51 protein-coding genes and 4 tRNA genes (2 of these 55 only partly in view) are annotated in these 56,893 nt (G+C 69.4%); 24 read left to right on the top strand and 31 right to left on the bottom strand.

Features of this window, described 5'->3' with window-relative positions; genetic code table 11:
* Window positions 1-4: the end of a hypothetical protein gene (locus ABD978_RS35240; RefSeq protein ID WP_345364376.1), read on the top strand. 494 nt of this gene lie to the left of the window's left edge; the window shows 4 of its 498 coding nt (coding positions 495-498); the start codon falls outside the window, past its left edge; it ends in the stop codon at window positions 2-4.
* Complete coding sequence (locus ABD978_RS35235) at window positions 1-564, top strand: DUF6262 family protein (protein WP_345364374.1); 564 nt, start codon at window positions 1-3, stop codon at window positions 562-564. The genes ABD978_RS35240 and ABD978_RS35235 overlap by 4 nt, the downstream gene beginning before the upstream one ends.
* Before the next feature lie 81 nt (window positions 565-645).
* Window positions 646-942, top strand: coding sequence for a hypothetical protein (locus ABD978_RS35230; RefSeq protein ID WP_345364372.1), 297 nt, complete (start codon window positions 646-648; stop codon window positions 940-942).
* A gap of 193 nt (window positions 943-1,135) precedes the next feature.
* Here the strand turns inward: ABD978_RS35230 and ABD978_RS35225 are convergent, their stop codons facing one another.
* Together ABD978_RS35225 and ABD978_RS35220 are read right to left on the bottom strand one after the other, a co-directional pair.
* Complete coding sequence (locus ABD978_RS35225) at window positions 1,136-1,759, bottom strand: TetR/AcrR family transcriptional regulator (RefSeq protein WP_345364370.1); 624 nt, start codon at window positions 1,757-1,759, stop codon at window positions 1,136-1,138.
* A 97-nt stretch (window positions 1,760-1,856) separates the two neighbouring features.
* Window positions 1,857-2,666: an alpha/beta fold hydrolase gene (locus ABD978_RS35220; RefSeq protein WP_345364368.1), complete on the bottom strand. Its 810-nt coding sequence runs from the start codon at window positions 2,664-2,666 to the stop codon at window positions 1,857-1,859.
* 93 nt (window positions 2,667-2,759) lie between these two features.
* Between ABD978_RS35220 and ABD978_RS35215 the strand changes: the two genes are divergently transcribed.
* A complete protein-coding gene (locus tag ABD978_RS35215) occupies window positions 2,760-3,356 on the top strand; it encodes a TetR/AcrR family transcriptional regulator (RefSeq protein ID WP_345364366.1) in 597 nt (198 codons plus the stop codon).
* A 236-nt stretch (window positions 3,357-3,592) separates the two neighbouring features.
* Window positions 3,593-3,898, top strand: coding sequence for a hypothetical protein (locus ABD978_RS35210; protein WP_345364364.1), 306 nt, complete (start codon window positions 3,593-3,595; stop codon window positions 3,896-3,898).
* A gap of 207 nt (window positions 3,899-4,105) precedes the next feature.
* Here ABD978_RS35210 and ABD978_RS35205 read toward each other — a convergent pair whose 3' ends face one another.
* Window positions 4,106-4,453 (bottom strand): pilin, encoded by a 348-nt coding sequence (locus ABD978_RS35205; RefSeq protein WP_345364362.1) that lies wholly within the window; start codon window positions 4,451-4,453, stop codon window positions 4,106-4,108.
* A 215-nt stretch (window positions 4,454-4,668) separates the two neighbouring features.
* The gene (locus ABD978_RS35200; RefSeq protein WP_345364360.1) at window positions 4,669-5,271 is read right to left on the bottom strand and encodes a hypothetical protein; all 603 of its coding nucleotides are present in this window, start codon (window positions 5,269-5,271) and stop codon (window positions 4,669-4,671) included.
* A 494-nt stretch (window positions 5,272-5,765) separates the two neighbouring features.
* On the opposite strand from ABD978_RS35200, the gene ABD978_RS35195 reads away from it, so the two are divergent.
* The 6 genes from ABD978_RS35195 (at window position 5,766) to ABD978_RS35170 (ending at window position 12,758) form a co-directional block, all read left to right on the top strand.
* Window positions 5,766-5,924, top strand: coding sequence for a hypothetical protein (locus ABD978_RS35195; protein ID WP_345364358.1), 159 nt, complete (start codon window positions 5,766-5,768; stop codon window positions 5,922-5,924).
* Between the two features lie 295 nt (window positions 5,925-6,219).
* Window positions 6,220-7,542, top strand: a complete 1,323-nt coding sequence (locus tag ABD978_RS35190) for a hypothetical protein (RefSeq protein ID WP_345364356.1) — start codon at window positions 6,220-6,222, stop codon at window positions 7,540-7,542.
* Window positions 7,543-7,638: 96 nt separating this feature from the next.
* Window positions 7,639-8,952, top strand: coding sequence for an MFS transporter (locus tag ABD978_RS35185; protein ID WP_345364354.1), 1,314 nt, complete (start codon window positions 7,639-7,641; stop codon window positions 8,950-8,952).
* A 622-nt stretch (window positions 8,953-9,574) separates the two neighbouring features.
* The gene (locus tag ABD978_RS35180; protein WP_345364352.1) at window positions 9,575-10,657 is read left to right on the top strand and encodes a DNA cytosine methyltransferase; all 1,083 of its coding nucleotides are present in this window, start codon (window positions 9,575-9,577) and stop codon (window positions 10,655-10,657) included.
* A gap of 575 nt (window positions 10,658-11,232) precedes the next feature.
* The gene (locus ABD978_RS35175; protein ID WP_345364350.1) at window positions 11,233-11,481 is read left to right on the top strand and encodes a helix-turn-helix domain-containing protein; all 249 of its coding nucleotides are present in this window, start codon (window positions 11,233-11,235) and stop codon (window positions 11,479-11,481) included.
* Window positions 11,482-11,495: 14 nt separating this feature from the next.
* Window positions 11,496-12,758: a tyrosine-type recombinase/integrase gene (locus ABD978_RS35170; protein ID WP_345364348.1), complete on the top strand. Its 1,263-nt coding sequence runs from the start codon at window positions 11,496-11,498 to the stop codon at window positions 12,756-12,758.
* Between the two features lie 50 nt (window positions 12,759-12,808).
* On the opposite strand, the gene ABD978_RS35165 is transcribed toward ABD978_RS35170, so the two are convergent.
* The 3 genes from ABD978_RS35165 to ABD978_RS35155 all read right to left on the bottom strand — a co-directional run bounded on the left by ABD978_RS35165 (window position 12,809) and on the right by ABD978_RS35155 (window position 13,076).
* Window positions 12,809-12,883: transfer RNA gene (locus ABD978_RS35165), tRNA-Val, on the bottom strand.
* 23 nt (window positions 12,884-12,906) lie between these two features.
* Window positions 12,907-12,977 (bottom strand) — tRNA-Cys (locus ABD978_RS35160).
* A gap of 25 nt (window positions 12,978-13,002) precedes the next feature.
* Window positions 13,003-13,076 (bottom strand) — tRNA-Gly (locus tag ABD978_RS35155).
* A gap of 140 nt (window positions 13,077-13,216) precedes the next feature.
* On the opposite strand from ABD978_RS35155, the gene ABD978_RS35150 reads away from it, so the two are divergent.
* From ABD978_RS35150 to ABD978_RS35130, 5 genes are all read left to right on the top strand, one after another.
* A complete protein-coding gene (locus tag ABD978_RS35150; protein ID WP_345364346.1) occupies window positions 13,217-13,936 on the top strand; it encodes an ArsR/SmtB family transcription factor in 720 nt (239 codons plus the stop codon).
* A gap of 186 nt (window positions 13,937-14,122) precedes the next feature.
* A complete protein-coding gene (locus tag ABD978_RS35145) occupies window positions 14,123-16,390 on the top strand; it encodes a fibronectin type III domain-containing protein (RefSeq protein ID WP_345364344.1) in 2,268 nt (755 codons plus the stop codon).
* A complete protein-coding gene (locus ABD978_RS35140; protein WP_345364342.1) occupies window positions 16,390-17,379 on the top strand; it encodes an AAA family ATPase in 990 nt (329 codons plus the stop codon). Before ABD978_RS35145 ends, ABD978_RS35140 begins: the two co-directional genes overlap by 1 nt.
* 1 nt (window position 17,380) lies before the next feature.
* Window positions 17,381-18,508 (top strand): DUF58 domain-containing protein, encoded by a 1,128-nt coding sequence (locus ABD978_RS35135; RefSeq protein ID WP_345364339.1) that lies wholly within the window; start codon window positions 17,381-17,383, stop codon window positions 18,506-18,508.
* Complete coding sequence (locus tag ABD978_RS35130) at window positions 18,505-20,703, top strand: transglutaminase TgpA family protein (RefSeq protein ID WP_345364336.1); 2,199 nt, start codon at window positions 18,505-18,507, stop codon at window positions 20,701-20,703. The genes ABD978_RS35135 and ABD978_RS35130 overlap by 4 nt, the downstream gene beginning before the upstream one ends.
* A gap of 20 nt (window positions 20,704-20,723) precedes the next feature.
* Here ABD978_RS35130 and ABD978_RS35125 read toward each other — a convergent pair whose 3' ends face one another.
* Window positions 20,724-22,448, bottom strand: coding sequence for a serine/threonine-protein kinase (locus tag ABD978_RS35125; RefSeq protein ID WP_345364334.1), 1,725 nt, complete (start codon window positions 22,446-22,448; stop codon window positions 20,724-20,726).
* A 285-nt stretch (window positions 22,449-22,733) separates the two neighbouring features.
* Between ABD978_RS35125 and ABD978_RS35120 the strand changes: the two genes are divergently transcribed.
* Complete coding sequence (locus ABD978_RS35120) at window positions 22,734-23,600, top strand: aminotransferase class IV (RefSeq protein ID WP_345364332.1); 867 nt, start codon at window positions 22,734-22,736, stop codon at window positions 23,598-23,600.
* A gap of 81 nt (window positions 23,601-23,681) precedes the next feature.
* On the opposite strand, the gene ABD978_RS35115 is transcribed toward ABD978_RS35120, so the two are convergent.
* The gene (locus ABD978_RS35115) at window positions 23,682-24,104 is read right to left on the bottom strand and encodes an SsgA family sporulation/cell division regulator (protein ID WP_345364330.1); all 423 of its coding nucleotides are present in this window, start codon (window positions 24,102-24,104) and stop codon (window positions 23,682-23,684) included.
* A 205-nt stretch (window positions 24,105-24,309) separates the two neighbouring features.
* Between ABD978_RS35115 and ABD978_RS35110 the strand changes: the two genes are divergently transcribed.
* Both ABD978_RS35110 and ABD978_RS35105 read left to right on the top strand, forming a co-directional pair.
* Entirely contained in the window at window positions 24,310-24,678 is a 369-nt protein-coding gene (locus tag ABD978_RS35110) for a TIGR02611 family protein (protein WP_345364328.1), read from the top strand.
* Between the two features lie 62 nt (window positions 24,679-24,740).
* A tRNA-Val gene (locus ABD978_RS35105) sits at window positions 24,741-24,815 on the top strand.
* A gap of 78 nt (window positions 24,816-24,893) precedes the next feature.
* On the opposite strand, the gene ABD978_RS35100 is transcribed toward ABD978_RS35105, so the two are convergent.
* From ABD978_RS35100 to ABD978_RS35050, 11 genes are all read right to left on the bottom strand, one after another.
* Window positions 24,894-26,066, bottom strand: a complete 1,173-nt coding sequence (locus tag ABD978_RS35100; protein ID WP_345364327.1) for a tyrosine-type recombinase/integrase — start codon at window positions 26,064-26,066, stop codon at window positions 24,894-24,896.
* On the bottom strand, window positions 26,066-26,299 hold the full coding sequence (locus ABD978_RS35095) for a helix-turn-helix domain-containing protein (protein WP_345364325.1): 234 nt from the start codon (window positions 26,297-26,299) through the stop codon (window positions 26,066-26,068). The genes ABD978_RS35100 and ABD978_RS35095 overlap by 1 nt, the downstream gene beginning before the upstream one ends.
* 106 nt (window positions 26,300-26,405) lie before the next feature.
* Window positions 26,406-27,455: an AAA family ATPase gene (locus ABD978_RS35090; protein ID WP_345364323.1), complete on the bottom strand. Its 1,050-nt coding sequence runs from the start codon at window positions 27,453-27,455 to the stop codon at window positions 26,406-26,408.
* Window positions 27,452-28,168, bottom strand: coding sequence for a DNA cytosine methyltransferase (locus ABD978_RS35085; protein WP_345364321.1), 717 nt, complete (start codon window positions 28,166-28,168; stop codon window positions 27,452-27,454). Before ABD978_RS35085 ends, ABD978_RS35090 begins: the two co-directional genes overlap by 4 nt.
* A complete protein-coding gene (locus ABD978_RS35080; protein ID WP_345364319.1) occupies window positions 28,165-29,250 on the bottom strand; it encodes a bifunctional DNA primase/polymerase in 1,086 nt (361 codons plus the stop codon). Before ABD978_RS35080 ends, ABD978_RS35085 begins: the two co-directional genes overlap by 4 nt.
* A 26-nt stretch (window positions 29,251-29,276) precedes the next feature.
* Window positions 29,277-29,567: an RING finger protein gene (locus ABD978_RS35075; protein WP_345364317.1), complete on the bottom strand. Its 291-nt coding sequence runs from the start codon at window positions 29,565-29,567 to the stop codon at window positions 29,277-29,279.
* Between the two features lie 164 nt (window positions 29,568-29,731).
* Window positions 29,732-31,936, bottom strand: a complete 2,205-nt coding sequence (locus ABD978_RS35070; RefSeq protein ID WP_345364314.1) for a hypothetical protein — start codon at window positions 31,934-31,936, stop codon at window positions 29,732-29,734.
* Between the two features lie 3 nt (window positions 31,937-31,939).
* On the bottom strand, window positions 31,940-32,623 hold the full coding sequence (locus ABD978_RS35065; protein ID WP_345364312.1) for a hypothetical protein: 684 nt from the start codon (window positions 32,621-32,623) through the stop codon (window positions 31,940-31,942).
* A 104-nt stretch (window positions 32,624-32,727) separates the two neighbouring features.
* Window positions 32,728-33,240, bottom strand: coding sequence for an RRQRL motif-containing zinc-binding protein (locus tag ABD978_RS35060; protein WP_345364310.1), 513 nt, complete (start codon window positions 33,238-33,240; stop codon window positions 32,728-32,730).
* Entirely contained in the window at window positions 33,237-33,431 is a 195-nt protein-coding gene (locus ABD978_RS35055) for a hypothetical protein (RefSeq protein ID WP_345364308.1), read from the bottom strand. The genes ABD978_RS35060 and ABD978_RS35055 overlap by 4 nt, the downstream gene beginning before the upstream one ends.
* The gene (locus ABD978_RS35050) at window positions 33,431-33,715 is read right to left on the bottom strand and encodes a DUF6284 family protein (protein ID WP_345364306.1); all 285 of its coding nucleotides are present in this window, start codon (window positions 33,713-33,715) and stop codon (window positions 33,431-33,433) included. Before ABD978_RS35050 ends, ABD978_RS35055 begins: the two co-directional genes overlap by 1 nt.
* A gap of 209 nt (window positions 33,716-33,924) precedes the next feature.
* Here ABD978_RS35050 and ABD978_RS35045 point away from each other — a divergent pair, with 209 nt between their 5' ends.
* A complete protein-coding gene (locus ABD978_RS35045; protein WP_345364304.1) occupies window positions 33,925-34,692 on the top strand; it encodes a GntR family transcriptional regulator in 768 nt (255 codons plus the stop codon).
* Window positions 34,693-34,700: 8 nt separating this feature from the next.
* Window positions 34,701-35,360, top strand: coding sequence for a 2'-5' RNA ligase family protein (locus tag ABD978_RS35040; protein ID WP_345364303.1), 660 nt, complete (start codon window positions 34,701-34,703; stop codon window positions 35,358-35,360).
* Window positions 35,361-35,536: 176 nt separating this feature from the next.
* Here ABD978_RS35040 and ABD978_RS35035 read toward each other — a convergent pair whose 3' ends face one another.
* Window positions 35,537-37,153 (bottom strand): hypothetical protein, encoded by a 1,617-nt coding sequence (locus ABD978_RS35035; protein WP_345364302.1) that lies wholly within the window; start codon window positions 37,151-37,153, stop codon window positions 35,537-35,539.
* Window positions 37,154-37,892: 739 nt separating this feature from the next.
* The gene (locus ABD978_RS35030; RefSeq protein ID WP_345364384.1) at window positions 37,893-38,282 is read right to left on the bottom strand and encodes a tyrosine-type recombinase/integrase; all 390 of its coding nucleotides are present in this window, start codon (window positions 38,280-38,282) and stop codon (window positions 37,893-37,895) included.
* Window positions 38,283-38,727: 445 nt separating this feature from the next.
* On the opposite strand from ABD978_RS35030, the gene ABD978_RS35025 reads away from it, so the two are divergent.
* On the top strand, window positions 38,728-43,113 hold the full coding sequence (locus tag ABD978_RS35025; protein WP_345364301.1) for an nSTAND1 domain-containing NTPase: 4,386 nt from the start codon (window positions 38,728-38,730) through the stop codon (window positions 43,111-43,113).
* A gap of 924 nt (window positions 43,114-44,037) precedes the next feature.
* Here the strand turns inward: ABD978_RS35025 and ABD978_RS35020 are convergent.
* Window positions 44,038-44,259: a hypothetical protein gene (locus ABD978_RS35020; RefSeq protein ID WP_345364300.1), complete on the bottom strand. Its 222-nt coding sequence runs from the start codon at window positions 44,257-44,259 to the stop codon at window positions 44,038-44,040.
* 540 nt (window positions 44,260-44,799) lie between these two features.
* Here ABD978_RS35020 and ABD978_RS35015 point away from each other — a divergent pair.
* Entirely contained in the window at window positions 44,800-45,150 is a 351-nt protein-coding gene (locus tag ABD978_RS35015) for an alpha/beta hydrolase (protein ID WP_345364299.1), read from the top strand.
* 10 nt (window positions 45,151-45,160) lie between these two features.
* Window positions 45,161-46,375 carry a serine hydrolase domain-containing protein gene (locus tag ABD978_RS35010; RefSeq protein ID WP_345364298.1) on the top strand — a complete coding sequence of 405 codons (1,215 nt, stop codon included), beginning with the start codon at window positions 45,161-45,163 and terminating at the stop codon, window positions 46,373-46,375.
* Here ABD978_RS35010 and ABD978_RS35005 read toward each other — a convergent pair.
* The 8 genes from ABD978_RS35005 to ABD978_RS34970 all read right to left on the bottom strand — a co-directional run.
* The gene (locus ABD978_RS35005) at window positions 46,335-47,006 is read right to left on the bottom strand and encodes a PucR family transcriptional regulator (protein ID WP_345364296.1); all 672 of its coding nucleotides are present in this window, start codon (window positions 47,004-47,006) and stop codon (window positions 46,335-46,337) included. The two genes, ABD978_RS35010 and ABD978_RS35005, sit on opposite strands and share 41 nt — an antisense overlap.
* Window positions 47,007-48,063: 1,057 nt before the next feature.
* Window positions 48,064-49,170, bottom strand: a complete 1,107-nt coding sequence (gene menC, locus ABD978_RS35000; protein ID WP_345364294.1) for an o-succinylbenzoate synthase — start codon at window positions 49,168-49,170, stop codon at window positions 48,064-48,066.
* A complete protein-coding gene (locus tag ABD978_RS34995) occupies window positions 49,167-50,015 on the bottom strand; it encodes a GNAT family N-acetyltransferase (protein ID WP_345364292.1) in 849 nt (282 codons plus the stop codon). The genes menC and ABD978_RS34995 overlap by 4 nt, the downstream gene beginning before the upstream one ends.
* On the bottom strand, window positions 50,012-51,133 hold the full coding sequence (locus ABD978_RS34990) for a M20 family metallopeptidase (protein WP_345364290.1): 1,122 nt from the start codon (window positions 51,131-51,133) through the stop codon (window positions 50,012-50,014). Before ABD978_RS34990 ends, ABD978_RS34995 begins: the two co-directional genes overlap by 4 nt.
* Window position 51,134: 1 nt before the next feature.
* Window positions 51,135-52,496, bottom strand: coding sequence for a serine hydrolase domain-containing protein (locus ABD978_RS34985; protein WP_345364288.1), 1,362 nt, complete (start codon window positions 52,494-52,496; stop codon window positions 51,135-51,137).
* Window positions 52,489-54,396: a S9 family peptidase gene (locus tag ABD978_RS34980; RefSeq protein ID WP_345364286.1), complete on the bottom strand. Its 1,908-nt coding sequence runs from the start codon at window positions 54,394-54,396 to the stop codon at window positions 52,489-52,491. Before ABD978_RS34980 ends, ABD978_RS34985 begins: the two co-directional genes overlap by 8 nt.
* A gap of 455 nt (window positions 54,397-54,851) precedes the next feature.
* Window positions 54,852-56,717 (bottom strand): ATP-binding cassette domain-containing protein, encoded by a 1,866-nt coding sequence (locus ABD978_RS34975; protein WP_345364284.1) that lies wholly within the window; start codon window positions 56,715-56,717, stop codon window positions 54,852-54,854.
* Window positions 56,714-56,893 carry the end of a Nif11-like leader peptide family natural product precursor gene (locus ABD978_RS34970; RefSeq protein WP_345364282.1) on the bottom strand. It continues 723 nt past the right edge of the window, so only the last 180 of its 903 coding nucleotides appear in the window; the start codon falls outside the window, past its right edge; the stop codon is at window positions 56,714-56,716. Before ABD978_RS34970 ends, ABD978_RS34975 begins: the two co-directional genes overlap by 4 nt.

Here is a 56,893-nt window from a genome sequence, read left to right as displayed (position 1 = left end):
ATGACCCCAACCAACAGCACCCCCACTGCCGCGGCGAACAAGACACTGGTCGATGGCCGCCGGGCCGACACCGCCCGCCGCCGCCAACGCGTCGTCAAGGCCATCAACGACGCGATCGCTGCGGGTGAGGTTGTCAGCGTGTCGTCGATCGCCCGCAAAGCCGGAGTCGACCGGTCGTTCTTCTACCGAAGCCAGCACAAGGACCTGCTCGCCCAGATCCACACGGCCGGAGCCGAACCACCCATCAGGGCGGGCGTCGGGCCGACGGTGACTCGCGCCTCGCTGAAAGCCGACCTAGCCAACTGCCAAGAACGCTGCGCCCGTCTGACGGCACGAGTCCAGCAGCTGGAGAAGCGGCTATCACGCGCGCTCGGCGAACAGACCTGGCGCGACTCGGGCCTGGGCGCACCCGACGACATCGAGAACCTTAAGCAGAAGATCACCAACCTCGAGGAAGACAAAGCCGCTCTCACGCTTCAGCTGGACGAACGGACACAGGACCTGGAGGCCGCCCGCGCCACCAACCGCGAACTCATGGCACGACTCAATCGGAGCACACCCTGATCGAGCACCCTCACCTCGTCCTCCCCACGCACGTGGGGTGTGGTTCTACGGGTGCGTCGTGGCCCCACTTTGGAGCGGTCGGTGGCCCCACCGTGCTGCTGGGAATGTCGGTCCGCCACCAACTCCAACGCGCGCTGGCTGTTCCCCGGCCGCCGGGCCGGACAGCCGCTCAACAACGGCACCATGCTGCAACAGCTCCGCGACCACGGCTTTCCCGCCCAGGCGGCACGAACCGCCGCACTACGCCAGCTCGCACTCCAAGCACCGGCACCCGTCATCGCCCAGCCGCTCGGCTTCCACGACCAGACCACCGCCCGCATCGCCGCCGAGGCAGGCAGAACATGGGTCCACTACCCCCCCGGCGACCACTCACCGTGACCGCCAACCCCTCAGCACCCACGAATACGCAAACTTCGGTTACGCGAGCTCACCAGAACGTCCCCGTCGCCCGCCACGTGGCTTCCCGCGACCCGGCCCGCAGTAGAACGCCAAGACCATGAACACGGCGAGCCGACTCTCCGCAGCTCAGAGAGGTCCGTCGAGGCTTCGCCCGTACCTGAGAGCATCTCTTTTAGGGGCGGAGCCCGACCCAGAGCCGGTCGAGGACCTCGCGCAGGAGCGGGCCGATCTCGACGGGCGGATCGGCGCGGAGCCAGTGGTCCATGGCGACCGTGGTGGCCGCTCCGGTCGCGGCGGCGACGAGGTTCGGATAGACGTCACGGGTCACGTCGGTGCGGGTGCGCTCGGCGATCGTTTTCGCGAGCTCGTGCTGGATGAGCATTCCCGCCCGGAGGAACTCGCCCTGCACATCCGGTTCGGTGAGCATGAGCCGGATACCGTCGACCCACTGCCGACTGCATGGGTATCCGTCGTTCGTGTCGGGCTCCGACAGGAAACGTGCCTGCACGGCGCCGACGACGGCCTCGGACAGGGGTTCGTCGGCCGGGCGGGCGCGCAGGTCGTCCGCGACGCGCAGCATGCGGTCGAGGTGCCGGGCGACGAACGCCTCGGCCTTGCTGGAGAAGTAGTTGCGGAAGGTACGTACGGACACGTTCGCCTCGGCGGCGATGTCCTCCACCGTCACGGCGTCCCACCCGCGTTCGACGCTCAGGCGGATCGTCGCCCAGCTCAGCGCGGCGCGGGTCTGCTGCTTCTTGCGCTCCCGCAGCCCCATGCGAGCTCCCTCAACGGACATTCGATCACGGTAGCGGGGATCGTCTTCGAGACCCGCCTGACCCCCGCTAACCACTGACAGCCTGACAACCAAGATCAGCCGTTAGGCTGAGGCTCCCTCATGTGCCCAGGGCATTGATCAGAGCAGCGGCAAACTCGGCGGGGTGAGGCCAGTAGCCGAGGTGGTCGCCGGGGAAGTCGATCACCTGTTGGTCCCAGCGGTCCGCCAGCGTGACGGCTGGACGGTAGGGGAAGTGGTCATGTGAGTCGTGGCCGCCCGCGAGAGTGATGCGAGTGTGCTGCGCGTCGAGTGCGGCCAGGTCCGGGCGGTGGCTGGGAGCGTTCGGCACTTCCTGGGTCAGAATGGTGTGGAAGTTCTTGGACATGCGGCCGATCAGCTCCAGGTCGGGTTCGGCCGGCCGTTGAGCCGTATCCACCCCGATGCCGGTCATGAACTGTCGCATAGCCGCGTCCGCGCCCTGGCTCTGGTGGGTCGCGACGACATCGTGGAAGAAGGTCCTCCACTGCGAAGCGTCTGGCAGTAGCTCGGCCAGCGGCGGTTCGTGGGCGACGAGCTTGATGACCTTCTGTGGGTGCCGGCTGATGAGGGCGAGCCCGATGATGGCTCCCGCGCTACTGCCGAATACGTAGGCTGGCGCTGCGGTGGCGTCGAGCAGGAGGCGTGCGTCTTCAGTGTGCGTCTCGATCCACCCTGCCTGCCATTCCTCCTGGGCAGGGCTGCGAGAGAATCCCCGGCGGTCGTAGCTGAGGACGGTGTAGTGGCTGGCGAGCAGATCCGCCATGCCGTCGAAGAAGCCGGCGTCGCCGTTGCTTCCTGGGATCAACAGCAGTGTGGGCCCTGAACCGCGTACCTCGTAGTACAGGCGCGCGCCGGGCACGTCCAGTATGTGGCTCTCGCGGGCAGCCATGATCTTGCTCCTTTACATACAGCAGATAAGATGCGGAGTGCATCTAACGTAGCGATCTTCGATAAGATACGCAATGCATCTAAGGGGTGTGGGATGAGTCGACGCCGCGGAGAACGGCTGGAGCAGGCCATCCTCGACGTCGCCTGGGATCTGCTGACCCGGGTTGGGTACGCCAGGCTGACCATGGAGGCGGTAGCCGCAGAAGCGGGAACCAGCCGTCCAGTGATCCACCGCCGCTGGCCCACTCGCGCCAGTCTGGCCCTGGCGGCCCTAGAGCATGCGGCACCGGCCGAGACCGAGGCGCCAGACACCGGCACCCTGCGCACCGACCTGCTGGCCCTGATGGGGCAGGTCGCCCACCGGCTGGGCACCGTACACGGCGAGGTCTTGGCCGGCATAGTGGCCGAGACCGCCCGCGACCCGGACGCTACACACGCTCTACGCACCCGGATGGCCACGACCGCTCAGGGGCACGTGGTCGCGACCATCGTCCAGCGCGCCGTCGATCGTGGCGAAATCCCCACCATCCGGCTACCCGAGCGAGTGGCCAAGCTCCCGTTCGACCTGATCCGCAACGAGGTGGTGCTGTACGGCAACCCACCTGGCCAGGAGGTCATCGCCGAGATCGTCCACTCCATCATCCTTCCCTCGATACTCCAAGCCTCGGCTACTGAAACGGGTGCCGCATAGCGGTGCGGTACAGCCTGCCCCTGTCTGACGCCCCGGAGCTCACAAGGGCTTCTTGCGCCACACATGTTGCGCCCACTAGCGTGATCAATGAGCCGTGCTGAGCTGCGAAGACGACGGGATGCGTCTGCCTCGGAGGTGTTGGACCCCCAGAGAATGCCAGCAGCAGACGCGGCACGATGTCCTTCGCAGCCGTCCCCGGTGCGACGGCGTTCCCGGACATGAGAAGCAGGCCGCCGATGACGGCCAGCACGACGAAGCAGGTGTCGGCGATCGTCTCGCTGGCCGTCCAGAGGGCACTGGCGCGTGCCATCGGCGGACTGTCGAGCTCCGGAGTGGTCAGGAGCGTCCTGCCGAAGAGATCCATGACCGGCGGGATCGCCATCATGGCCAGCCCCGTGAACCAGGTGTCGATCGCCGAGCCCAGCTGGCATTTGAGGTTCCAGGGTGCGCATCCCGAATGTGAGGGCGGGGGAGTCACGACCGGTGTCGGCGTCGAGCCGTTCCCCGCACAGCGCGGCACCGGTTCACCTGGGGTGCTCTGAGCCGTCCGGCAGGGATGCGAGGTCCCTGCCTGGCGGCTTGGCCGTGTGGACGTGTGCGGGCGCGGATGCGGCGAGGACGAAGCCGTGGTCGGATGGGGACTCGGTGATGGCTGAGCATGCGCGACGCCGCCGGCTGTGGTGAGCGCGGCCAGGGCGACGAGGAGCGCGCAGACCCATCGGGCGCGGAGTGAGTGCCGTCCTCGCATCTCACGCCCCGACGATCCGCTTGAGGATCTCCACGAGTCCCGGCGCCAGTGCGGCGATGCCGTACCCGATCGCGGCGTACTTCAGCGTCTCCTTCGCCTTGTTGACCTCTCCCGGGTCGCCTGCGGCGAGCAGGTAGCGGAGCCCGCCGATCGTCAGGCACAACGTGGCCAGCGCCACCAGTAGGCCGATCAGCCAGGACCGGAGGTTGTTGATCACGGTCTCCAGATCGGCGGGCGCGGCCACGATGCCCTTCCCCACGGCGTAGACGGCCGCCGCGGTGAGGGTGACGGCCGCGCCTGCCGCGGCGGCTATGACGACGGCGCGTGCGAGGTTCCTGAACAAAGCCATCCCTGCTGCCCTCCTTCCATGGGCATTGCGCCTGCTGGTTCTTCGTGATTCCCGCGATGACAGCGCCGAATGAGGGCGAGAAACGGGCCGTGTCCTTTCTTGTGCGGATTGGCTGGTGGCGAAGCGGCCGGTGGCCTTTTTCTCGCGGCTTGGGTGCTGTCCTTCAGCGGGCGTTCACTACGAACTGCGAGTTCGATGCTGGGATTTTTCGAAGATCACGACTCGTTGTCGTTTTCTTTGATCCATGAGGCCAGTCGCGTCTCGGCGCTCCTGCGGCGGCACCATGCGGTCGTGACGGCCATTCCGAGCTTTTTCGCGACTGTGGTCAGCGGCAGGTCTTCGAGACGCGTAGCGCCGATCAGTTCGGCTTCACGGCGGTCGATGACGGCGGCGCGGACCGCCTTGGCGAGGACCATGTCGGGGTGTCCGCACCGCGTGACCGGAGCGATCGACTCGGGCAGGGCGTCCAGGTCGACGGTCCGCGCCGAGTAGCTGACGGTGCCGTACCGCATCCGGCGGACCTGGTTGTAGGCGACCGCACGCAACCCTCCGCAGACGTTGTGCCTACCGATGTCGGCGGACCTGAGGGCCTCGTAGAAAGCCGTGACCAGTTCGGCGTCCAGATCCCCTGAGTCGCCGGCGTAGCCGCGGGTGAGCCGGGCGGCAGCGGTACGCAGGCCGGGCAGGGCGATGCCGATCGCGATGGTGGGCCATGGCTCGCCGTGCTCGCGCGACAACCGGACGAGTTCCCGCCAGACCGCGTCGCGGCCGTCGGCCTCGAGCAGCGGCAGGATCTCGACCAGCTCCCGCACGTTCACCCGACGGCGCGGTACGCCGTGACCGATGCGCCGGCCGTCGACAGTCGGCGCATTGATTCGCGAGCAGATCTGGCCGAACGCCTGAGCGGCCCGATCCAGCGGCGTCGGCCGGTTGGTACTGGAACAGATGGTTCCGTTGCTTGCAGACATGCTGGGCTCCTCCCGCTCCGGTGAATTCCGGAGCGAGCCCATATACACACGGCTGCTTCGCTAGGCAATCGTTCGACTTTCGTCCGGGCTTCGATTCACTGTCGTCTAACTCTGATCAGAGCCCGAACGATGCGTAGACGAAGATCAAGCGAATGCCGGCTATCGAAAACTCAAGAGGTCTGATTGCAGTTCGTAGGTGACGCGGCCGATGGTCGGGTCGAAGAAACCTATGGCAATATCATCGGCTAGATATGAACGCGAACAAGGCCCGGAAAGCGCAACCGTCGCGGAGAATCCGCCGTCAAGAGGAACCGCGTAATCCGCACGCCCGAGGGGCACCGGTCATGCCCGCCGGCCTGCTGGGCACCCTGCTGAGGTGCGCCGCTGAAGAGGTGAACTACCTGCCCCTCCGGGCTGTTCAGCGGCGGACCGGTGCGCTCACGTCCCGCTACCGGCTGGGCAAGGCGCACGCCGCGCGCAGCGACGCGGCCTCGATCGCGTGATCGACGCTCTCGTGCACCGGATCGAACACCCGGACACCGGTGAGCGTGATGACTCCGGCCGGGCCGGCCCCACACCGCCAGATGCACCGCGCTGCCGGCGGCGCGGGTCCGGCGGCGGACCGGTGCTTACCGCGACCAGCGTGCCCGATGTCACCAGCGAGACCACCCCCAACTGTCGCGGCACTGAAACGCCAGATAGACGACGAACCTCCTCATCAGATGCGCGTTCGGTAGCGATTCAATCGCTCTATGTGAGGGGATGGTTGATCGCAAACCTGAACTGAGAGGAAGGGCCGTGACCCCACTGTTCAACCCGGACCGGCTGCTCAGTACCGACTCCGCCGGACCGGTCGCGCGGCGGCTGCCGCCCGTACAGTTTGCCCGGCTGGCCACCGCCGTGTGCGAAGCCGCCGACGCCGAGCGCCTCGTGAAGACCGAGAACGGCCGGACCATGCCGTACCCGATGCTGCCGAGCCTCGTGCAGCTCACCGGCGACGCGGAGCGGCACCTCGCCCGACACGTGCCGCTGGTCGTGTCCGCGTGGCGGAAGGTGCTGCTCGCGCACCGCACGGACGCGCGGGTGCGAAACTTCCTCGCCGTGCCCGCTGTGCTCCGCGAGTGGGTGGACGCCGCGCCGATCGGGGAGTACCGCGTGGACTTCTGCCGCTTTGATCTCGTCGGCGGCGACGTGGAGACTGCGCGGGTGGTGGAGTTCAACGCGAACTGCCCCGGTGGCGTGCTCTTCACCAGCGCATACGCGGCGCTGTGGCGGGACGTGCCGCCGGTACGGGACGTGCTGGAGGAGTGGGGCGCGGCCCGCACCCCGCTCGACGACCGCCACTGGTTCCCGGAGTTCCTGCGCACCGCCGTCGGGCCGGAGTGTGCCGACGGGCCGTTCGGCATCTTCCACAAGACTGGCGGCAACGTTCTCGAACTGGACAGGATGACCGACCTGCTCGCCGAGACTGGACACAGCGCCGTCTGCGTCGACCCGGGCTTGGAGGACTGGCTCGCCCGCGACCTGCGCGCGGGCTACCTCAAATACGGCGTGCAGCCGGTGCTGGCCGATATCGCCCGCTGGTCCGCGTTCCTCGACCGTGTCTCGTCGGGCAAGCTGCGGATCGCCAACCCGCTGGCGGGCCGCTGGATCGGCGACAACAAGCTGTGCCTCGCGCTGCTGTCCGACCCGCGCTTCGCCGGAATGTTCACGGGCGACGAGCGGGAGGCGATCGAGCGGCTGATCCCGTACAGCCGGAAGGTCGGCGACGGCGTCGAGCCCGCCGAACTGCTCGCCGACCGCGCCGGGTGGGTCGTGAAGGGCCCTTATGACACGCGCGGCAACAGCGTCTACGTGGGCTCCGAGCAGGACGAGGATCGGTGGCGGGCTGTCGTGCGCCGGGCCGCCGGGGACGGCTGGCTGGCGCAGCGCGCGGTGCCGGCGTACCGACGGTACTGGCAGGGCACGCCGTGCTACCAGGACCTGTCGATCGTGCTGCTACACGGCGCGTGGGCCGGCTACACGTCCCGGATCAGCGAAGCCCTGCGCGTCAACGTCGCGCAGGGCGGCGGGCGGCAGGTCGTCCTTGGCCACCGCGACACCGACTGGGGCGGCCGATGAGCGACTGCCGATCGCGTGACGCGCGACCGCCTCCGGCGCGAACGAGAGGACGCATCATCCGTGGCGCGGCTGCGCCGGGTCATGGGGGGAACGCACGTGACCAAGACACAGGCGAAGCGCCAGACGCTGTGGTGGCATCGGGACTTCCTCCTGCTGTGGAGCGGCCAGACAGTCAGCGACATCGGCTCGGCGGTCACGGTCTTGGCGTTGCCGCTGATTGCGGTATCCCTGCTTGGCGCATCGACGTTCGAGGTCGGCGCGCTGTCGGCGTCGGGTACGGTGGCGTACCTGCTCGTGGCCCTGCCCGCGGGCGCGCTCGTGGACCGGACCGTCAAACACCACCTGATGATCTGGAGCAACGCGGGCCGCGCGGTAGTGCTCGCCGGGGTGCCCCTCGCGGCGACCCTCAGCCATCTGAGCATGGCACAGCTCTACGTGACCGCGCTGGTCGCGGGCATGCTGACGGCTGTATTCGAGATCGCCTACCAAAGCTACCTACCGACCCTGATACGGCGAGACCAGCTCGTCGAGGGCAACGGCAAGATCGGCATCACGAACTCGCTATCAGAGGTCATCGGCCCGAGCCTCGCGGGCGGCCTAGCGTCGCTGCTCAGCTCCGCGGCGTATGCGGTGACAGCCGACTGTCTTTCGTTCGTGATCAGTATCGTGTCACTGTTGCTGATCCGCACCCCGGAACCCCCGCCGCGTGCCAACGGGTCGCGCAAGACGATCGGCAAGCAGATCGCGGAGGGCGTGCGCTACGTGGCGCGACACACCGTCCTGCGCCGCGTCGTCGCCTGCGCCACCATGTCCAGCCTGTTCAACATGACGCTGATGACCGTACTGGTGGTGTTCCTCGTACGCACGCTGCACGCATCCGCCGGGACCACCGGCCTCCTGCTCGGCCTCGGCAGCGCCGGCGGTGTCGTCGGTGCCTTCACCGTCGGGCCACTTTCGCGGCTGATCGGCTCCGCGAGGATGTTCTGGGCGGGCAAGCTGTTCCTCGGCGGCTTCGCGCTGCTGATCCCGTTGGCCGGACCCGGCTGGGGCGTGGTACTTGTGTCGGTCGGGCTGTGCGCGACGACCGCCAGCGTCGTGATGTTCAACGTCTCCCAGGTCAGCTACCGGCAGGCCGTGTGCCCTCCGGAACTGCTCGGGCGCATGAACGCCACCATGCGCTGGGCGATCCGGGGCGCCAAGCCGATCGGCGGCCTGCTCGGCGGCGTACTCGGTGATTGGATCGGCCTGCGAGAGACGCTGTTCATGGCAGCGCTTGGCTCGTGGCTGGCGGTGCTGTTCATTGTGCTCTCCCCGATCCGCTACCTACGCGACATCCCGCTGCACGAGGCGTACGCGGAGAAGGCGCCGGAACCCGCGGCACTTGCCACCGAACTCCGTGCGAAGCGCTGATCCGGCCGCTGGCCAGGACGTGGCGTCGGTCCCCATTGACAATGAATACTAACTCGATATCCGTGCGTTTTGCGGCGAACCATGACTGAGGAGTACTACGTCAACCTTCAAGGGCATCGACGTGTACCCGACCAAAGCCACCGCGCCGAGCGCTACACCCTCCATCTGCGAAGAACCGCATTGACGCGAGAGTAGATCTGCCCGAACGCCTGAGCGGCCCGATCCAGCGGCGTCGGCCGGTCAGTGAAGCAGACGGTTCCGTTCCTGGCAGACATGCTGGGCTCCTGCCGCTCCGGCGAATTTCGGAGCGAGCCCATATGCACACGCCTGCTTCGCTAGGCAATCGTTCGACTTTCGTCCGGGCTTCGATTCGCTGTCGCCGAGTGCTGATCGGGGTATAGACGACGCGCAGACGAAGATCAAACGAATGCCGACCATCGAAAACTCGAGAGGCTGGACCGCAGTTCGTAGGTGAAGCGGTCGGTGGCCGGGCCGAACCAAGCCCATGGCCATATCACCGGCTAGATCTGCACCCGAACAACACCCGGAAAAACGCACAACCGTCACCGAGATCCCGCCGCCAAGAAAAACGACACGACCCGAACGCCTGCGGATCGGGTCGATGTGCACCGGCTACGGTGGCCTGGACCTCGCCGCGCAGGCTGTCTACGGCGGAGAGCTGCGATGGTGCGCTGATAACGACGCGCACGCGACCGCACTGCTGCATCGGCGCTTCCCCCGCGTGCCGAACGTCGGCGACGTGACCGCCGTCGACTGGAGCCAGGTCCCGGCCGTCGACATCGTCACGGCCGGCTTCCCGTGCCAGGACATCAGCTTCGTCGGCCACGGCGCCGGTATACGGGAGGGAACTCGTAGTGGACTCTGGCTCACCATCGTCGACGCCCTTCGCGTACTACGACCCGGTCTCGTGCTGCTGGAGAACGTGGCCGCCCTCCGCACACGCGGACTCACCACGGTTCTCGGGGGCCTTTCCGCCCTCGGGTACGACACGGCATGGACGTGCCTTCGAGCATCGGACGTCGGCGCGCCCCACCGCCGCGACCGGATGTTCATCGCTGCTGCCCACCCCGCAGTCCCGGGAGTCGCGTGGTCGAACCTGCCCACGGCGCCGCAGGAAAGGGCGGCATCAGGTCAACCTGTGCGACGTGGTGTGCGCCGACCTGCTGCCGACCCCGACGGCGTCCAACGCCAACGATGGCGAACGGGTGGAGTCGTGGCTGGAACGGGCCGCGAGGCAGCAGCCGTCCCGGGCGATGCCCCTGAGCGTGGCCGTACGGCTGCTGCCGACTCCGCGAGCCGGCGATGGCTCCAAGGGCAGCCCGAACCAGCGCGGCTCCAAGGGGGACCTGACGCTCCCGTCGGCGGCGTTGAGGATCCCGACGACCCGGAGACCGGAGTCGAGTGGGGACCGTACGCGCCGGCGATCCGCCGGTGGGAGGCGATCCTCGGACGCCGAGCGCCACGGCCCACCGAGACCGGAACCCGGGGACAGCCCCGTCTGAGCGCTCGTTTCGTCGAGTGGATGATGGGCCTGCCCGGCGGCTGGGTCACCGACATGCCCCTCACCCGCACCGCCCAGCTGCGCCTGCTCGGCAACGGGGTCGTCCCGTTGCAGGCCGTCGTCGCCTTCCGCGAACTCGACGGCATGCTGCACGCCGGGACGCCCGGACGGGGCACGCCGTGACCAGACGGCACCGAGACGGCATTCACACGGCAACCGGGTGGCGGTCGCAAGGTGATCGTCATGCCGCCGTGCCGCGGACTTGCCGCCGGGCGGCAACCGCTCTTGCCGCCCGGCAACGGCAGGCGGCGACACAGAGGCCCCGGCAGTCGGTCGTACCGACGCGGCAACTCGAGGACGCCGCGACGGCACGGATGCTTACTCCGGTGCTGGCGTGCTGTTGCCGAACGGACGTCGCATCGGCCGCCGACCAGCGGAAGGCCGGAGCGGCCCCGGTAGAACCGCCTTGCCGCCTCGTGCCGTCCTGCCGCGGACGACGCACAGAGGGGGAGCCCGGAGGCGCTGGCGGTATTCGACGGCCACCTTCTCCGACGGCGAGCTGCCGAAGGCTGCCTGCGGGCGGTCGTGCGGCAATGGAGGGACGGCATGACGTCGAAGTCAGGAAAGGGCTGTTCAGGGGCTCCTGAATCAGATTCAGCGGCGTACGGTCGCGAGAGTGAATCCGGCGCGGCACTACGGTCATCCGGCAGACGGGATGCCGGGCATGGAGTCGTTCGTCCTGAGGCGGGAGCAGCGCGATGAGCGCGCCGCAGCTCTATACGCCGGTCGAGGCTGCGGAATTGCTCAAAGTCCCAGAGTCGTGGCTGCGGAAGAAGGCTGCCGCTCGGGCGATCCCATGCACCTTTCTGGGCAAGCACCTGCGTTTCAGCGACGACGACCTGGAGGAGATCGTCAGGTCCGGCTCAAGACCGCCGGTCAGGCCGAGCTCTCGTCTCCGGGTGCGCCCGAGCTCCGGAGGCCGAAGCAGCCGGACCGACACGAACTGAAAGAAGGTGAGGCGATGGCGTACGCGCAACGACATGGCAAGGGGTGGAGGGCTCGGTACAAGAAGCCGGACGGGAGTTGGGGCTCCCGGTCGGGCTTCGAGACCAAGGCAGCCGCCGAGGCGTGGGGAGAGGACCAGGAGTCGCTGATCCGGCGGCACCTATGGATCGATCCTCAAGAGTCCGAGACGCCCTTCGGGACCTTCGCGGAGGCGTGGCTGACCGGTTCCCGGCTGGCCATCACGACACAGGCCAAGTACCGGTCCTACCTGGACAACCACGTCCTCCCACAGTGGGAGGACTGGCCGCTCATCCAGATCTTCAACAACCATCTGGAGGTACAGGGCTGGGTCAACGAACTTCACGACGAGCTCGCCGAACCGACGGTGGCGTCGGTCTTCGCGCTGTTCTCCACGATCATGAACGTGGCGGTAAGGGCACGGAAGGTCCCGGCCAGCCCTTGCCAGGGCATCCGCGTTACAACAGGGGAGTACGAGGCCGAGCGGCAGGTGGCGACCCCGGCGCAGTTCCTGCGCGCGGCCGTCCGGCTGCACGACAGCTTCGGCTACGCCGGCTTCGTGCTGACGCTGATGGACGGCTACACCGGAGCCCGCTGGTCGGAACTGGTCGGGCTCCAGCCACACGAGTACGACGAGATCAACAAGGCGATCCGTGTCCAGGAACCGCTCACCGAAGCCGGAGGTGCTCTGGCCAAGGCGAAGCGGACGAAGACGCCCGCCGGGAAACGCTGGGTCCAGCTCCCGCCATTCCTGGCGGAGCTGTACGAGGCGCTCCTGGAGGACTGCATCCACCCCTACGTGTTCGTGGGGGAGAAGGGCGGGAACCTACGGCGCGGCAACTTCAGGCAGCGGTTCTGGCGGCCGGCCTGGGACGGCGACCCGGACAACCCTGATCCGGGCAAGCGGCTCGCGCCGGTGCTCCCGGGCTTCACCTTTCATGAGGGGCGTCACACGCAGCGGACGTGGCTGGCCGAGGACGGGATCCCCGAGGTCGCGCGAGCGGCTCGTCTGGGGCACAAGATGCCTGGTATGGCCAACGTCTACGAGCATGTGACCCCGGAGATGAAGCGCCGTGTGCTGGAAGCGCTCCAGGAGCGTTGGGAGGCGTCCCTCTTGGCCCTTCGCGGCCGGGACCGGGCGCGGCTCCTCGTGCTCCATCCGCAGATGGAAGAACAGATCAATCGACTGACGGCGCGGCGACAGGCCGAGGCGAGTGAGGGCGACAAGATCATCGCCCAAATATCGCCCAGACAAGCCTGAAGCCCCGCCTCTCCAGAAGAGAAGCAGGGCTCCTGACCTGCACCAACACGTGGTGGGCGATACTGGGATTGAACCAGTGACCTCTACCGTGTCAAGGTAGCGCTCTCCCACTGAGCTAATCGCCCTCGCGAAGCAGAGTGTGCTTCAGAGGTGGAGACGGGATTTGAACCCGTGTACACGGCTTTGCAGGCCGTTGCCTCGCCTCTCGGCCACTCCACCGTGAGGCCTTGGGAAGACCTCTCCGAGCGGACGACGGGATTCGAACCCGCGACCCTCACCTTGGCAAGGTGATGCTCTACCAGTCTGAGCCACGTCCGCGTGTCTCGGGGGCGTCCCCCCTCGGCAACGGGGTAAACACTAGCGGATACTCGGCCCCACCCCCAACTCGATTGATCCGGCCCGCGTCGCGGGCCGATCTTTCGACGTTCGTCTAAGCGTGTGCGGCGTACGGTCGAACCATGCGAGCACCGTATGACTCGGACATCGCGCCGGTGGCAGCCCTGCTGGCGGACCGTACGCGCGCGTCGATGCTGACGGCCCTCCTCGACGGGCGTCCGCTCGCCGCGGGAGAGCTGGCCAGGACGGCCGGGGTCAGCGCGGCGACGGCCAGCTCTCATCTGGCCAAGCTGCTGGACGGGGATCTCGTGACCGTCGTGCGGCAGGGGCGGCACCGCTACTACCGCCTGAAGGGCGCGGAGGTGGCCGCCGTGATCGAGGCGATCAGCCGGATCAGCCCGGACGTCGAGGTTCGCAGCCTCCGCCAGTCCCGGCAGGCGCACGCGCTGCAGGAGGCGCGCACCTGTTACGACCACCTGGCGGGCCGCGCCGGCGCCGCGCTGTTCGAGGCGATGCTCAGCCGGGATCTGCTCGAGACCATCGATTCGTCGTTCGACGATCCCGCGGCGTCCGCGTACCAGGTGACGGACAAGGGGGAGCGGCAGTTGTCCTCGATCGGCGTCGACGTCGCCGGGCTGCGCGGGGGACGCCGGAGGTTCGCCGGGCACTGTCTGGACTGGACCGAGCGCCGCCCGCATCTCAACGGAGCGCTCGGCGCGGCGCTCACGGCCCGGATGATCGAGGACGGCTGGTTCGAGCGCGGGTCGGCGCGGCGGGCGCTGCTCGTGACCGAGAAGGGCCGGGGCCGGCTGGCCGACGTCTTCGGCTGCGTCCTCGCCTGAGCGGCCGATTCCGTGGCCGTCCGGCCTTTTCCGCTTCCGATGGAACCGTCAGCCGCGCCGCTGTGTCCGATATGCGGCACGTTGCCGCGTCCAATATCTCTCACTCAGGAGGTTTGAGAGGCTTGGACACATTAAGGTGTCGCGTGCGTCGCAGCGACGTTCCGGCGCGGAGAGGTGACGAGATCGGTGAGCGGGGAGCGTAGGTTCTTCCGTCGTGATCGGCTGACCGGGCTGATCGCGATCGGAGCGGTCGGGGTGTTGTGCGTGGCCGCCGTCGTCTTCGGCGTCGGAATGGCGAGCGCGAAGTACCACCTCGCCGACGTCGGCGGCTGGCTGACGTCATCCAAGAAGGGCGAACTCGTCCACGTCAACGGCCTGTCGGGCAAGGTCGACGGCAAGGTCACCCTGTCCGGTACCGCCGGCCACAAGATGCGGGTGATCCAGCAGAACGGCGTCGTCCTCATCGTGGACGAGACGACCGGCGTGGTCAGCCGCGTCGACCCGGCCCACCTCAACGTCGTCCAGGGCGTCTCCTACCGCGGCGCGGCCGGCATGCAGGTCGTGTCCGGCTCCGGCGCCGCGTACGCGCTCGACCAGGTCAAGGGCAGCGTGCAGCGCCTGGACCCGATGACCCTGGCCACGCAGGGCGACCCGATCAGCCTCACCGGGCCGCTCGGTTCGGCCGCCATCGACGGCAACGCGACGCTCTGGGTGCCGGTGCCCGCCAACGGGCAGGCGGCGTCCGTGCAGAACGGCCGTACGGGACAGCCGATCGGGGTCGGACGGGCCGGCGACGACCTCTCCCTGACGATCGCGGCCGGGTCCGCGGTCGTCACCGACTTCACCACGGCGGAGAGCCTCGTCCTCGGCGACGGCGGCGTACGGGTGAAGATCAAGCTGCCGTCCATCGTCGCCCAGCTCGGCAAGGGCAAGGTGACCGCGCCTCCCACGACCACGGAAGGGCAGCTCGTTCCCCTGCTGGCCGGCAAGTCGCTGATCGTGGTGAACTCGGGCAGCGGCTCGGTGAGCAGCGTCTCGCTCCAGCTGCCGCAGCACCAGCTCACGACCCCGCAGGTGCTCGGACAGCGGGTCTACATCCCGGACCAGACCTCGGGCAGCCTCCTGGTGTACGACTCGGCGACGAACCGGATGGCCCCGCAGGTCCCGGTCACCGGAAAGCCCGGCACGCTGGAGGCGTTCGTCAAGGACGGCCTGCTCTGGGTGAACAACCCCGACAGCCCCAAGGGCGTCGTGGTCGACGGGTCCGGCGCGCACAAGCCGGTGCAGAAGTACACCGGGAAGGTGCCCGGCGGAGCCGAGAACCCGATCCCCAAGGGGACCGACGACGGTCAGGACAACACCGGGCAGGACAACGGGGACCACGGGGACAACGGCAACACGGGACAGGACAACGGCGGGAACGACAACGGGGGGAAGGACAAGGGAGGGCACGGCAGGCTGCCGACGCCCCGGCTCCCGATCCACCCGACGCTTCCGAAGCCGACGATCAAGCTGCCGACCAAGTCGCCGAAACCGTCGTTCACGCCGCCGAAGACGCCGACGGCGCACCCGACGGACACGCCGAAGGTCACGCCGCCGAACAAGCCGACCAACCTGCGGGCGGCGGCGCAGCCGGACGGGAGCATCAAGGTCGACTTCCAGCCCGGTGGCGGCGGGAAGGCGACCGGCTACAAGCTCATCACGCCGAGCGGCCTGACCGCCACGCCCGCCAAGATCGCCGCGGACGGTCCGGACTACACGTTCACCGCGAAGGGCGGAACCTGCGGCACCGAGTACGTGTTCGCGGTCGCGGCGACGTACCAGAACGGCGACCACGAGTCGGACGTCGAGTCGGACCAGTCCGACCCGACCCTGTCCTGCACGCAGCCGGACGCGCCGAGCGGTGTCACGGGCACCGGGACCACGCAGGGCGCGAAGATCAGCTGGCAGGCCCCGCCGAACGCCAAGGGCGTGACCTACAGGCTCCAGGTGAGCGGCCCGAAGAGCTACACCAAGAGCAACTTCTCCGGCACGTCGGTGACGATCCCGAGCATCTGGAAGAACGGCTCGTACAGCATCCGGGTGACCGCCTCCAACGGCGCCGGCGGCAAGACCGCCAGCGTGACCAGGACGCTGACCGGCCCCTCGCACACCTACGGCATCCACAACGGCGGCAACCCGCAGGACATCAGCTACATGTGGTCGCAGGCGAGCTCCGGGAGCGGCATCGTCGAAAAGATCAAGAACGCCAACAGCCAGACGGTCGTAGTGGACTGCCAGAAGATCGGGACTCAGTACAACCACCCGAACGGCAAGGCGGCGTTCAGCGGCAAGCTCTACGACCACCTCAACCACAACGGGCGCATCGGATACATGATCGGCTACCTGCCGAACACGCCGCACTCTCCGTGGCAGGAGCTCGCCGGGCCGACCATCTGGGAATGTGCCGGCTGATGACGGCCGACATGCACCGGGCGTCCGACACGGACGCCCTCGCGGGACGCTTCGCGCAGTTGTTCGGCGCGCTGGCGGGCAACATCGAACGGGTCATCCGCGGCAAGCGGGAGAACGTCGAGCTGGCGCTGCTGTGCCTGCTCAGCGAGGGGCATCTGCTGCTGGAGGACGTGCCGGGGGTCGGCAAGACCACCCTGGCCCGTACGATCGCGGCGAGCGTCGACGCGCGCTGGACGCGGATCCAGTTCACGCCCGACCTGCTGCCGTCCGACGTCACCGGCGTGTCGATCTTCAACCAGTCGAACAACCAGTTCGAGTTCCACCCCGGCCCGATCTTCGCCAACATCGTCGTCGCCGACGAGATCAACCGCGGTTCGCCCAAGACCCAGTCGGCGCTGCTGGAGGTCATGGAGGAGCGGCGCGTCACCGTGGACGGGCAGCCGAATCCGGTGCCCCGCCCGTTCATGGTGATCGCGACGCAGAACCCGGTCGACATGGACGGCACGTACCCGCTGCCGGAGGCGCAGCTCGACCGGTTCCTCATGAAGATCTCGATGGGGTACCCCGATCACGCCTCGGAGGTCGCCGTGCTGGCCGGCACGCCGACGGGGCCGCTGATCGACCAGCTCTCGAAGGTGGCCGGCCGGGACGACATCAAGAACATGATCGACTTCGCGGGCCGGATCCATGTCGCGCCGCCGCTGTACGACTACCTCGTGCAGGTCGTCGCGACGACGCGTCAGCACTCCGACATCCGCCTGGGCGCGAGTCCCCGCGCGAGTCTCGCGCTGCTGCGCGCCGTACGCGTGCGGGCCGCGGCCGCCGGCCGGTCGTTCGTCGTCCCCGAGGACGTGAAGTCCCTCGCGGGGCACGTCATCGCGCACCGGCTCATGCTGACGCCGGAGGCGGAGCTGCGCGGCCGTACCGCCCCGGAGCTCGTCGCCGAGTCCCTGTCCCGGGTGCCGGTGCCGCAGTCCACCGGGGCCTGAGGTGCTCACGCCCGTCGGCTGGGGGGTCGCCGTGGCCTCCGCGGTGCTGTACGCCGTCGGCGCCGTCCTCGGCTACCCCGAACCGGTGGCCCTCGCGGTCGGCGGATTCCTCGCCGTCGTGACAGCGGTGCTGTGGACGCTGCCGCAGCCCAGCCTCACCGTCGTACGGGAGGTCACGCCGGACCGGGTGGCGCGCGGCGAGCCGGCCACCGGCGTGCTGCACGTCACCAACACCGGCCGGGTGCGCCGGGCGGGGATGCGGGCGTACGACGCGTGCGGCGGCGGGCGGATCGCCGTCCGGGTGCCCGTGCTGCGCCCGGGAAGGGCCGAGACGATCCGCTACACGCTGCCGACCGACCGGCGCGGGGAGATCCCGGTGGGGCCGCTGCGGCTGGTCCGCGCCGACCCGTTCGGGCTGGCCCGGCGGGTCCGGGAGTACGGCGAACCCCGCACCCTCCTGGTCCGCCCGCACACGGTGGCCCTGGCGCTCCTGCCCTCCGGGCGCAACCACCACCTGGAGGGGCCGACGTCGGACACCGCGCCGGCGGGCACGGTCACGTTCCACGCGCTGCGCGAGTACGTCATGGGCGACGACCTGCGCCACATCCACTGGCGGTCGAGCGCGCGCACCGGCACGCTCATGGTCCGCCAGCTCGTCGACGCGAGCATGCCGCAGACGACGGTCGTCGTGGACACCGACGCCGGCGTCTACGCCGACGCGGACGACTTCGAGCTGGCGGTGGACGCGGCGGCGTCCATCGCGGCCGGCGCGGCGCGCATGAACTTCCCGGTCCGCGTCCTCACCGCGGACGGACCGCTCGTGGAGACCCGCGGCGGCGCCCACGACGTCGAGGAGCTCCTTGACCGGCTGGCCGGCCTGTCCCGTACGGACGGCGCGCACGGCGCGGTCGAGGTCGCCCGGCGCGTACGGGCGGGCGGGGCGCTGGTCCTCCTCACCGGCGGGCGCGGGGAGGTCTCCCGGACCGGGGCGCTGCGCCGGCGGTTCGACCGCGTGGTGTGCGTACGGGTCCGGCCCGAAGCGCCCGGACCGAACCTGCCCGGCGTCACGCTGATCGAGATCTCCGACCTGGCGGAGCTGCGCGCGGCGTGGAAGGGCGCCACGCGATGACGACGACGGCGGCCCCTGCGGAGCGGGGCACCGACGCGCCGCCCGCGCCCCGCCGGATCCTGCGGGTACGGCTGATCACCGCGCTCGTCATCGTCACCGCGCTGGCCGGCGCCGGCGGCGCGGCGTTCCACCGGGTGTTCACGCTCGGCGACCTGGTGCCCGTAGTGACGGTCGCGGCGGTCAGCCCGGTGCTGCTCGTGGCGCTGCTGTCCTGGCCACGGCGCCGGACCTGGCCGCTGTGGATCTCCGTCCTGGTCACCGTGGTGGCCTGGACGCTCGTCGCCGCGCTGACGCTGTTCCACGGCGACTTCACGGTGGTGGGCGGGGCGCTGCGCGACTCCTTGAAGGGCACGCTGACCTCGCTGCTGCCCGCCCCCGGCCGGCCCGAGCTGCTCGTCCTGCCGCACGCGCTCGTCTGGCTCGCGGCGTTCGCGGGGGCCGAGCTGAGCCTGCGCACCAGGATGAAGGCGACACCGGCGCTGCCCGCGGTGGCCGTCTTCTGCGTCGCCCTGCTGCTCGGCGTGCACGGCCCCGGCTCGAATCTCCCCGTCGCCGCCGGGCTCGTCGGGCTCGTCGGCGCCCTCATGATCGTACGGAGCGGCGGGCGGCCGCTGTGGCTGCTCGCCGGCGTCCCGGCCGCGGCCGCCATCGGGCTGCTGGCCGCGACCGTCGGGCCGTACCTGCCGATCAAGAGCGATGCGTACGACCCGCGTACGACGGTCAAGGCCCCGCCGCCGCAGCAGCGGGACAGCATCAGCCCGCTCGACCGGGTGTCGGCCTGGCTGCAGACCCCCGACCAGCAGATGTTCATCGTTCACGCCGACGCGCCCGAGGACTGGCGGATCGCCGTCCTGGACCGTTTCGACGGCGTCACTTGGACCTCCGGCGCGCGCTTCGTCCCGGCCGGCAACCGCATCCCCGACGGCGTCACCGTCGGCCGTACGAGGGTCGTCCAGCGCTTCACCATCCAGGACCTGCCCGGCGTGTGGGTGCCGGCCGCCGACCGGCCCCGGACCATCGAGGGGCTGGCGGTGGCGGCCGACCCCGGCAGCGGCGTACTCGCCACGGCGGAGCCGCTGCACTCCGGCCAGGCGTACACGGTCACCTCGATGGTGCCCGACTACGATCCCGGCCGGCTCGCGGCCGCCCAACCCGCGCGGGACGCCGAGGCCCAGGCCGCCACCGCCCTCCCGGAGACCCCGGGGACCACCGCGAAGACCGCCGAGGTCCCCCCGTTCCGCCGGCTCGCCCAGCAGGTCACCAAGGACCAGGACACGGCGTTCGGGCGCGCCGCGAAGCTCGCGGACTACCTCCGTCGCGTGGCCAAGTACGACGTGTCCGGCCTGCCCGGCCACACGTACGCGCAGTTGCGCTACTTCCTGGGCAGTTCCAAGCGCGGCACCTCGGAGCAGTTCGCCACGGCCTACGCCGTCATGGCGCGCTCGCTGGGACTGCCGACACGGATCGTCGTCGGCTTCCGGCCGGGCGTCGGCGGCAACGGCGCCTGGCAGGTCCGCTCCGGCGACGTGCTGGTCTGGCCCGAGGTCGACTTCGCCGGGCTCGGGTGGGTGCCGTTCTTCCCCACCCCCGAACAGGCCGGCGCCTCGGGCAAGTCGGCCTCGGTACCGGCGGGGGAGACGCAGCAGAAGCTGGAGGCGGCCCAGAAGAGCGCGGCGGCGGCCCGCAAGAAGAACACCGGATCCGGTCAGAAGGGCCCGTCGAAGCCCAAGACCCCGACCCGGCGGCCGCACAAGACGTCATCGACGCCGCCGTGGCTGTACGGCCTGGCCGCGGTCCCGGCCCTGCCCGCGGTCTACCTCCTCGGCGTGCTGATCGTTCCCGTCCTGCGGCGGCGGCGCAGGCGCGGCGGCGCCACACCGGCCGAACGGATCACCGGGGCCTGGGCGCAGACCCGCGAAGAGCTGGGCGCGGTCGGCCTGCCCGCCGAGACCGCCCTGACCGCCCATGAGGTGGCCGGTTTCGGCGCCCAGCGGATCTCCGGGGCCGAGTCGCACCTGCGCCCCCTCGCCGACCTCGTCAACCGGTCGCAGTACGCCGCGACACCGCCCGGACCGGACACGGCCGAGGCCGCGTGGCGGCACACCGACGAGATCAGCCGGCTCGTCCGGCGGACCGTAGGCCCGCTGCGACGCCTGATCCGCCGCCTGCACCCCGGTTCCCTGCGCCTGCGCTGATCACCGGGGCCGCCGGGCGGTCACTGGGCCGTGGCACCCCGGATGCACTTCGGCTTGGACCACGCGACCGCCGCGGACTGTCCGTCGCTCTGCCCGATGGCGACCAGCGCGCCGACCGCGAAGCAGTACCCTCGCCGGGCGTCCAGACCGGAGAGGTTCACGGTCGTCGAACGCGGCGCCAGCGGCTGCGGGGGCGTCTGCTCTCCCGATCCGTCGGACTGCTGTACCCAGATCGGGTAGTTGTTGTTCTTGGCGATCTTCCAGCGCAGGACCACGATCTGCCCCTTGTCGACCGCGCGCAGGTCCCAGGGGGTCGCGGCGATCATCACCTGTGACGGGACCGCCACCGGAGTGGGCGAAGCGGAGGTCCGCGACGCGGTCGGCGTCGGCTTCGTCGTCGGCGAGTCCTTCGTGCCGCCGCCGACCTTCCCGAGCACCAGGAAGCCGCCGATGCCGAGGGCCGCTCCGCCCACCAGGACGGCGAGCACGGTGGCCATGATGGCGGGACCGCCCTTCCGGTCGTTCGCCGGCGTGCCGGCCGGATCGGCGCGCCCGGCGGTCGTCGGCTGCGTCTGCGGCGCGGCCTCAGGGGGACGCGGCGCGGACACCGGCTCCGCACCGAACGGGCGGGACATCGGGTCGTGATCGGGCCAGGCGCTCGGCGTCTGCGGGAGCCCGGGCATCGGCGCGTGCGCGAGCCCGGCGTTCGGCACACCGGGTGGGGCGGAGATCGGGGGGACCGCGGGCGGCGGGACCGGCCGCGGTCCGGACAGGTCCGGATGCTCCGCCGGCAGGTGCGGTGGGGTGTACTGCTGGGCTAGCAGGTCGAAACCGGGGCCGGTGAGCCCCGAGTGGTCCGGCTCCGCGACCTGCGGGGTCGACGTGGGCGCCGGTGTGATCGAGTCGCTGCCCGCCAGCTCCGTCATCGGAAGCCCGAGCTCGATCTGCAGCTCCTGCAGCCGGTGGGCGAACTCCACCGCGCTGGGGTACCGCTCGGCGGGCGTCTTCGCCATCGCCTTGGCGATGACCTCATGGACCTGGAGCGGGACGTCATGGCGCGGGATCGGCGGCGGCGGGTCGTTGAGGATGCGCATCATCAGCGCGCTGATCCCGCTGTTCCCCGCCTTGAACGCCGGGCTGCCCGCCAGCAGCTGGTACAGGCTCGAGGCCAGCGAGTAGACGTCCGCGGTCACTCCCGGCGGCTCGCCGTTCACGACCTCCGGCGCCGCGTGGTGCGGCGTGAACGCGGTGGTGTGCGTGGCCTCCGACGAGCCGGTGAGCCGGGCGATGCCGAAGTCCGCGAGGGCCGGCTCGCCGTACTTGGAGACCAGGATGTTCTGCGGCTTGACGTCGCGGTGCAGCACCCCCGCCTCATGCGTGGCGGCCAGGGCGCCGGCGATCTTCACACCGGCCCGCAGGACGTCCTGCAGCGGGAGCGGCCCCTCGCGTGACAGCCGGTCCCGCAGCGACCCCCGCTGGAAGTAGTCCATCGCGATGAACGGCCGCCCGTCGTTGGTCACGCCGGTGTCCAGCACGGTGACGACGTTCGGATGGCCGGTGAGCCGACCGGTGATCTGGCACTCCCGCTCGAACCGGCGCATCGTGTCGTCGTCGACGGCGTCGACGGACAGCACCTTCAGCGCGACGATGCGGTCCAGGCGCTGCTGCTCGGCGCGGTAGACGACACTGAACCCGCCCTCGCCCACCCGCTCCAGGATGCGGTAGCCGGGCACCTGGTCGATCATTCGGTCTCTTCTTCGTCGGGACGGCTGAGGCTGACGGGATGGATCGTGTCGATGGTAATGCCTGTTTCACGCTGTTCGCTGGGTTCGCGAAGGATGATCCACAACGTCGTTCGACGCCGGAACGGCCCCCGGCGTTCCCGGCCGGCCAGGACCGTTGGTCGGCCGCGGCCCGCCGCGGGTAATCGGCTCGAACCAGGTGCGTGCGGGTCGTAGTGTGGGGTGCGGCCGGGAGTCCAGCCCGGCGGAGCAGGGGAGGACCGGGCCAAAAGCGTCCGGAGTGGAGAGGTGGCTTTCGCAGTGGCCGAGCTCAGCTCCCAGACCGGGAACGTTCCGGTGTGGATCAATGGAGAACTGTACGCCCCGGAGAACGCCCGGGTGTCGGTGTTCGATCACGGCATCCTCGTCGGCGACGGCGTGTTCGAAACGGTGAAGGCCGTACGCGGGGAGGCCTTCGCCCTGACCCGCCATCTGCGGCGGCTCGCCGTCTCCGCGGCCGGCCTGGGTCTGCTCGAGCCGGACCTGGACGCCATCCGCCGGGGCACGCTGGCCGTCCTCGCCGCCGCGCCGTCATGGGACCTCGCCCGGATCCGGATCACCTTTACCAGCGGTGTGGGCCCGCTCGGCTCCGACCGCGGCGCCGAGGGCGCCACGGCGATCGTCGCCGTCGCCGAGCAGACGCCGTTCCCGCCCACCGCCGACGTCTCCGTCGTGCCGTGGCCGCGCAACGAGCGCGGCGCCCTCTCCGGCCTCAAGACCACGTCGTACGGCGACAACGCCAAGGCCCTCGCCTACGCCCACGAGCACGGCGGGGCAGAGGCGATCTTCGGCAACCTCGCCGGCAACCTCTGCGAGGGCACCGGCTCCAACGTCTTCATCGTCCGCGACGGGCGCCTGACCACGCCTCCGCTGTCCTCCGGCTGCCTCGCGGGCATCACCCGGGCGCTCGTGCTCGAGTGGGCCGGCGGCGAGGAGGAGGACCTGCCGCTGGAGGAGTTCGCCACCGCCGACGAGGCGTTCCTCACGTCCACGACCCGCGACATCCAGCCGATTCGCGCCGTCGACGGCAAAGTCTTCCCCACGGCACCCGGCCCGGTCACCCGCAAGGCGATGGAGGTCTTCGCCGAGCGCGGCGCCGCCGACCTCGACCCGTGACAGGCGTACGGCCCCGCACCATGGGTGTGGGCCAGCGCTGGGAGGCGCCTGGTGCGGGGCCGTACGGTCAGTGCGGGGGGTTCAGATGTGCCAGAGGAGGTCGTCGAGTTCCGCTTCGATGTCGATGAAATCAGCTTCCCGGCCGGCAGGAACGATCGCATAGGTCCGGTCAAGGAAGTCCGTGAGAGGGGTCAGCGGTACCTCGAAGTGCGCCCGGCCGAACGGCGACGACAGCGTCAAGTTCAAGATCCGCTCGCCGCTCTTCTCCGCCGGCCACACCTGTACGTCCCCCCTGCCGACCTTGCGCACAATGCCGACGGTCAGCAACTCACGAGCAAAGATCCACTCCACCGGTGCCTCGTTCCCAACATGGAACGCGACACGGATCGCATAAGGGTCATCAGCGGAGTAGTCCAACGTCGCAAGCAGCGGGATGATCGTTCGATCCGGGACGATGAGCCGAAGGCCGACCTCGGCGGAGGCAGTGGTGCTGCTGCTGTTCATCGGTCATCCTTCAGGCGTCAGTCCCGCATCGCGGGTTTCTCGGTGAGGACTTCGCTCCCTCCAACGGGTGTCCCCCTGGCTCTGTGACGCGTAACTGTCAAAAGTCCTAAGAACATTCCGCCCCCCGTACGTCATGTGACCTACCTCACCGGGCTTGATACCCGCTCTGACCTGCGCGGAAGCGAAGTGACCTAGGGTCGATCGCATGAGGGAGACGTTGACCGACTGGCGCGAACGCATCCGCGCCCGCCCCCTGCTGAACAACGTCTGGCGGCTTGCCGTGTTCAGCGTGGGCGTGACGGTGCTCGCCGCCGGTGTCGCGATGCTCGTGCTGCCGGGCCCGGGATGGGCAGCGATCTTCGTAGGCTTTGCCATCCTGGCGACCGAGTTCGCCTGGGCCCAACGTGCCCTCACCTCTGCGAAGCAAACGGCGAGCAAAGCGAAGGAGAAGGCCCTCGACCCGCGCGTGCGACGCCGGAACCAGCTCCTGGCCATCTGCGCCGGCGTCATCGTCGCCGCCGCGATCGTGGCCTACCTCCAGGCCTTCGGGCTAAACCTTCCGTGGAGAGCCTGATCGCCGATGCGCGAAGAGGGCGAGGGATGCGCTAGTCTTTCTGGCGTCGGTTGATCCGCCTGGGGCGATTAGCTCAGTGGGAGAGCGCTTCGTTCACACCGAAGAGGTCACTGGTTCGAACCCAGTATCGCCCACCAGATCAGAGGCCCTGTACCGCGACGGTACAGGGCCTCTGTCTATGCTCGGCCGCCTAAGAGGCCGCCTATCGCCTCCGGCTAGGCCGACTTCGACCCGAACGCCTTGCCGATGATCTCGGCTCCCTCCGTGATGACCGGGCGTAGCTCGTGCCGGTACACCGCCTCTGTCACCGCCGTGGTCCTGTGGCCGACCAAGCGAGAGATCAGCTCGATCGACGCACCGTTGGCCGACATGAGCGAGACGAAGCTGTGCCGTAGCTCCCGAGGCGTCCACTCGACCGGCAGGCCCGCCATCCGGAGGGCGATAGCCAGCGTCCGCCGCACGGTCTGGGCGGTCAGAGGCCCGCCGTAGCGGTTACAGAACACGAGATTGTTCTCTGCCCATCGGTTCTTCGCGAGCGCGCGGGCTCGGACCACCTGCTGCCTCTCCCGGTGGGCGATGAGCACCCGCACGACCTCCTCCGGGAGAGCTAGGGTTCGTCTGCTCTTCTTCGTCTTCGTATCTCCGCCTTTGCGCACTGACCGCCATACCTCCACGTGCGGCGGCAGGTCGCCCTCCTTCTCCAGGTGGACTCGATCCCACGTGAGAGCGCGTGCTTCCTCGGTCCGGACTCCGGTCAGGAGCGAGAGCACGAAGTAGGCGTGTAGCCGCGTCTTCTTGCTCGCCTCCATCACCGCTTGCGCCTGTTCCAGCCGCATTGCCTTGCTCGGCCGGCCGATTCTCCCCTCCGGGATGTCGACCAGTTCGGCGACGTTGCGGAGCACCTTGTTGCGCCTCTGGGCGTGCTGGATCGCGCGGCGGAGAACCGCGTGCGTGTCTTTGAGGCTGCGCGTGGCGAGCACGTTCTTGCGGTCCGCCAACCAGTCGTCCACGTGGTCAGCGGTCAGCTCACGCAGCTTGACCGCGCCCAGCAGCGGGATCACGTGCTTCTCGGCGAGGATGCGGTTCTTCTCGATGGTTCCGGCGTCCCGACCGACCAATCCACGCACAAGCCAGTCACGGACGGCGTCCCCGACCGTGTACTTGGCCGACGCCTCCACGCCGTTCTCCAGCTCGGCGCGCAGCCTCTTGAACTTGTCCTGTACGTCGGCGACGGTCGGCCCGTAGACGGTTTTTCGCCGCCGCTTGCCTGAGGGCGTGTATCCGAGAGAGATGTCCCCTCGGTAGCACTTCTTCTCCTCGTGCCAGAAGATGGTGCCTTCTCCGCGGCGACCGCGCTTCGCCTTGTCGGACGGGTTGCGGCTCGCCATCAGGCCACCTCCTGGGCTTCCTCGATCAGCAGAGCGACGAATGCGGTGAGGCTCTGGGCTGGAACACGGCGGGCGCGGCCCACCTTCACGGACTGAATCCGGCCTCGGCGGATCTCCTCAAAGATCTGCGTCTTGCTGAGACGTAGCAGGGTCATGACCTCCGGAATCGTGTAGAGCAGCGCGGCGGGAACGGCCGGGATCGTCGGCACCGACGAGAGATGACGGCTGGTCACTTGCTCTGTCCTCCGTGGGCAGCGGTCCAGGGATACATGCGGCGGCCGATGTATCCCGCGTTCTCCCTGGTCAGCGAGCTAGGGATACAGGGGATACACGGGGTACTCATGAGGTGCCGTCCGGCAGGCCGTAGCGGCCTTTCCCGTCGGCGGTCAGTTGCCCGTCGGCGAGCATCCGGCGGCAGGTGGCCTTGACGTTCGGTTCACCGAGGCCGGTGGCTTGGGCGATGGCGCGCGGGCCGCTGCCGGGGTTGGCCCGCAGGTAGCGCAGGATCGCCGCGCGGGTGTCGGTGGTCTGGTGTTCCTCGGCCGGGCCGTCGAGCAGGGTCCAGACGCCGGACGCGGGGTTGAACGACAGGGCGTATTCGTTCTCGTCCACGTCCCGGCCGGTGACGTACAAGACGCCGTCGGCTTGACCTCGGGCGCGTTTGAGGACGAGGGTGGCGTCAGCGGCTCCTGCGATGCCGTTGGTGCCAGAGACCTCGGCGAGGAAGTCCTCAGAGCCTGCCTTGCGGACGTGATGGACGAGCACGAACGGCACGGCGTAGGCGTCGGCGAGACGCTTGATGGCGCCGACAGCGGCGTAGTCGGCTTCGTAGGCCGATGCGCCCATCGGGGCCGCGCCTCGGATCTTGGCGAACACGTCGATGACGACCATGCGCGCGTCGGGGTTGCGGTCCAGCCACCCGGCGATCGCCTCGTCTCCGCCCTGCCCGATCTGCGGGCACGCGGTGGCCAGCGTGAGCGCCGAGGGCGCGGGTTGGCCACCGAGGATCTTGCCCATGCGGGACTGCAACCGGCGCGGGGTGTCCTCCAGCGCCAGGTAGAGAACCGGGCCGCCGTCGACACGGATCGCGTCGAACGCCTGGCCGCCGGCCGCGACGGCCAGACCGAGGCCGAGGGACGCCCACGATTTGCCGACCTTCGGCGGGCCGCACAGCAGGTTCACGCCCTCGCAGATGATGCCGGGCACGGCCCACACGGGCGGGGTGAACTCCATCGCCATCAGCTCGTCAGCGGTCCAGTGCGTCCGCAGCCGCGCGGGAACGGCGGCCGTGTCGGCGTCGTCGCGGACGGGCCGCAGGAACGGCGCGTCGGTCGGGTTGGTCGCGGCCATGGCGGCCTCCTGGTCGGTGTGGTGGTGGCGGGTGGTCATGCGGCGCGGTCCTGTTTGCCAGGCAGTTGTTCTGCGATGGCTTCGCCGATGTAACGGGTGTAGGCGGGCGGGATGGCCTCGGCGAGTTCGTCGCGGTTCATCCAGTCGATCCCCATGACGCGGCGCCACTGGGCCACGCCGTGGTAAATGTGACCGCCGTGCCCGAACACCGACACGACCCGCGGCGGGTGGTGGCAGGGAGGGGTAAGCAGCGCGGGCGGTTCAGCGAACTCGAACCAGCGGTGCCGCTTGATGCCGTAGGGGCCGTCTCTCAGCTCGGGGAACATCGATCCACACAGGATCAGGTCAGGTCGCATTGGTGCGCCGGGCACGTTCTCGATGACCCACGGCAGGCCGGACGCCTGTAGCAGGGTGCGGGTGGGCGGCAGCAGGTCCGGGTGGTCGTTGCCGTGGATTCGCTGGGCCTGGGTGTAGCGCTGGCACGGCGGGCTGGTGTGGATCAGGTCGAACTCGGCGAGGAATGACCGGTCGGCAAGCACTTCCAGCGCGTCGGCCCGGATGAACTCGAACGGGTAGCGCGGCTGCGGCCGGATGTCGACGCCGACCACCTCAAAACCGGCGTCGGCGTAACCGGTCCCTGCACCGCCCGCGCAGCAGTACAGGTCAAGAACTCTCAGGCCGTTCGGTCGGCAACGCGCCGGGTTGATCGCAGGCATCCTGGTCTCCTGGCTGGAGTGGTGGCCGGTGTTCATGCGGCGAGGGTCCGGGGGCGCTTGGCTCCGGCGCGCAGGCCGGAGGCGATGGTGTTGCGGGCCTCGGTGGGCGTGTAGGCGCGGGCGGCGATGTGGCCCGCGGCTGCCTGTTCCAGCAGGGTTTCGACCTCGGCGGCGGCCAGCGCTCCTCCAGCGACGAGTTGGCCGAGGGCGACGGCGGCGGTGTAGAGAGCGGCGTTGCGGCTGCCCTCGGCCGCGCCAGTGACGCGCTCGACCTCCCGGGCCAGTGCGGCGCGCAGGTAGGCGGAACGGCGGCCGGTACCGGTAGCGATGGCCACGGGTGCGGAGGGCGGTAGCGCGGGCCGGGAAAGACGCTGGAACAGCCAAGCGGGCAGCGGCGCGGGCGGCCGGTCGCACTCGACCGCGTACGGCCGACCGGCCACGACCGAACCGGCGGCCAGGACGTAGCCGCCGTGAGCGCGGGTGTCGATCAGCCACCCGAGTTCCCCGGCGGTGTTGCCGAGGCGCGCGCCCTCGGGTGCGGTGAAGTACAGGTGTCGGCCGCCGCGACCGGTGACGACGCTGTAGGTGTCATACAGCGGCCCGATTGGCTCACCGGCCCGCGCGGCCAGGACGGCCAGCACCTCCGCGCCGGTGCGCACGCCCTCGGCCCGCCATTCGGCCGGCGGGATCTCCTCGCCCGGCTTGGGGACGTCGAGATCGACCACGACCAGCCCGGCAGGGCCGCACGCGAGACCGATGTTGTACGGGACGGATGCCCAACCGCGCCGAATCCGGCCGATGTCGGTGGTGGCTCGCGGTTCCCATCCCTGGTGGCCGTTGCGGCAGCGCGGGTCACGGCCGGTGCAGCGCGCGGCGGTGTGGTCCGGGAATGCGGGCCGCTTCTCGCCGGGGCGGACAGGGAAGACCGGCCACCCGCGCTGCGCGGCGGTCAGCGCGTGCGACAGCATGTCCTCGGCCGACGTGGGGCGGGCGGCGGGCGGGTGCGGCGCGGGCGGTGCCGGGCGGGTTTTCTCCGGGTGGTCGGCGTTGCCGTCGCGGCGGGCGTAGGCGGCCTGGTTCCACTCGTGGATGAACGCGAGGGCTTGCGCGTCGGACATGGCGGGCGTGCTCCCGTCGGCGCGGTTCACTTGCTGGCCCGGTGGATCGAGCGCAGGTGGTTCAGGACGTGGCGGCCGGGGCGGAGCTGGTAGCCGGTGCCGTCGCAGCGGGGGCAGTGGCGGAAGCCTCGGCCGATCACGGCACGGCGTTTGCCGGTACCGGTGCAGCGGCGGCAGTTGACGAACGGCCAGATCCAGCACAGCGCGAGGTAGCCGACGGCCCACAGCAGGCCAAGCAGCAGGAGGACGCCGAGGCCCGGCAGGTGGTGACCGTGGGTAGCGGCCGTCGGGGTTGCGGTAGCGGCCAGGGAGAGCATGGTGGAGCCTCCAGAGGCGGTTTTTGGGCGTGAAGGGCTGGGGCCGTTACCCGCTACCTGCGGGGATACGGCCTGATCAGGTGCTTTGCGACGGGTAGCGGGGCGGGTAGCGCAGCCGCTACCGGTAGCGGGGCGGGCGCTACCTCACCCGCCCCGCAGGCCGGTTACGCTCCGTTCGTCTTCCGGCGGTTGATCGCCTTGTCGACCGCGTCGGCCTTGCAGCCTTTGAGGACCTGGCCGTCCCGCTTGATGCCGACGCTCGGCACGCCCAGGGCGCGGCACTGAGCGGAGATCGCGTCGGCGGTGATGTCGGCGTAGTGCTCGGGCATCCGCTCGGCGAGGCGGGCGGCGATGGTCGGCCACTGAAGACCGGTCTCGGCGTCCATGACCGCGCGCACGTCGGCCAGCACGTCGCGGGTGGCGCGCTTCATCTCCTCACCGGCCGCCATCCCCGTCAGCGTGCCGAGGCGTTCGCGGTGTGCGCGGGCGGCGGTCAGGATCTTCTCCGCGTCGGTGTGGTCGGCCAGGAACGTCCGGACGGTCGGCGTCTCGTCCGTCATGCCGTACAGGTAGCCGACGCCCCGGTATTCGTCGCCGACGGGCAGGGATGAGGCGTCGAAGCCTTCGGCGTAGGCGTCACCGCCCAGGACGGCCTCGGACACGACGCGGTTGCCGCACTTGAGGGCGAACCGGACGGCGTGGTTGTCGCGGTAGCGATTGAACAGCCGCCCCACATCCCCGGCGCCGACGCCGGAGGGCTTCTGGGAGCTGGACAGGATGATGACGCCCGCCGAGGGGCCGACGGCCTGAATCCGCGACAGCTTGGCGGCGATCTCCTTGTTGAGGTTCTGGTCCTCGGTCTCGAAGTAGACCTGGAACTCCTCCATGACCAGCATCACCACCCGCAGATCCGGGTAGCGCGGGTCCCGCGCCAACTCCTCGGTGAGCTTGCCCTCGGGGCACACGGTGGCCGGGAGCTTGTCGAGCGCCTGGTTGACGCGCTCGATGTGCTCCAGGATCTCGTCGAGGGCTTCGAGCAGGTGGCCGATGGGGTCGGAGTCGTTCGGGCTGGGGTGTGTGCCGAACACCGTGCGGTGAGCGACGAGCCGGAACTTGGCCCAGTCGGGGGAGTTCTTCCCATCCACCACGATGAGCTTCACGTACGGGTCCAGGGCCGCGTACAGCGCCAGCAGCCGGGCGGCGAACGTCTTGCCCTTGCGGGGCTGCGCGCCGATCAGGACCGAGATCCACATGAGCGAGATCTCGACGAGTCGGCCGCGCTCGTCCTTGCCGAAACGCGCGGCCCGCCAGACGTTCCGCGGCTTGCAGTCGAGCAGGTCAGACCTGCCGACCGGCACCGCCAGGGGGTCACGGTCGGCCACGAACAGCGTGTGCCGCCGGGTCGAGGACTTGTCCGGCGTCAGGAACACCTGATTGACGTGGACGTCCAGACCAGAGGCGATCGCTTCCTTGGCCTTCATGACGTCGGACCAGCCCTTGCCGTAGGGCAGATCCACCACGACCTGAGAACCGATGTTGCGCGCGTCGCGGGACATCGGCGAACCGAAGTGGATCTCCTGATCCGGCTTGTCCGGTCGGCCGAGGCCCGCCGCGTAGTAGGCGCGCAGGACGATGTCGCTGTTGAGCTTTCGGAACCGAGGGGCGACCACGGCGGTGCCGAGGATGGTGCGGCCCATCGGACGGCCGTGATGCGCCAGGGCGAGGATACCGGCGGGGAGTGCCAGCAGGCACCAGCCCGGCGCGGTCGACCAGGCCACCGGCACGCCGATCGCGACGGCCAGCAACTCACCGCCGAGAACGATGCCGCGCCAGGTACGGGTGTTCTTGATCTCCCGATGCAGCCGCGCCCACTCACGCGTGTCCTTGGAGTCGGCCGCGTGCTGAAGTAGCGCGAACTGGTTGCGGACCCACCACCATGAGATCTGCTGGCCGATCAGGCGGAACAGGCCACGGGCCGCGAACACGCCGACCTTGAATCCGTAGACCGGGAGCCGGACCGCGTGGAAGCGGCCGTGGTAGAACCACACGCCACACGTGCGCCGAATCGTCGCGGGCAGATTGCCGGGCAGCAGGTGAACCGGGATGATCGGCTGCCGCTCCCCCTCCGGGACGGGCGGGGTGTCGACCGGGACCGGCACGCCCTCCAGCACCGGCGGCTCGTCCAGCTCGACCTCATAGGCGACATCGGAGGAGGCGGGACGGTCCGCCGTCGACACCGGCGCGGGCAGGTCGGGCGTCGAGACGTGCGCGGGCGATTCGGCCGGCGCGGGCGACGTGGTCTCGGTGGGGGCGCGCAGGGCGCGGCGGGCGTTCAGGTCGATCGGTTCGGGAATCGTGTGCTCGGTCATTCCTCACGCCTCCGGGTGCGTGTCGTGGATGAGGTGAGCCAGGGCCGCGCCCATGCCGAGCACCGCGACCGGCAGACACGCCACGATCGTGGTGATCTGCCAGGGGGCGCGGGTGACGTGGGCGGCGGAGAGCAGGTGGTAGGCGACCTGGCCGAGGGCGCCCAGGGTGAGTGATCCGATGGCGGACCACTTGGCGAACCGGCGCGCCCGGACCGGCAGACCGCCGGCCAGCCATGCGCGTAGGGCGTAGGCGGCGTAGGTCTCCACACCGACCGGGAGCGTGATCGCCGAGTTGATCGAGAACCGGTTGGCGATACCGGGCAGCGGGTGGACCACGCCGAACCCGGTGAGTTCACCGAGACCGACCCAGCCGGACCACACCGCGACGAACGCCGGGACGGCCAGCAGGACCAGCGGCCAGCGCGCCAGCGTCCGAGACGCCGTCTCGACCGGCGCGACGGCCGGGACCGTGTCCGGGTCTACGGCCGTGGTGTCCTGCGACGATTCCTCGACCGGCGCGGCATCCGCAGCGGCACGCGTCTCCTCGCCATGCTCCGGGGTCGGCTCCTCGGGCGCGGGGTCCGGAACGGCCCGCAAGACCGGCTCGACCGGTCCCGGCGCGGACTCGGCGGTCAGCGCCGCCAGGACCGCGCGAGCCTTGCTCGCACCGATCCGGAACTCACTCATGAGCCGGTTCCGCGACGGAACCGCACCGAGGTCAGCCGCAAGCTTGCGGGCCTTGGGCACCAGATCGGCGACAGGGACGGGGTAAGCGCTACGCGCGGGGGTGGTCATGCGGCACACTCCTCCGTGCTCGTGTGGCTGTCGGCCGTCGGCCATCCGCCCATGGCGTCGGTGTGACATCCCGCGCACAGCCACACGAGACGGTCAGCCCGTGCGTCGTACTGCTGAGCGAGTCCGGCGTTGATGCCGCACTCGACGCAGGTCTTCTCCGCGCACATCAGGCACTCGCCGAGGGACCGGGGGATGTAGTAGGGCCGCACCTGGCGGCACGTCGGGCAGCGGCGACGCGCGCTCAACGCCGACTCGATCGCCGCACGCTGCGCAGCCGTCGCGGTCCGCTTCGGCTTGGCCAGCTCGATCCGGTACAGGTACGCGGCGCGGGTGCCACCGACACCGCGCCACAGGATCTGAGCGGCGACCGGCTGACCACCGGGCCGCAGCCCGCGCGCTCGAAGCTGCCGCAGCGTGGCGAATTCGGCCGGCGCGCCCATCCACGGGAACGTCGGGATGCCGTACCGGGAACCCGTGGGGTCCTCAAAGACGGCGCGGTAGCGACTCATGACCGCGCCTCCCGCTTGCCGTACCGGCGCAGGAACAGGCTCGGGGCGGCGGGGCCCTCGGGCAGGTCCTCCAGCGCCTCCTGGAACGCCTTGTACGCGTCCTGCTCCTGGGGGGAGTTGTGGCCGTACAGGGCGCGGGCCTTCGCCAGGTCCTCGGACGCCTTGACGTAGCGGTCTTCCGCGGCCGACATCACGCCACCGCCTCACCGGGCAGCGCCGTGACGCCCTCGGCGGCCAGCTCGCGGCCGACCTCCAGCACCCGCCGCTCGGCCCGCCGCACCCGGCGGCGGTCCAGCTTGCTCACGCAGCCCTCGGCCGACAGCGCCGTGATCTCCGCGTCGAGCAAGTCAAGCTCGGCCGCGATCAGCGGCCACTCGCGTTCAATCTCCGCCAACTCAGCGGCGGACGGTTCTGCGTCATGCTCGTCCGTGATCCCCGAACCGAATCCGGGCGCACGAGTACGCTGAACGGGCATCGAGACTCCTCAGCTCTTGATGCTTGGCCTCGGCGGCTGCCACCGCCGGGGCCTTCTTCGTGCCGAGACATGGGTGGCCTGCCAACCACTCATGTCCTCAAGTCCTCATTAGGACCTGATGAGCTGAGCGAACCATGCTCTCACGGCAGTCGTCAAGTCCTCTTGAGGACCTGTACCGTTGAGTCCTGGTCAGCGAGCGAGGGAACGTGATGGCGGAGCCGAAGTATCACCGCGTGGCGAACGTCCTACGGCGTGAGATCCGAGAGGGCACGCTTGCGCCCGGCGATCGAGTCCAGGCGGAGACCGATCTCGCGGAGCGCTTCAATGTCAGCCTCCCGACGATCCGTCAGGCTATGAGCGTCTTGCGCACCGAAGGCCTGATCGAGTCTCGTCAGGGAATCGGAACGTTCGTCAAGGATCAACGGCGGCGGCAACGTAGATCGAGAGATCGATACGGCCGCGCCCGGAAAGACCAAAAGCTACTCACTGCCGACCTACGCCATGAAATCACGTTTGCGGGGCGCTCTGTCGCACCGGACGGAATCGCCGAGCTAATGACACTACCCGCAGGGGCCGAAGTCGTGATTCGGCGACGGACCTTGTTCGATAAGAGGACTGGCCGCCCAGAAGAGATCGGTGCGAGTTACCTTCCGCTCAGCTTCGCCGCGGACACCTTCCTAGAACGACCCATGGTCGTACCGAAAGCGCTGTTCCTCTGCGTAGAGGATCTGTCGGGTAAGCGGTACTCCCACGCTAGAGATCAATGGATCGTACGGCCAGCCTCACCGCAAGAGAGTGAAACGCTGGACATCCCGGCGAACAGCCCAGTACTGAACGTCATCCACGTCGCGTGTGCGGAAGACGGCCAAGTCCTGGAGGTCTCCGAGTCGACGTGGCCGGCCGACCGCATCATGCTTGTCGATGAGTACGAGATCGACCAAGAAGCTAACGAGCCAGAAGCGCCCTCCGAGATCTGAGGTGACCGGTGTCCTTTGCTGACCTTCCCCCCGGCGAGCACGCAGAACGATTCCACGACCATTGGTGGTGGCGTCCTGGGTGGCGCGTCGGTCGTGAGTTCTTCGCGTGGCACATCACGTTCGACGGTGCAGGCGAGCTACATCGACTGGTTGCCGCATACCAGCAAGCACTGAAAGCGCACGGACTCGGCGGAATGCGCTTCATCCCCTCCCAATGGTTGCATCTCACGATGCAGGGAATCGGCTTCGTGGACGAGGTCCGTGCGGACGATTTGGAGAGAATCCTGGAGTCGGCGCGTCGCGTTCTCTCCGAGAGCGAACCGCTAACTCTCACCTTCCGACATGCCTTCGTGGCAGATGAAGCCATAGTTCTCCCGCCACTCGAAGAGGCGAGCGTCATAGAACTTCGGAGAAGGCTCCGTCAAGCAATCGGATCGGTATGGGGCTCCGACAACGTCCCAGAGGCAGAAGATAAGTTCCGCCCTCACGCAAGCGTCGCTTATTTCGAGGAAGACGGGACGGCCGCCCCGTACGTCGCGGCGGTGGAATCGATCAGCCCTCAACCCGCGCGGCTGACGATCAAGGAAGCATCACTGATCGCACTCAACCGCGATCACCGCATGTACGAGTGGCGAACCTGCGCTACAGCACCCCTGTCCGAGGCTTAGAGCTGACATGTATCCCATGTATCCCATATGTCCCTAGCGCCGTAACCAGCGCAGACTCGGGATACACGCGGGATACACCCTAGGGCGTTTGCTGGGCCGTCCGTGGGCCGTGCAAGGCCGACCGGAGCGGCCAGCCGGACTCGTTGCCGTGGGAGTGGACGTCGTCCTTCGAGCATTCATGTCCACCCCTTCGCTCGATTCCTTTCCGCCGGGGGGGAAGGTTCTGGTTGAAGCATCTCTATCTCTCTGCACTTTACTGTGGTGTCGCCAATCTTAAACTTGCGCCAGTTTAGTCGGAATTCATGGCCTTCTTTGGGATAAGGGAAGGTCGTCAATTTATGGATCAGTTCCGTGGTGGATGTAACAGGAAGAAGCTGTTCCACGAACCTGAGGCTCGTGACATCGATATCCGGATGTGAAATTCGGGAATCGAGATATCTCGACGTTCCAACTAGCCATTTCCACTCAATATCGGCGAAGGGTGGCCAGTCGAGCGGAAGCTTAACGAGCGCTCCCTCTGTAATCGCCTTCTTGAGGCGGACTATTTGACTCCTTCCCTTATCGATTGCCGCTTCTTGCTTCCATGCATCGGGAAGCGTGCGTGCATCTATAGGCCACTTCGCCTCAATAATAAGACCCGTCTTCTGATCGGCGTCGAGCACTACGATGTCCAAATCGCCAATCTTCCGGCGGTTCGCTGCCAAGACTTTCACCTCGGTCGCTACGCGCGTCCCCGGGATCGACTTGAGGCGGTCGGCCCACCGTCGGCAAAGAGCGCCGAGTGATTCGCCCAGTCTTCCAGCTGTGCTTGGGTTGGAGGCAGCTGCCCGAAGAACCATGCGTTCTTCGAGGCCATCCGACATGAGAAAGAATGGGATTATCAGCTTCCCGCACCACGGAATGATAGGGGCAGAAAGAGGACTCCTTCCCGGCTTGTATGTGAGCATTTCTATAAAGGCATCGATAGCCGTGTTGTTCGGATTGTATCGGCGGAGGCTTTTGGCGAGAGTATGTGACTCCATACCCAAGTAGGCGGTCTTGGGGGAAGGTTCCCCCTGGAAGAGCGTATACTGAAGAAAGGAAATCCCTTTAAGTGTTCCTATCAGCGGAATTGCATCACCGACCTTTAGGCCGCCCAGATCGGTATCGGCTGGGACATCCCAATGACGTTGGGCTACATAGTTTTTCATGTGTTGTACGTATAGGCCAGCAATCCAGTGCGGAATGTTCATGTAGACGCTTCGGCGTCCTTCTTGTGCTCTAAAATAGTCATGCGCAGGCGCCAGGCTGGGACCTATCGTATTTTCTTCGGTATTTGCCGTGTCAATCTTTTCGAGCACAATATCGAGCGCCTCTATGCTGGGATCCGACAGCGGCTCGACGGCCAGTGCGTTTCCATGTGCAAGCAGTCGGACGCGTCCAGCGCGAACGCCTTGAAGTGCGATGTCTATCGCATCCCAATTCCATGCCAGCTCGAACGCTGTGTCAATGACACGTTTTGTCGGTGTCCTTGCGCTAGTTCTTGATTGATTGCCGTATCTATGACTCCATTCAATCAAGCGGGCTGTTGTGTTCGCCCACTTAGACATATCGGTGACGCCCTCCCTGTCATCGATATATTTGTGAGAATCTGCCATCCTCTGCACTAGTAGGTGGCGAACAGATATTGATAGCAATAGGGCGTCAAGAGATGTGGCCCCTGACTTCCATATGGAAAGGTTTGCGGGTGCATTTGTCGCCAGTGACTGCAATTTTCTATAAGCGCGTGCCGATTCTTCAGAGGCTTCGGTCATTTGAATCTTTGTTCTTTCTGTGTTTGCCGTGTGGGCTGCGCTTAGGTTGATGAGCGTCCGGGTGGTCTGTCTCGTCGAGTATCTTAAGCTCTCCGGTGCCCTGGCCAGTGAGATTCAGTAGCTTGTGCGTTCCGCTTCGCCCGGCGTCACGGGGGCAGCTACAGCGGTACTACGCCAGCCGGGGTTTCGAACTCGTTCGGACGGTTGCGCTTCATCATCGCCGCTCAGGGGCTCTCTTTCACGGCCGGCGGGGGCCAGAGGTCATGGAGTGGGCGGGTCGGCCAATGTATCCCGTGTATCCCGTGTATCCTTAGCCTGTTGACCTGGGAAGACTCGGGATACACGCGGGATACACCCCCTATGTTCCAGCTTCTCGCCGTAGAAGCAGCTGGAACATAGGGGGTGTTCGTCGGGCCGCCTAAGAGGCCGCCTATCCGTGCGGCCCACCACGAACCCCAGCGAACGCCGAGGGCCGTCCCAGCGCCATTCGTGGGCTGTGTGCCTAGGTCGCGGACGGCCTGGAATTCCTTCACACCGAAGAGGTCACTGGTTCGAACCCAGTATCGCCCACCCAGGTGAGGGGCCGGTTCCGATCAAGGAACCGGCCTTCTTCATGCCTGTACAGCTACGAAGTACAGCAGTAGGGGCGAGGAAGAGGCCGAGAAACGCGAAAAGCCGGGTACTCCGATCTCTCGGAGTACCCGGCTTCGCCGGAAAGTTCGCGTGGGACGCGGCAGAGCTATTCGGCAGGGTTACTGTCCGTCTGACCGGTGTCGAGGGTCCTGCCCAGCTTGCGTAGCGCCTCCCTGGTTGCCTCTGAAGTCGCTTCCGTGGAGATCTCCATCGTCACGGCGATCTGGCTATGCCGGAGGATCTGCATCGCGACCCGGGGATGGACATCGAGCGCAGCGAGCAGCGTGCCGCGGGTCTTGCGGGTGCCGTGGACTGTGATCCGGCGGAGCCCGAGCCGTTCGATCCAGCGGTCGAAGCTGCGATTGAAGCTCCGCGGCTCGATCGGGGTGCCATACCGGGTGGTGAACACCAGGCCGGTCTCCTCCCAACGCTCGTCATGATGCTCCTTGTCCCGGGCCTGCTGCTCCTTCCGAAGCTTGAGCGCAGCGAGGCAGATCTCGGGGACCGGCAGGCCGGCCTCCGACGACTCGGTCTTGACCTGGCGGCGGAGCGCACGAAAGCGGCGTACAGGGGTTCGCCCGCGTCGCGGGTCGCTTCGAGGAACCGGCTGGCCTCCTCCACCGACCAGGGTTTGACTCGCTTCTTTCGCGGTTTGGGTAGCCGGAGGGCGGTCGCGGCGTTCTTGGCGACCAGTTCCTCAGTGACGGCCACGGAAGGCGCGCTTGCGCAGGACCCCGAGGACGTCCTGAACGCTGCGCTCCGAGAGCGTCTGCTGGCAGCACTCGCCCTTCGCACAACGACGCCGCTTGTTCTCCGGTCGGCTGCGCGAGGACACCATCGTGCTCTTGTGCGGCCAGGGGCGGGTGGCCGCTTCCGGCCGAGAAGCCGGCCCGTGGGTGGTTCCTTCCGCCGTTGCCGGCTCTGGCGGTCATATTGATGCGGTGGATGACACGGGGACGGCGGGCGAGCAGAACCGGCGGATGCGGGCAGGGGCGCGTGTTCGGGTTGCGGAGGCCACCCGCCGGGCCGGGCAGGGTTTCCGGCGGATCTCGCCCGCGGGCCTGACGGCTCTGCTGTGCGCGGGTGCCTTCGGGCCGGTGGTCGTCGCGTTGCCGGGAAACGGCGCGCAGATCGCGGCGAGCGTGGGGGTGCTCGGCTCGGTCGGCGCGAACGTCCTCACGAACCTGATCGAAGAGGTGGTCGACCGCCTGCGCGCCGACGGAGGGTCGCCGGCGCAGGCGGAGATCGAGAAGGTCCTGGCCCAGCGGATCGAGGAGGTACTGCAGAGCGGGGGAACGCCGGCCGCGTCCCTGCGCAGCGAGGTCGCCGCGGTTCTGCGGGAGATCGGGGCGGTCCGGGCCGTGCTGGAGGAGGTCGTCGAGACGGGTGACGTCGAGCTGCAGTACGAGGTGGCTCTGGCGTTCACGACGCTGAGTGAGAAGTTCGACGATTTCGGGTTCTTGCTCGCAGACGTCCGAGACGCGGTCGCCTCGATCCTTGGCGGGCTGGTGGAGTCGGAGGCCGAGCGGCGGGCCGACAGTGAGCGGCTGCGCTGGCAGTCGACGCAGTTGCGGCTGCTCCGTGAGGATATATCCCGCCTCGACCGGCATATCGGGACAGAGTCGGGCGGCGGCGGGGGCACGGCCGAGGTGCCGCGCTGGACCGGGTGCCCGTACCAGGGCCTGTGGCCGTTCGAGACGGAACACTCCGAGGTCTTCTACGGCCGTGAGCAGCTATCCACCGAACTGGTCGGCAAGATCGCCGAATGTCTGAGCGGCCGGGGCATCGTGGTCGTGACCGGTGCGTCCGGGGCGGGCAAGTCGTCTCTGCTGCGCGCGGGCCTGATACCGATGCTGGCGCGTGGCGCGCTGGGCCTCGGATCGCAGGATTGGCCCCGCGTCCTGCTCACCTTGACGCATGCTCCGCTGGAGGAGTTGGCGATCCAGCTGGCCGTATTAGGCGGAACGGACGTGGGGTTCGTCCGGCGTGATCTGACAGCGGATCCCGGCCAGGCGCACCTGCTCGTCCGGCGGGCGTTGGTGGCGCACCGGCGAGCCTCGCCCGGCGCCGGCGCCGGCGCCGGCGCTGGGCGTGAGCGGCTGGTTCTAGTCGTTGACCAGTTCGAGAAGATCTTCACGTCCGGGGACGATGAGACCGGCCGTGGCGAGGCCGAGAGGCAGGCGTTCATCACCGCGCTGGGCGCGGCGGCGGGCACTGCGTGCGGTCCGGCGGACACTCCACCGGCGCTGGTCGTGCTCAGCGTGCGCGGGGACTTTTGGGAGCGCTGCGCCGCCTACCCGCAGCTGATCGATGCTCTGCGGGACGGGCAGTTCGTGGTCGGGCCGATGAGCGAGCCCGAGCTGAGACGAGCGATCACCGGGCCTGCTGCGGCGGCCCGTTTGGAGATCGAGGCGGGCCTGGTCGATGACATCCTCGCCGAGCTTCGTGCCGCCGGAACGACCGGCGGCTATGAGGCCGGCGCCTTGCCGCTGCTGTCGCAGGCCATGTTGCTCACGTGGGAGAACCGCACCGGCGACCGGCTTACCAGACGCGGGTACGGCCTGTCGGGCGGCGTGACGCACGCGGTCCGGGCCAGCGCCGACGGCGTCTACGAAAGCCTCGGTACGCCGCGGCGGGCCATCGCGGCGGAGGTGTTCCGGCGGCTGGTCCTCATCTCCGCGGATGGGCGGCTCGCCCGCCGTACGGTGCGGCGCGAAGACCTGTACGCCGGGCGGGCCGCGGGAGAGATCACCGACGTCGACGCCGTGCTGGGAGCGTTCACCGACAGACGTCTGGTCATCCTCGACGAGGCCGCCGCCGAAATCGCCCATGATGTCCTGCTGACCGCCTGGCCGCGGCTGAGCGAGTGGGTCGAGGAGGATCGGCGGTCCCTGCTCGTACGCCAGCGTCTGGCCGACGCCGCGCGGTACTGGTCGGAGTCAGGGCAGGACGATAGCGTCCTGTACCAGGGAGCGCGGCTGGCGGAGGCGCGGGAGTGGGCCGCGGACCGTACCGACCTCACCACGTTGGAGGACCGGTTCCTGCGCGCGAGCACGGCCGCGGCCGAGGCCACGCTGATGGCCGAGCGCAGGCGCGTTCGGCGGCTGCGCCGGCTGGTGGCGGGTCAAGCCGCCCTCCTGGTCGTCGCCCTGGCCGCCGGCACGGTCGCCTTTCAGCAGCGCGGTACCGCCCGGGAGCGTCAGGCCGAGGCGGTCTCCCGCGCGCGGGCCGCCGAGTCGGTTCTGGCGGGGCGCGCGGACCCACGGCGCGCCATGATGCTGGCGGCCCTGGCCTGGCGCACGTTCCCGACCGCCGAGGCCCGGGGCGCGGTGTTGTCGGCGCAGATGCTGGCCCACGCCGGCCAACTCGGCGACACCGAAGGGTCGAACAGCGTGGCGATCAGTCCCGCCGGCGACCTGGTCGCCACCGGCGGCGCCGACGGCACGATATGGCTCTGGGACGCTCACACGCACCGGCAACGCGCGCGGTTGCGCGGCCTGCCGACCGTAGCCACGGTGATGAGGTTCTCTCCCGACGGCACCATGCTGGCGGCCGGTGCCCTGGACGGCCACGTCGTGGTGTGGACGACCTCGGACGGCCGGGCACTGGCCACCCCGCGCTGGCCGACGTTGCACCCGGTGGCCTGGCGGCCGGACGGGCAGGCGCTGGCCTTGGCGTGCGCGGCCCCGGGTGGCGTCGTCGTGCTCCGTCAGTGGGACCCACGCTCGGGCCGGCTCGTCACGCAGTTCCCCGCACCGGGGACGGGCACTCCCGGCACCCGCGCCGGCCTGCTGTCAGGCCTCGCGTCCAGCCTCGCCTACAGCCCGGATGGCGATGAGATCGCCATCGGCCACAGCGACGGCACGGCGGCGCTGTACCGGCTCAAAGACGGCCGAAAGATCGCCACCCTGAGTGGACACGCTCACGAGTCGGAGGTGAGCGTGGCGTTCTCTCCCGATGGGACGCTGGCGACCGGCGGCGTACGAGACGGCAGGGTCCTCTTCTGGGACGTCTCAGGCCGGAGGCGGGGAGCGGCGGGTCGGCAGGTGTCCGACCCGGTCGGGGCGCTGGCCTTCGCCGGAACCGATCGGCTCATCGTCGTCGGGGGAGATCGCAGAGTACGGATCTGGGATCTTCGGCAGCATTCTTGGGACACCGATTCGTTCGCCCGGCCCGCGGGCGGAACCCTCCTCGACGTGGGGGTGTCGGCCGGCGGGAGGCTGATCGCGGCGGCGGGCCCCGCGGGTTCCACGGTCCTTTGGCGACGCGCGAACACCTGGCTGAGCGGTGTCGATGACGATGCCGCCATGACGGGTGTCGCCTTCGACCGCTCTGGTGAGCGACTGGCGGCGGTGGACGGCCGGGGTGCCGTATCCACCTGGGACGTCACAGGCATCCCCCCGAAACCGCTCCTGTCGGTACGATCCGGTGAGGCCCTGGGAAAGACGGGTGTCTCCTACGACCCGGACGGCACCCTCGCAGCCACGTCCGTCAAGGGGACGGTCCGCCTGTTCGACACCGCCGGGCGTGAACGCGCCGACCTCTCCGTCGGCCGTGGTCTGTCCGCCGACGCCGTGACCTTCTCTCCTGACGGCACGCTGCTCGCCGCCACGGCCATACCCACCGCCACTCTGAGCGGTGGCGGCAACGCCGTCTATGTATGGGACACCCGTACGTTGCGCCGCCGCGGGGTCATCGACCTGGGCATCTACCGGTCGGACCGGCTCGTCTTCACTCCGGACGGCTCCCGGGTGCTGGCCGCGGCCACCGCCACCGCCACCGCGCCTGCGGCGCGGAATCTCGGCCTCGCCGACAGCCTGGTGCGGATCTGGCGAACTACGGACCTGTCGGCCGAACGGTCGCTGCGAACCGGTCCGGATCAGGTGGTCGGGATTTCGGTGAGCCACGACGGCCGTACGCTCGCCACCGCCGGATCCGGCCGCGTCATCAGGCTGTGGGACCTGGACACCGGCCGGCTCCGCCGAACCTTCGCCGCCCACCCCTCCAGCATCAGGGACGTCGCGTTCTCCCCCGACGACCGCACGCTGGCGACCGGGACCCAAGGAGACACCGTCATCCGGCTGTGGAGCGTCTCGACCGGCCGCCGCGTCGCCGACCTCACGGGCCACCTGGGCGTACTGAACAGACTCGCCTTCAGCCCTCACGGCGACCTGCTGGCCAGCGCCGGTGTCGACGGCAGCGTCGGAGTGTGGAACACCGACCCCTCGATCGCCACTCGCCGGATCTGCGCCGTCCTCACCGGCCCGACCCTCACCGGAGAATGGCGGGCGCTCGGCGTCGACCCGGGCACCGCCCCGTGCCGATGAGACGACCGTGCGATGGACACGGGTCAGCTGCAATGCTCCCGCAGTCAGCACCTTTTGCACTTGGAACCTCGGACTTTGAGCGTCAGTGGTCCGCGCGGACACGAGTCCGAATCACAGCCGTCGGACCGGCGGGTTCGGCCGACCAGCAAGCATGGTTTCGAGGGTCTGCGTTGGAGGCCGAGAGGCCCTCCCCACGCCCGTGTGGGTGATCCGGTCAAGGGTGCGATCCGGCTGCTGGAAATGGAGTGCTCCCCACGCACGTGGGGTGCCGGATGACACCTCGGTCCTGCTCGTCAAGGGCGCGCGCTCTCCACGCATGTGGGGGTGACTCACCGGGCCGGTACAGATCGGTGATGAAACATCGTGCTCTTTAAGGGGAGTGAGGAGCTTCTGACAAGGACAGTCGTCGTTGACCTTGCTATTGCTCCCGTGCCTGCGGGTCGCGTGTCCTCGCGCCTCGTTCCCTGAGGCGGTGGGGGATTGTCGTGTCGTTGACGTTCATCCGCTGACCGATCCTCGCGAGAGACCGTGCGCGGCGGGGCTTCCGCCAGTCTGGTGATGGTTTGACCGGTGCATCCAGGTCAGGCAATCTTCGGAGGAGTGCCTCCAATGCCCTGAGCTGGCCCTTTGAGTTGGAATAAGCCCCGCCAAGGTCCACCCAGGTCAGAGGTCCTGTACCGCGACGGTGCAGGGCCTCTGTCTATGCACGGCCGCCTATCGAGTTTCGATGTCGTACCGGGCGTGGCTCGTGGCGTTACACCGCCTCTGTCACCGCCGTGGTCCTGTGGCCGACCGGGCGGCCGCGAGGACGCCGTGTCGACGAGGACGGGGGCCGCGGTTGAGGTCTGGAAAAGCGGGGCCGCGTACCTGAGTACGCGAGCCCCGCTCCGTGTTACGAGCACACCCGGTCCTCAGGCCAGGCGGCTACTTCATCTTCTTCATGACGGTGGAGACCAGGGCGGTGGAGATCGCCATGATCACCAGGAAGGCGGTGATGGCTCCGGGGGACGAGAAGACGGCGGCGCCGGCCTCCCAGACGCGGTCGAAGCCGATCCTTCCGAGCACGGACGCCACGAAGCCGATCGCACTCACCACGAGGAAGATGATGAGGTGCCTCATGAGGAAGGTGTTCAGTTGCTTCCGCATGGAGCAGTTCCTCCGATCTGTTTTGCTTGAGGCGCGTTCATTAGGCGCGCCCCGGAGCGTTCGTGCTTGAGACGCTCCTACTTCACGAGTGTCCGAGCGGATCACAAGGTCGCAAGACCGGGAGGAGTCCCACGTGGGCGATGGTCGCGCGTCGGACGCTCTCGAGGTGGCCGGCAGGGGCGATGTGCTCGGCACTGTGCCGAGACTTTTCGTCGTCCCAGCGACCGAAACTTGGGGCACTAGTGTCGCGTCCCGCCACAACGGTGTGCCGAACACCGGTGATGCACCCGCCGACCCGGGGCGAACGTCACCTGGCGCGCGCCAGAGGGTCTCGGCGGTCGGCTCGCGGGGCAGGGCCTTCGGCATCGCGCACGGGGCTGTCGCCGTCGTCGGCCCGTGATGCCGGTGATCGCGCCAGCCGCGGTGCGGCCGGCTCACACCGCCCATCCCTTCATGGCGGCGCAAGGGCGGAACGCGCGGGTCGGTGGACGAAATGATCGTGCGAACTGGCCTCGCAACGTCGGCACGTACCGACGCGACGTGCGAACCGACGCACGCCGGTATCCGTTGTCCGCCGGCGCGGGTGCCGGCATCTGGCCGTGTGCCTTCTGGCCGTACCAGGTGGACGAACGGGTCCGGATCGACCAGAGCGGCCCGGCCAACGTCCTGATCATCAACGACCTCCGCGACCCCGCGACGCCCTACGTGGGCTCCAAGGACCTGCGTGCGGCGTTCGGCGGGCGGGCCCGGCTGGTCACCGTGGACCAGAGCGGCCACGGCGCCTACCTGCTCAAACCCAACGAGTGTGCGAACAGCGCCGGCACCGCCTACCTCGAAGACGGCCGGTTCCCGGCACACGACCTGTATTGCCCCGCCACCCCCACCTCCTGAAGAGGCCATCATGTTCCATCGACGCCTTGGCGTGTCGTGCGCCATCGCCGCCGGACTCGCGATCATCGCCGCGCCGCAGGCAGGCGCGGCGGCCGCGCCGGCACACGACCACTCCGCGCTGCGGCGCGACCTGAACCGCCTGACCGCCGAAGGCGTTCCCGGCGCGCTCGCCGAAGTTCGGGACGCCTCCGGACACACCACGGTGACCAGCGGTGTCGCCGATCTGGGGAGCCGCGCCGCGGCGCGCCCGGACAGCGAGTTCCGGATCTACAGCAACACCAAGACCTTCGTCGCCACGGTCGTGTTGCAGCTCGTTGCCGAGCACAGGGTCGCGTTGGACGCCCCGATCGAGCGCTACCTGCCCGGTTTGATCCGCAGCAACGGCAACGACGGCCGCCGCATCACAGGCCGCCAGCTGTTGCAGCACACCAGCGGCCTGGCCGACTACGCGGACGATCTGCCGATGTTCGCTCCTGGACAGTTCTTTCGCCATCGGTTCGACCGTTTCACGCCACGCCGGCTGATCGCGGTGGCGCTGGCCCACCGGCCCGTCGCCGAACCAGGCACCGGTTTCTCCTATGCCACCACCAACTACATCGTGGCCGGCCTGCTCATCGAGAAGGTGACCGGGCGCCCGTACGCGTCCGAGATCACCGACCGCGTCCTGCGCCCGCTGCGGTTGCGGCACACCTACTTCCCCGGCGATCAGGTGGGCATCCGCGGACCGCACCCTCGGGGGTACACCACGGTCGACGACAGCGGCCGGCTGGTCGACGCCACCGAGGTCGGCCAGACCATGGTCTGGGCCGGCGGCGAGATGATCTCCACGGCGGACGACCTGAACCGGTTCTTCGCCGCGCTGCTTCGCGGTGACCTGCTCCCGCCCCGCCTGCTGGCCCAGATGACCAGAACGGTCCCGGCCGGTGAACTCTTTCCCGGCGCCCGTTACGGTCTCGGGCTGATCAACGCGCCGTTGAGCTGCGGTGGTGACTACTGGGCACACGGCGGAGACGGACCCGGGTTCCAGACCCGCGACGGAGCCACCCGCGACGGACGCCAGGTCACCGTCATGCTGAACCGGTCACCGACCACGCCACCGCAGTTCGACCACGCGCTGGCCGCAGTGAACGACGCGCCTGACCGGCTGGTACCACGACCTCCTCCGGAAGGGTCAGCGTTCGGGATCACGAACCGGGAGTTCCGGGCTGGCCCGCCGGCGGCATGAGGCGGAGTTGGAGCATCGCCTCGAACCGGGCCTCCGGATCGGTGAGGTCGAGATCGGCGACCTCCATCAGCCGCTTGAGGCGGTAGCGGAAGGTGTTCGGGTGGACGTGCATGGCGGCCGAGGCCGCGATCACGTCGCCGAAGGTGGCCAGCCATGCGGCGAGGGTCTCGGTGAGTGGAGTGTTGTGCTCGGCGTCGTACGCGCGGAGCCTGACGATGGGGCCGTCGGGCAACTCGTCCTCGGCTGCCATCCTGTCGGCCAGGTCCATCAGGAGGTATGACACATAGACGTCCGGCAGGCGCGCGAACCTGGCCCTTGAGCGTTCGCCGCGCAGGACCCGGAGCGCGCGGTCGGCGTCGTTCCGTGACCGCGGCAGGTCCACCGGGCGCGCCGCCACCCGGCCGATGCCGATGACCACGGGGACACGGGTGCCGATCCGGGCGAGGAACTCTTCGGTCACCCGCAGCGCCGACTCGCCGGAAGCGGTCGGCAGGATCGCGTAGGTGACGCCGCCGAGCGAGGCCGTGGCGGTCCGCGGATGCACCGCGGCCAGGTGCAGGGCGAGGGCTCCCGAGACTCGGTTCCCGGCGGCCATCCGGTCCGGCGCCGAGGAATCCCCGGACACCGCCATCGCCAGTACACAGGCGGGTTGAGTCGAAAGCCCGAGGCGTACGGCCGCTCGGGCGCGCCTGCGCCGCCTTCCAGGACCGTGGCGAGCAGATCGGTACGGAGCCGGCGTTCTACGTCCTCGCCCGCCCTCCGGCGGAGCAGATGCAGCGCGACGACCTTCGCGGCCTCGACGAGGGACTGTTCGTGGTCGGCGGTGAGCGGCTCGCCGACCACGACCCAAATGGAGCCGAGGATCTCTCCGCCCGCCCGGACGGCGATCGCCACGCGGGGCTTGTCCGCGACGCCCTCCACGTAGAGGGGCCGTTCGCTGCGGTAGAGGGCGTGGAAGGCTCCGCGTTCCTCCAGCGCGCGCAGCTTGTCGGCGGGCACCTGACGGTCGAGGATCGTCGCGATCCTGGCCTCGTCGCCTTCGTCCTGCCGGCTGGAGAAGGCCAGCACCCGACCGTTGCGATCCTCCACGGTCACCGGGCCGTCGAGCAGCGCCGCGACCGCGTTGGCCAGGGCGAACAGGTCCCCGGCGACCGGTGGTTCTCCGCCATCCCCGGCCGCGCCGACCTCGTCCACGGCGAGCAGGGACCGCAGCAACGCGGCGACCTGGGCCCAGGACGCTCCCGGCGTGAGACCCAGCACGGTGATACCGGTACGCGTGGCGGCGTCCCGCACTGATTCGTCCACCGCGACCGGGGACCGCACGATCACCGCCGTGGCACCGAGCCCGGCCGCCCGCTCAACGAGCGCGACGACCTGGTCGGCGCCGTAGACCCCGACACCCAGCACCACGGCGCCCGGCAGCCGAGCAGGTTCGTCCCGGGCGTCGTGAATCAGCACACCGCCGACGGGCCGCGCGGGATCGGGCTCGCCCGCCACGACCTCGACCAGGGTGGAGCCCAGGTCGGTGAGGATACGGCCGAGCACGACCGCCGACGGCACGATCACCGTCACACCCTAGGTGAACCGGAGGATCGGCCGGTATGGACGCCGGAAGCCCGGCGCGGCCGCCGGTCAGGCGGGTGCGCGTCCCGCGCCGAAGGCCGTCCGCGGCCGGGACTCGATCCCGTTCACCGGGCGATCCACTCGGTGGAGACGGTGACCTCGGCCAGCCGTTCCGGGATGGGCCGGACGCCGAGGCCCGGGCCGCGGGGTACCTCCAGGTGCCCGTCCCGCAGTACGAACGGCTCGGTGATGTCGGTCCGGTAGTACCTCCCCGAGGCGGACGTGTCGCCGGGCAGGGTGAAGCCGGGCAGGGCTGCCAGGGCGACGTTGGCGGCCCGGCCGAGCCCGCTCTCCAGCATTCCTCCGCACCAGACGGGCACGCCGTGCGCGGCGCACACGTCGTGGATCCGCCTCGCCTCCAGGTATCCGCCGACCCGGCCCGGTTTGATGTTGATGATCGAGCAGGCCCCGAGGGCGATGGCGTCGGCGGCCGCACGTGCCGAGACGATCGACTCGTCCAGGCAGATCGGCGTGCGTACGGCCTGTGCCAGTTGCGCGTGGCCCCGTACGTCCTCCTCGTCCAGCGGCTGCTCGATGAGCAGCAGCCCGAACTCGTCCAGGCGCGCCAGGTGCCGGGCGTCCGCGAGGGTGTAGGCGGTGTTGGCGTCGACCTGGAGCGGCACGTCGTCTCCGAAGCGCTCGCGGACCGCGCGGACCGGCGCCACGTCCCAGCCGGGCTCGATCTTCAGTTTGATCCGCGTGTACCCCTCGGAGAGGTAGCCCTCGACGGCGTCGAGCAGTTCGGGGATCGAGTTCATGATTCCCACCGAGACGCCGGCGGCGACCCGGTCGGTGGTGGCCCCCAGCCACTCGCCGAGCGACAGCGACCTGGTGCGCAGCCAGGCGTCCAGGACGGCGGTCTCCAGAGCGGCCTTCGCCATCCGGTGCCCCTTGAACGCGGCGAGCGCGGGGGCCACCGCCCACGGATCGAGGTCGGGCCGCCGGAACAGCGCCGGGATCAGGTGCCCGCGCAGCACGTCGATCGCCCCATCGGTGTACTCCGCGGAGTACACCGGGTCGGCCATCGTGACGCACTCGCCGTAACCCTCGCCATCGCCGGTCTCGACCCTGACCAGCAGGATGTCCCTCGTCGTCTGCGTCCCGAACGACGTGCGGAACGGTGACACCAGCGGCATCGCGATCCGGCGCAGTTCCACTCCGACGGGCTTCATGACCGCCCCTTCCGACCTCGTTCGATCACGTACCAGCCGGCCCTCGTGAAGCCGGTGACGGCGCTTCCCTCGGCCATCAGCCCGCCGAGCGTGTCGCGGACCGCCCGCTGCCATTCGAGCGCCAGACCAGGGTCGGCACTTCGCATCGCCTCCATGTCGGCCGGTATCCGGACCAGGACGACCTCACCGTCCCGCCGCCCGGCGGCGGGGCCGCCGTCGGGCTTGGCGTCGAGTCCGACCACCGGCTCGGGCCCGGGATCCGCGACGTGCGGCCGTCCGCCGCAGGCGGCCGACACGCGCTGATCGGCCAGATTCCAGTGGACCAGGATCCGGTCGCTCTCGATGCCCGCGTTGACCTCGTCCTGCATCGCCCCGTAGAAGTCGGGGAGGTACTCGGCGGGGACCGCGCCGAGCTTCGCCATGTTGAAGTACGCGTTGCGGCTGATCAGCGGGTCGTACGTCCAGGTCACCGTGGTGATGCCACGCTCCAGCGACCAGGCGCGCTGGTGGACCTTCATCGCGTATCCGACACCGCGTCCCCGGGAACCGCTCCCGACTCCGGCGATGTGCGAGTGCAGCCCGGCGGTGGCCAGCAGTCCGACGCACGCCCCGACCATCCGGCCGTCCGCATAGGCGCCCGCGACATAGCCGCCTGAGTGCCCGATCGACTGCATCAGCTCCGGCATGATCAGGCTGCTGCCCGCCGGAGGCCGCCACACGCGGTCCAGCAGCGCGCACGCCTCGCGCAGGTCGAGGGGGTCCTCCAGTTCCCGGATCTTCAGGCCCGCCTCGTGGGAGGCCAGGCCGGCCAATTCTCTCGCCTCGGCGACGAGCTCGCCGGTCACACCGGCTCCTTGGTCAGCTCGCGGACCAGCGCCGCCACCAGCGCGGTCCGGCGCGGCAGTTCCGCCACGATCACATGTTCGTGGTCCGCGTGCGCCCCGCCGCCGACGGCGCCGAGCCCGTCCAGCGTGGGGGCGCCGGCGCCGGCGGTGAGGTTCCCGTCGGAGCCGCCTCCGACGGCCACTCCCGACAGCGACCCGAACCCGAGCTCGCCGTACAGCCGGCGGGCACGGGCGAACAACCGCGCCGATGAACTCTCCTGCAGCGGCGGCCGATCGGGGCCGCCGGACAGTTCGAGGCGCGCGCCGTTCAGCGCGGGCGGAAGGGCGCGGATCGCGCTGTCTACCCGGTCCTGTTCGGCGGTGGTCGCCGCCCGTACGTCCACGAGGAGTTCCGCCGAGGCGGGCACCGTGTTCCGGGTGGTTCCGGCCGAGGCGACCGTCGGGGTCACCGAGGTCCCCGCCTCCGGGTCACCGAGCGCGGAGATCGCCAGGATCTGGTGGGCCAGTTCGTTGGTCGCGTTCACCCCGCGGTGTGGTTCGAGACCGGCGTGCGCGGCCCGGCCGGTGATGCGCAGATCGTAGGTGGACACCCCCTTGCGCGCGGTCTTCAGGGCTCCCTCCTCGCTGGCCTCCAGGACCAGGGCGGCGGACGTGCGGCGGGCCTCGTCCTCGATGAGGCTCCGCGACGTGCGTGACCCGGTCTCCTCGTCGCTGGTGACCAGCACGGTCACTCCGTCGAGATCGTCCAGTACGGACAGGGCGTGAAAGAGCTGGGCGAGGCCGGCCTTCATGTCGAAGCACCCCGGCCCGGTCAGCCGCCCGTCCTCGATGGCGAACGGCCGGGTGCGCAGCGAGCCGACCGGCCAGACGGTGTCGAAGTGGCCGAGCAGGAGCACCCGGTCGCCGGAGCCGAACCGCCAACGCAGATGCGGCCGTCCGCCGGCGTCCAGCCGTTCGGGGGACCGCCCGGTCAGGCGGGTCCCGAGTCCGGCCACCGCCTCGGCGCACTCGCGTACGGCCGCCAGGTCCGCGGTGGGCGACTCCACGGACACCAGCTCTTCGATGTCGGAGAGGAGCCCGGCCGACCGGGCCTCGACGGCCGCGCGAAGATCTCGCACGTCAGCCCGCCTTCGGCGTCGCGCGGCCACCGTGGTGGAGATACGACGAGCCGTCCGGGAGCGTGTAGAAGGTCGCGGACAGCCAGCCCTTGATCCCCGGTCTGCGGGTCACGAACACGCCCGGCTCCAGCGGGCGCAGTTCCTGCTCGATCTCGCGCTGGGACTCGGGGATCAGGTCGGCGAGTACCCCGGTCACCGTGGTGCGCATGACGAGGTCGTCGCCACGTTCGAACACCTCGATGCGCGTCGAGGCGCGCTCGTACGTCCCGGTGTAGCGGGACACGTCGTCCGCGACGGGCTCGGCGGCCGGTTCGGGCGGTTCCGGCATGGCCACCCCGGCCAGCTCGGCGAAGATCTCCGAGTAGAGGTCCTGGTAGAGGCCGCGCGTGTCGCCGCCGTTGGTCAGCAGGCACACGGCCAGCCCGGCCTCCGGGAGCACGCGCAGGAAGGCGGACTGGCCGATGGTGTCGCCGTCGTGGCCGTACAGGCGGTGTCCCGACCAGTCCATCAGGATCCAGCCGAGCCCCCACGCGTCGCCGAACGTGCGGGTGTCGGGCAGGGAGACCTGCGGCGTGTGCATGGCTCCGGTGTTCGCGGCCGACAGCAGGCGTGTGCCGTCCCCGGCCAGGCCGCCGTCCAGGTGCAGCCGGGCGAAGGTGAGGACGTCGCGCGGGGTCGAGCAGATGAGCCCGGCCGGGCCCGCCGACCGCATCAGCGTCCACTGCGGCGCGACCACCGGCGGCTCACCCACGTGGCCCGCGGCGGCGCGGAACCGGAGCACGTCCTCCGGCAGCGTCGCGGTGTGGGTGAGGCCGAGGGGCTGGTACAGCCGCTCGCGCATCAGCCGGTCCCACTGGACGCCGGTGACCCGCTCCAGCACCCTGCCGACGAGGCTGAGACCCGCGTTGCAGTACGACATGGTCGCGCCCAGCGGGTGGTTCGCGGCGGCCTCCACGAGCTTTTCGACGTAGAGCTCCAGGCAGTCGTCGCCGCGGCCGGTGTCGAGGAAGAAGTCACCGTCGATTCCGCTGGTGTGCGTGAGCAGGTGGCGCAGCGTCACCTTCTCGGTCAGTTCGCCGGTGCTCAGTTTCAGCTCGGGCAGCACCGAGACGATCGGCGCGTCCAGCGCCAGTGCCCCCTCCTCGACGAGCATCATGGCGACGGTGGCGGTCCAGACCTTCGAGATCGAGCCGATCTGCCACAGTGTCTCGGTGGTCGCCTCGATCCCGGCGTCGGCGTTGGCCAGGCCGGTGGCGGTCTCGATCAGGTCGCCGCCGGACAGGATGCCCAGGCTCGCGCCCGGGACGCCGTGCCGCTCGGTCAGCGTCGCCAGGCGATTCGTCCAGTGGGTGCTTTCAGACATTCTCGGCTCCTAGATGTTGCTCGACCCAGCCGATGAGCCGGCGGGAGTAGTCGGCCCGGTGGGAGGGCCGCCCGTGCAGGATGAACTGGGGGGCACCGCCCGGATAGCGGACGAGACGGACGGGCACGCCGCGCGTACGGAGCGCGTGGAACCACTGCTCCGCCTGGCCGATCGGACAACAGTCGTCGGCTCCGCCGTGCAGGATCAACGTGGGCGCGCGCACGCCGTCGACATGGCTGAGCGGAGAGAGTTCCACCAGCCGGTCGCGGGGGCCGACCTCCATGGCGGTCAGTTCCTCGCCCTGGTCGGAGGTGCCCGCCATGGAGAGCAGGTCGGTGACGACCCCACCGGGGACGGCGACCTTGAAGACGTCGCTGCGCGCCGACAGCCAGCACGTGAGGTAGCCGCCGTAGCTGTAGCCGGTCAACGCGATCCGCGCGGGGTCGACCAGGCCCTCGTCGATCAGGGCCTGGACGGGCTCCAGGACGTCTCGCTCGTCGGCCTCGCCCCAGGCGCCGATGGCGGCCGTGTAGAAATCCTCGCCGTAGCCGTCGCTGCCCCGAACGTTGAGCGCGAGGATCGTCCAGCCGCGAGCGGCCAGCTCGTGGTGGTAGAGGTGCACGGGGTCGGCGTGCGGGGCCCAGGCGTTATGCGGTCCGCCGTGCACGTCCACGAGCAGCGGCCCCATGACGGGTGCGCCGGGATCCCTGATGAGCAGCCCGTGCACCCGCGTGCCGTCGGAGACCGCGAAGTCCCGTTCGGCGATCGAGGGGAAGGCGACGTCCGGGAGGGACCCGGCGGTGTGCTCGGTGAGACGTACGGCCTCGCCCGTGCCGAGGTCGAGCATCGCGATCTCGGCGAAGCTCGATCCGTCGGCCACCGCCAGGGCGGCCCGCCCGGCCTTGGCGGCGACGGAGCACCCGCTCACCCCGGTGGCGGCCGCCAGCGGGATCTCGGCGATCCCGTCGGCGCTGAGCCGGTAGAGCCGGGTGACCCCACGGTCGCGCGCGCAGAAGACGATCTCACTTCCCTCGCTGTCCGTGAACTGCGGCAACGCTCCCGGATAACCGGGCATGCCGGGCATCACGTTCCGGTCGAGCGGAGCGCTCAGCGCGACAGGAGGCGAGCCGTCGAGCGGCTGGCGCAGCAACTCCAGGTGCCCGGCGGTGACGGTGCTCCTGCCGACGAGCAGGAGCGCGTCGCCGCCGGGGAACCAGGCGACCGTCGCGGTCAGGCCTCCGGCGTTGCCGGCGAGCCGCCGCGCGGTCCCGTCCGCGTCGATCAGGTGGACGGCGCGGGCACCGGTCACGTCGGCCCGGTCACCGAACGACGCGGAGAAGGCGAGCCGGGCTCCGTCGGGGGACCACGCCGGTGGCCCCATAAGGAAGTCGCCGTCGGTGAGCCGCCTCGTCCGGCCCGTCGCCACATCGACGACGAACAGCTGCGTACGGACGTTGCCGATCAATCCGAGGCCATCGGCCTTGTAACCGAGCCGGTCGATCTCGACGGGTGCCACCGGGTCGAGGACGGACGCAGGGGCGGCGAAGGCGATCCGGGTTCCGTCCGGACTCCAGACGGGGGCGCCGGCGGCCGGTTCCCTGGACGTCAGAGGCGTCGCCTCCCCGCCATCTGCGGGCAGCAGGTGGATCCGGCCTGCGCGCAGGAACGCCACGGTCGAGCCGTCGGGGGACCAGCACGGCGCGGTGTCGGCGGGACCGTGGGTGAGACGCCGAGGTGCCGCGCCGTCGGCGGTGACCTCCCACAGGGAACTCTCCGCCCGGTCCAGCTCGGCGTTCTGGGTGGTCAGGGTGTAGACCACCCGGTCCCCGTCGGGGGAGAGGGCAGGCTCGCCCGGGATCGCGAACCTATACAGATCGTCGATGACGAGTGGCCGGGTCACCGGGCCTCCTCAAGAATGGGCACACAGACAGCACCGCCGACTGGGTGAACAGTAGACATCGGGCCCGGGACCGCGGTTCGTACCGCCGTCCGAAAAAACGGCCCGGCCCATGTGCGCCCCGATGACACCCACGGCCGCGTCGGCCAGGGTGAGGATGGGGTGGCCCGGGCGTTGTGCCGAGACTTTCCGTCGTTCCAGCGACCAAGAGTTGGGGCGCTGAGAAAAGGTCCGGCCCTGGACTCCCGTGGTGGGAGGCCAGGGCCGGTGATTCATGGCGTCGGCTTTTTGCCCATGGCGATGCCTTTCTGTCTGCTTTGTACTCCTGCCGTGGTGACTGTGCCGGTCTCGGCCGTTGTGACCAGGTATTCACCACTTGCGCGAGAGAGATCACCCGCATGCCGGATCTTGGTGAACGGTGCGCGCCCAGGCGGGTGCTCGAGACCGGCGCGCCGGGCTCAGGAGGGGCGGGAGAAGCGGCGGGCGGCCAGGAGGAGGCCTAGTAGGGCGGCGAGGGTGATGAGGGTCCATTCGGCCAGGACCGGGGGGTGCCAGTGGCCCCAGCTGAGCTGCTGGAACAGTGGGCCCTGCGGGCCCGGTAGGTAGGCCGCCACGGTGCGGCGCATGCCGTCGACCGCGTAGCTGAGTGGATTGATCAGCGCCAGCGCCGCCATCCAGGTGGGCATGGCGGCGAGCGGGAACATCGCGCCCGAGAGGAACGTCAGCGGGGCCATGAACACGGTCAACGCGGTCCCGAAGGTCTGCGGCCGGCCGATCAGGGTGGCCGCCAGCACACCGAAGGCCGTCATGGCGAGCGCGGTCAGGACGAGTTCGACCAGGAGCAGCGCGTACAGGCCGGGGTCGAAGGGGACGCCGATCGGGGTGGCGGCGGTGAGAAGCAGCGCGGCCTGGCAGGTGGCCGCGGTGGTGCCGCCCAGGCACTTGCCGATCAGCAGTGTGCCGCGCCGGACCGGGCTGACGAGCATCTCGCGGAGGAAGCCGTTCTGGCGGTCCCACAGCACCGAGGAGCCGACGGAGACGGCCGGCCCCTGGGCCGCCATGAGCAGGATCCCGGAGAACAGGAAGAGCTGGTAGGCGGGCCCGCCGCCGGCCGTGGGGAGGAGACCGGCGACACCGGCGCCGAAGACGAACAGGAACAGCAGCGGCTGCAACAGCGAGATGGCGGTTCCGGTGCGGTCGCGGGCGAAGTGCAGGATCTCGCGCCGCCACACCATGCGCAGCGCGCGCAGTTCGGCGCGCAGGCCCCGGGGGACGGGCCCGGCCGGTGCCGGGCCGGTGGGCGGACCGGTCACGGGTTCGGGGCCGGGGGAGGGGGCGTCGGGTTCCGCCGGGACGCCGTCGCGGATCCGGTGCCCGGTGTGGTGGAGGAACACGTCGTCGAGGCTCGGCGGGACGACCTTCGCCTCATGGACGAAGACGTCGAGTTCGGTGAAGATCCGTCGCAGGACCCGCGTGCTGTCGGTGACCCGTACCGACAGCCCGTACGGGCCGGTGGTCACGTCCAGGCCGAGGCGTTCGCGCAGCAGGCGGGCGGCGGCCGCGTCGTCGGCGGTGCGCAGGTCGATCCGGTCGGCTCCGAGGACCGACTTCAGCTCGTCGGGAACCCCCTCGGCGACGATGCGTCCGTCGTCGATGATCGCGATGCGGTCGCACTGGTCGGCCTCGTCCAGGTAGTGCGTGGTCAGGAACAGCGTGACCCGCTCGCTCCGGCAGACCTGCCGGAGGTGCCGCCAGACCCGGGCGCGCGCCTGCGGGTCCAGGCCGATGGTGGGCTCGTCCAGGAAGAGGACCTGGGGGCGGTGCAGCAGCGCCCGGGCGATCTCCAGGCGCCGCCGCATGCCGCCGGAGTAGGTGCGCACCAGCCGGTCGCGGTGGCCGGTCAGCCCGACGAGGGCCAGGGTCTCGTCGATGCGCGCGTGCACCTCGGCGACGGGAACGTCGTACAGGTCGGCGTGGAAGCGCAGGTTCTCCGCGGCGGTGAGGTCGCCGTCCAGCGTGGTCTCCTGGAAGACCATGCCGAGGCTGCGCCGCGCCCCGGCGGGATCGGTGCGCGTGTCGTGGCCGGCGATCTCGACCCGGCCGGACGTGGGCGCGGCCAGCGTGCAGAGCATCGCGATCGTCGTCGTCTTGCCCGCGCCGTTGGGGCCGAGGAAGCCGAAGCTCTCGCCCGGAGCCACGGTCAGGTCGATTCCGTCGACCGCAGTGACGTCGGCGTACCGCTTGCGCAGGTCGGTCGCCCTGATCGAGGGGACGACGGGCGCGGTTCCGGCGGACGCAGGCGCGGGACTCGGTCGCAGGCTCACGACGGCTCCGGCAGGCACTCGGCCCAGTGGTCCGGCACGACGAACCCGAAGCTCCATCGGTGGCGCTCGGTCGGGTTGACGATGCAGTGCCACAGCAGCCGGTCCGGGTCCTGCTCGATCTTGAAGAACCGCACCATCCGGGGGCGTTCGCGAAGGGTGACCAGGTCGCCGGTGGC

The sequence above is a fragment of the Actinoallomurus liliacearum genome (assembly GCF_039542035.1).
In the GTDB taxonomy this organism is placed as follows: domain Bacteria; phylum Actinomycetota; class Actinomycetes; order Streptosporangiales; family Streptosporangiaceae; genus Actinoallomurus; species Actinoallomurus liliacearum.
The sequence above is the reverse complement of the archived record's forward strand: the minus strand, read 5'-3'. Positions and strand labels throughout refer to the sequence as shown.

What these genes read in the sequence shown, in the direction of transcription:
- ABD978_RS35235 (WP_345364374.1), top strand. Translation starts at nt 1, where the DNA reads ATGACCCCAACCAACAGCACCCCCACTGCCGCGGCGAACAAGACACTG.
- ABD978_RS35225 (WP_345364370.1), bottom strand. Translation starts at nt 1,759, where the DNA reads ATGTCCGTTGAGGGAGCTCGCATGGGGCTGCGGGAGCGCAAGAAGCAG.
- ABD978_RS35220 (WP_345364368.1), bottom strand. Translation starts at nt 2,666, where the DNA reads ATGGCTGCCCGCGAGAGCCACATACTGGACGTGCCCGGCGCGCGCCTG.
- ABD978_RS35215 (WP_345364366.1), top strand. Translation starts at nt 2,760, where the DNA reads ATGAGTCGACGCCGCGGAGAACGGCTGGAGCAGGCCATCCTCGACGTC.
- ABD978_RS35210 (WP_345364364.1), top strand. Translation starts at nt 3,593, where the DNA reads ATGACGGCCAGCACGACGAAGCAGGTGTCGGCGATCGTCTCGCTGGCC.
- ABD978_RS35205 (WP_345364362.1), bottom strand. Translation starts at nt 4,453, where the DNA reads ATGGCTTTGTTCAGGAACCTCGCACGCGCCGTCGTCATAGCCGCCGCG.
- ABD978_RS35195 (WP_345364358.1), top strand. Translation starts at nt 5,766, where the DNA reads ATGCCCGCCGGCCTGCTGGGCACCCTGCTGAGGTGCGCCGCTGAAGAG.
- ABD978_RS35180 (WP_345364352.1), top strand. Translation starts at nt 9,575, where the DNA reads ATGTGCACCGGCTACGGTGGCCTGGACCTCGCCGCGCAGGCTGTCTAC.
- ABD978_RS35175 (WP_345364350.1), top strand. Translation starts at nt 11,233, where the DNA reads ATGAGCGCGCCGCAGCTCTATACGCCGGTCGAGGCTGCGGAATTGCTC.
- ABD978_RS35170 (WP_345364348.1), top strand. Translation starts at nt 11,496, where the DNA reads ATGGCGTACGCGCAACGACATGGCAAGGGGTGGAGGGCTCGGTACAAG.
- ABD978_RS35150 (WP_345364346.1), top strand. Translation starts at nt 13,217, where the DNA reads ATGCGAGCACCGTATGACTCGGACATCGCGCCGGTGGCAGCCCTGCTG.
- ABD978_RS35140 (WP_345364342.1), top strand. Translation starts at nt 16,390, where the DNA reads ATGACGGCCGACATGCACCGGGCGTCCGACACGGACGCCCTCGCGGGA.
- ABD978_RS35130 (WP_345364336.1), top strand. Translation starts at nt 18,505, where the DNA reads ATGACGACGACGGCGGCCCCTGCGGAGCGGGGCACCGACGCGCCGCCC.
- ABD978_RS35125 (WP_345364334.1), bottom strand. Translation starts at nt 22,448, where the DNA reads ATGATCGACCAGGTGCCCGGCTACCGCATCCTGGAGCGGGTGGGCGAG.
- ABD978_RS35115 (WP_345364330.1), bottom strand. Translation starts at nt 24,104, where the DNA reads ATGAACAGCAGCAGCACCACTGCCTCCGCCGAGGTCGGCCTTCGGCTC.
- ABD978_RS35110 (WP_345364328.1), top strand. Translation starts at nt 24,310, where the DNA reads ATGAGGGAGACGTTGACCGACTGGCGCGAACGCATCCGCGCCCGCCCC.
- ABD978_RS35100 (WP_345364327.1), bottom strand. Translation starts at nt 26,066, where the DNA reads ATGGCGAGCCGCAACCCGTCCGACAAGGCGAAGCGCGGTCGCCGCGGA.
- ABD978_RS35090 (WP_345364323.1), bottom strand. Translation starts at nt 27,455, where the DNA reads ATGACCACCCGCCACCACCACACCGACCAGGAGGCCGCCATGGCCGCG.
- ABD978_RS35085 (WP_345364321.1), bottom strand. Translation starts at nt 28,168, where the DNA reads ATGAACACCGGCCACCACTCCAGCCAGGAGACCAGGATGCCTGCGATC.
- ABD978_RS35080 (WP_345364319.1), bottom strand. Translation starts at nt 29,250, where the DNA reads ATGTCCGACGCGCAAGCCCTCGCGTTCATCCACGAGTGGAACCAGGCC.
- ABD978_RS35075 (WP_345364317.1), bottom strand. Translation starts at nt 29,567, where the DNA reads ATGCTCTCCCTGGCCGCTACCGCAACCCCGACGGCCGCTACCCACGGT.
- ABD978_RS35070 (WP_345364314.1), bottom strand. Translation starts at nt 31,936, where the DNA reads ATGACCGAGCACACGATTCCCGAACCGATCGACCTGAACGCCCGCCGC.
- ABD978_RS35065 (WP_345364312.1), bottom strand. Translation starts at nt 32,623, where the DNA reads ATGAGTGAGTTCCGGATCGGTGCGAGCAAGGCTCGCGCGGTCCTGGCG.
- ABD978_RS35060 (WP_345364310.1), bottom strand. Translation starts at nt 33,240, where the DNA reads ATGAGTCGCTACCGCGCCGTCTTTGAGGACCCCACGGGTTCCCGGTAC.
- ABD978_RS35055 (WP_345364308.1), bottom strand. Translation starts at nt 33,431, where the DNA reads ATGTCGGCCGCGGAAGACCGCTACGTCAAGGCGTCCGAGGACCTGGCG.
- ABD978_RS35050 (WP_345364306.1), bottom strand. Translation starts at nt 33,715, where the DNA reads ATGCCCGTTCAGCGTACTCGTGCGCCCGGATTCGGTTCGGGGATCACG.
- ABD978_RS35045 (WP_345364304.1), top strand. Translation starts at nt 33,925, where the DNA reads ATGGCGGAGCCGAAGTATCACCGCGTGGCGAACGTCCTACGGCGTGAG.
- ABD978_RS35035 (WP_345364302.1), bottom strand. Translation starts at nt 37,153, where the DNA reads ATGACCGAAGCCTCTGAAGAATCGGCACGCGCTTATAGAAAATTGCAG.
- ABD978_RS35020 (WP_345364300.1), bottom strand. Translation starts at nt 44,259, where the DNA reads ATGCGGAAGCAACTGAACACCTTCCTCATGAGGCACCTCATCATCTTC.
- ABD978_RS35010 (WP_345364298.1), top strand. Translation starts at nt 45,161, where the DNA reads ATGTTCCATCGACGCCTTGGCGTGTCGTGCGCCATCGCCGCCGGACTC.
- ABD978_RS35005 (WP_345364296.1), bottom strand. Translation starts at nt 47,006, where the DNA reads ATGGCGGTGTCCGGGGATTCCTCGGCGCCGGACCGGATGGCCGCCGGG.
- menC (WP_345364294.1), bottom strand. Translation starts at nt 49,170, where the DNA reads ATGAAGCCCGTCGGAGTGGAACTGCGCCGGATCGCGATGCCGCTGGTG.
- ABD978_RS34985 (WP_345364288.1), bottom strand. Translation starts at nt 52,496, where the DNA reads ATGTCTGAAAGCACCCACTGGACGAATCGCCTGGCGACGCTGACCGAG.